The sequence below is a fragment of the Cupriavidus sp. IK-TO18 genome, assembly GCF_015549295.1.
Taxonomy (GTDB): Bacteria; Pseudomonadota; Gammaproteobacteria; order Burkholderiales; family Burkholderiaceae; genus Cupriavidus; species Cupriavidus oxalaticus_A.
This window is the reverse complement of record NZ_JADGMP010000005.1, coordinates 113,643-169,423: the sequence shown is the minus strand read 5'-3', so window position 1 is coordinate 169,423 and position 55,781 is coordinate 113,643. Positions and strand designations below refer to the sequence as shown.

General features: G+C 64.1%; 52 protein-coding genes, 2 tRNA genes and 1 riboswitch (2 of these 55 cut by a window edge). Of the genes, 27 read left to right on the top strand and 27 right to left on the bottom strand.

Annotation, left to right across the window (positions count from 1 at the left end; translation table 11 throughout):
• On the top strand, positions 1–269 hold the 3' portion of the coding sequence (locus IPF36_RS03220; RefSeq protein ID WP_195427314.1) for an SHOCT domain-containing protein. 175 nt of this gene lie to the left of the window's left edge; the window shows 269 of its 444 coding nt (coding positions 176–444); the start codon falls outside the window, past its left edge; its stop codon occupies positions 267–269.
• A gap of 82 nt (positions 270–351) precedes the next feature.
• Positions 352–1,350 (top strand): hypothetical protein, encoded by a 999-nt coding sequence (locus IPF36_RS03215; protein WP_195427313.1) that lies wholly within the window; start codon positions 352–354, stop codon positions 1,348–1,350.
• Positions 1,351–1,534: 184 nt separating this feature from the next.
• Here the strand turns inward: IPF36_RS03215 and IPF36_RS03210 are convergent, their stop codons facing one another.
• Together IPF36_RS03210 and IPF36_RS03205 are read right to left on the bottom strand one after the other, a co-directional pair.
• The gene (locus IPF36_RS03210; protein ID WP_195427312.1) at positions 1,535–2,464 is read right to left on the bottom strand and encodes a hypothetical protein; all 930 of its coding nucleotides are present in this window, start codon (positions 2,462–2,464) and stop codon (positions 1,535–1,537) included.
• A 235-nt stretch (positions 2,465–2,699) separates the two neighbouring features.
• Positions 2,700–3,224 (bottom strand): hypothetical protein, encoded by a 525-nt coding sequence (locus IPF36_RS03205; RefSeq protein ID WP_195427311.1) that lies wholly within the window; start codon positions 3,222–3,224, stop codon positions 2,700–2,702.
• 519 nt (positions 3,225–3,743) lie between these two features.
• On the opposite strand from IPF36_RS03205, the gene IPF36_RS03200 reads away from it, so the two are divergent.
• Together IPF36_RS03200 and IPF36_RS03195 are read left to right on the top strand one after the other, a co-directional pair.
• Positions 3,744–4,676: a metallophosphoesterase gene (locus IPF36_RS03200; RefSeq protein WP_195427310.1), complete on the top strand. Its 933-nt coding sequence runs from the start codon at positions 3,744–3,746 to the stop codon at positions 4,674–4,676.
• A gap of 289 nt (positions 4,677–4,965) precedes the next feature.
• Complete coding sequence (locus IPF36_RS03195; protein WP_195427309.1) at positions 4,966–5,190, top strand: hypothetical protein; 225 nt, start codon at positions 4,966–4,968, stop codon at positions 5,188–5,190.
• Positions 5,191–5,419: 229 nt separating this feature from the next.
• Here IPF36_RS03195 and IPF36_RS34350 read toward each other — a convergent pair whose 3' ends face one another.
• The gene (locus tag IPF36_RS34350; protein ID WP_218959475.1) at positions 5,420–6,247 is read right to left on the bottom strand and encodes a hypothetical protein; all 828 of its coding nucleotides are present in this window, start codon (positions 6,245–6,247) and stop codon (positions 5,420–5,422) included.
• Between IPF36_RS34350 and IPF36_RS03185 the strand changes: the two genes are divergently transcribed.
• Positions 6,225–6,506, top strand: coding sequence for a hypothetical protein (locus IPF36_RS03185; RefSeq protein WP_195427308.1), 282 nt, complete (start codon positions 6,225–6,227; stop codon positions 6,504–6,506). The two genes, IPF36_RS34350 and IPF36_RS03185, sit on opposite strands and share 23 nt — an antisense overlap.
• Positions 6,507–6,824: 318 nt before the next feature.
• Entirely contained in the window at positions 6,825–7,529 is a 705-nt protein-coding gene (locus tag IPF36_RS03180; RefSeq protein ID WP_195427307.1) for a hypothetical protein, read from the top strand.
• A 278-nt stretch (positions 7,530–7,807) separates the two neighbouring features.
• Here the strand turns inward: IPF36_RS03180 and IPF36_RS03175 are convergent, their stop codons facing one another.
• From IPF36_RS03175 to ybgC, 17 genes are all read right to left on the bottom strand, one after another.
• Positions 7,808–8,602, bottom strand: coding sequence for an HNH endonuclease (locus tag IPF36_RS03175; protein ID WP_195427306.1), 795 nt, complete (start codon positions 8,600–8,602; stop codon positions 7,808–7,810).
• A 29-nt stretch (positions 8,603–8,631) separates the two neighbouring features.
• A complete protein-coding gene (locus IPF36_RS03170; protein ID WP_195427305.1) occupies positions 8,632–9,444 on the bottom strand; it encodes a hypothetical protein in 813 nt (270 codons plus the stop codon).
• A gap of 647 nt (positions 9,445–10,091) precedes the next feature.
• Positions 10,092–13,220 (bottom strand): type III restriction-modification system endonuclease, encoded by a 3,129-nt coding sequence (locus IPF36_RS03165; protein WP_195427304.1) that lies wholly within the window; start codon positions 13,218–13,220, stop codon positions 10,092–10,094.
• A gap of 8 nt (positions 13,221–13,228) precedes the next feature.
• Positions 13,229–15,328, bottom strand: a complete 2,100-nt coding sequence (locus IPF36_RS03160) for a site-specific DNA-methyltransferase (protein ID WP_195427303.1) — start codon at positions 15,326–15,328, stop codon at positions 13,229–13,231.
• Positions 15,329–15,353: 25 nt separating this feature from the next.
• Positions 15,354–16,031 (bottom strand): DUF4391 domain-containing protein, encoded by a 678-nt coding sequence (locus IPF36_RS03155; protein WP_195427302.1) that lies wholly within the window; start codon positions 16,029–16,031, stop codon positions 15,354–15,356.
• Positions 16,031–19,315 (bottom strand): helicase-related protein, encoded by a 3,285-nt coding sequence (locus tag IPF36_RS03150; protein WP_195427301.1) that lies wholly within the window; start codon positions 19,313–19,315, stop codon positions 16,031–16,033. Before IPF36_RS03150 ends, IPF36_RS03155 begins: the two co-directional genes overlap by 1 nt.
• Positions 19,315–20,211: a WYL domain-containing protein gene (locus tag IPF36_RS03145; protein WP_195427300.1), complete on the bottom strand. Its 897-nt coding sequence runs from the start codon at positions 20,209–20,211 to the stop codon at positions 19,315–19,317. The genes IPF36_RS03150 and IPF36_RS03145 overlap by 1 nt, the downstream gene beginning before the upstream one ends.
• 690 nt (positions 20,212–20,901) lie before the next feature.
• Positions 20,902–20,977 (bottom strand) — tRNA-Lys (locus IPF36_RS03140).
• 58 nt (positions 20,978–21,035) lie between these two features.
• Complete coding sequence (locus IPF36_RS03135) at positions 21,036–22,151, bottom strand: YeeE/YedE family protein (protein WP_195427299.1); 1,116 nt, start codon at positions 22,149–22,151, stop codon at positions 21,036–21,038.
• A 45-nt stretch (positions 22,152–22,196) separates the two neighbouring features.
• Positions 22,197–22,880, bottom strand: a complete 684-nt coding sequence (gene queC, locus IPF36_RS03130; RefSeq protein WP_195427298.1) for a 7-cyano-7-deazaguanine synthase QueC — start codon at positions 22,878–22,880, stop codon at positions 22,197–22,199.
• Between the two features lie 136 nt (positions 22,881–23,016).
• On the bottom strand, positions 23,017–23,775 hold the full coding sequence (gene ybgF, locus IPF36_RS03125) for a tol-pal system protein YbgF (protein ID WP_195427297.1): 759 nt from the start codon (positions 23,773–23,775) through the stop codon (positions 23,017–23,019).
• 18 nt (positions 23,776–23,793) lie between these two features.
• Positions 23,794–24,300 carry a peptidoglycan-associated lipoprotein Pal gene (gene pal / locus IPF36_RS03120; protein WP_135705691.1) on the bottom strand — a complete coding sequence of 169 codons (507 nt, stop codon included), beginning with the start codon at positions 24,298–24,300 and terminating at the stop codon, positions 23,794–23,796.
• A 15-nt stretch (positions 24,301–24,315) separates the two neighbouring features.
• A complete protein-coding gene (tolB, locus tag IPF36_RS03115; RefSeq protein WP_133092420.1) occupies positions 24,316–25,668 on the bottom strand; it encodes a Tol-Pal system beta propeller repeat protein TolB in 1,353 nt (450 codons plus the stop codon).
• 206 nt (positions 25,669–25,874) lie between these two features.
• On the bottom strand, positions 25,875–26,948 hold the full coding sequence (tolA, locus tag IPF36_RS03110) for a cell envelope integrity protein TolA (RefSeq protein WP_195427296.1): 1,074 nt from the start codon (positions 26,946–26,948) through the stop codon (positions 25,875–25,877).
• A gap of 92 nt (positions 26,949–27,040) precedes the next feature.
• The gene (gene tolR, locus IPF36_RS03105; RefSeq protein WP_029045462.1) at positions 27,041–27,484 is read right to left on the bottom strand and encodes a protein TolR; all 444 of its coding nucleotides are present in this window, start codon (positions 27,482–27,484) and stop codon (positions 27,041–27,043) included.
• Between the two features lie 64 nt (positions 27,485–27,548).
• A complete protein-coding gene (gene tolQ / locus IPF36_RS03100; RefSeq protein WP_195427295.1) occupies positions 27,549–28,232 on the bottom strand; it encodes a protein TolQ in 684 nt (227 codons plus the stop codon).
• Positions 28,229–28,633, bottom strand: a complete 405-nt coding sequence (gene ybgC, locus IPF36_RS03095; RefSeq protein ID WP_029045460.1) for a tol-pal system-associated acyl-CoA thioesterase — start codon at positions 28,631–28,633, stop codon at positions 28,229–28,231. Before ybgC ends, tolQ begins: the two co-directional genes overlap by 4 nt.
• A gap of 154 nt (positions 28,634–28,787) precedes the next feature.
• Positions 28,788–28,889, top strand: a riboswitch (ZMP/ZTP riboswitch).
• A 133-nt stretch (positions 28,890–29,022) separates the two neighbouring features.
• Between ybgC and glyA the strand changes: the two genes are divergently transcribed.
• Both glyA and nrdR read left to right on the top strand, forming a co-directional pair.
• Positions 29,023–30,270, top strand: a complete 1,248-nt coding sequence (gene glyA / locus IPF36_RS03090; RefSeq protein ID WP_133092422.1) for a serine hydroxymethyltransferase — start codon at positions 29,023–29,025, stop codon at positions 30,268–30,270.
• A 153-nt stretch (positions 30,271–30,423) separates the two neighbouring features.
• Positions 30,424–30,888 (top strand): transcriptional regulator NrdR, encoded by a 465-nt coding sequence (gene nrdR / locus IPF36_RS03085; protein WP_133092423.1) that lies wholly within the window; start codon positions 30,424–30,426, stop codon positions 30,886–30,888.
• Between the two features lie 69 nt (positions 30,889–30,957).
• On the opposite strand, the gene IPF36_RS03080 is transcribed toward nrdR, so the two are convergent.
• On the bottom strand, positions 30,958–31,326 hold the full coding sequence (locus tag IPF36_RS03080) for a type IV pilin protein (protein ID WP_195427294.1): 369 nt from the start codon (positions 31,324–31,326) through the stop codon (positions 30,958–30,960).
• 524 nt (positions 31,327–31,850) lie between these two features.
• Between IPF36_RS03080 and IPF36_RS03075 the strand changes: the two genes are divergently transcribed.
• The 11 genes from IPF36_RS03075 to IPF36_RS03025 all read left to right on the top strand — a co-directional run bounded on the left by IPF36_RS03075 (position 31,851) and on the right by IPF36_RS03025 (position 41,691).
• Positions 31,851–32,738, top strand: a complete 888-nt coding sequence (locus IPF36_RS03075) for a PilW family protein (RefSeq protein ID WP_133092425.1) — start codon at positions 31,851–31,853, stop codon at positions 32,736–32,738.
• 11 nt (positions 32,739–32,749) lie between these two features.
• Positions 32,750–33,292: a pilus assembly protein gene (locus IPF36_RS03070; protein ID WP_240745894.1), complete on the top strand. Its 543-nt coding sequence runs from the start codon at positions 32,750–32,752 to the stop codon at positions 33,290–33,292.
• Positions 33,289–35,094 (top strand): PilC/PilY family type IV pilus protein, encoded by a 1,806-nt coding sequence (locus IPF36_RS03065; protein ID WP_195427293.1) that lies wholly within the window; start codon positions 33,289–33,291, stop codon positions 35,092–35,094. The genes IPF36_RS03070 and IPF36_RS03065 overlap by 4 nt, the downstream gene beginning before the upstream one ends.
• Complete coding sequence (locus tag IPF36_RS03060) at positions 35,091–35,525, top strand: type IV pilin protein (protein ID WP_195427292.1); 435 nt, start codon at positions 35,091–35,093, stop codon at positions 35,523–35,525. The genes IPF36_RS03065 and IPF36_RS03060 overlap by 4 nt, the downstream gene beginning before the upstream one ends.
• 1 nt (position 35,526) lies before the next feature.
• Entirely contained in the window at positions 35,527–36,063 is a 537-nt protein-coding gene (locus IPF36_RS03055; protein WP_135705702.1) for a GspH/FimT family pseudopilin, read from the top strand.
• 63 nt (positions 36,064–36,126) lie between these two features.
• A complete protein-coding gene (ribD, locus tag IPF36_RS03050; RefSeq protein ID WP_133092430.1) occupies positions 36,127–37,242 on the top strand; it encodes a bifunctional diaminohydroxyphosphoribosylaminopyrimidine deaminase/5-amino-6-(5-phosphoribosylamino)uracil reductase RibD in 1,116 nt (371 codons plus the stop codon).
• Positions 37,243–37,313: 71 nt separating this feature from the next.
• The gene (locus tag IPF36_RS03045; RefSeq protein WP_135705704.1) at positions 37,314–37,934 is read left to right on the top strand and encodes a riboflavin synthase; all 621 of its coding nucleotides are present in this window, start codon (positions 37,314–37,316) and stop codon (positions 37,932–37,934) included.
• Positions 37,935–38,156: 222 nt separating this feature from the next.
• Entirely contained in the window at positions 38,157–39,266 is a 1,110-nt protein-coding gene (gene ribBA / locus IPF36_RS03040) for a bifunctional 3,4-dihydroxy-2-butanone-4-phosphate synthase/GTP cyclohydrolase II (protein WP_133092432.1), read from the top strand.
• A 98-nt stretch (positions 39,267–39,364) separates the two neighbouring features.
• Positions 39,365–39,862 carry a 6,7-dimethyl-8-ribityllumazine synthase gene (gene ribH, locus IPF36_RS03035; protein WP_029045447.1) on the top strand — a complete coding sequence of 166 codons (498 nt, stop codon included), beginning with the start codon at positions 39,365–39,367 and terminating at the stop codon, positions 39,860–39,862.
• Entirely contained in the window at positions 39,855–40,382 is a 528-nt protein-coding gene (nusB, locus tag IPF36_RS03030; RefSeq protein WP_133092509.1) for a transcription antitermination factor NusB, read from the top strand. Before ribH ends, nusB begins: the two co-directional genes overlap by 8 nt.
• A 124-nt stretch (positions 40,383–40,506) precedes the next feature.
• Positions 40,507–41,691: a pyridoxal phosphate-dependent aminotransferase gene (locus IPF36_RS03025; RefSeq protein ID WP_195427291.1), complete on the top strand. Its 1,185-nt coding sequence runs from the start codon at positions 40,507–40,509 to the stop codon at positions 41,689–41,691.
• 85 nt (positions 41,692–41,776) lie between these two features.
• On the opposite strand, the gene IPF36_RS03020 is transcribed toward IPF36_RS03025, so the two are convergent.
• The gene (locus IPF36_RS03020; protein WP_195427290.1) at positions 41,777–42,847 is read right to left on the bottom strand and encodes a lytic transglycosylase domain-containing protein; all 1,071 of its coding nucleotides are present in this window, start codon (positions 42,845–42,847) and stop codon (positions 41,777–41,779) included.
• Between the two features lie 671 nt (positions 42,848–43,518).
• Between IPF36_RS03020 and ubiD the strand changes: the two genes are divergently transcribed.
• Positions 43,519–45,048: a 4-hydroxy-3-polyprenylbenzoate decarboxylase gene (gene ubiD, locus IPF36_RS03015; RefSeq protein WP_135705708.1), complete on the top strand. Its 1,530-nt coding sequence runs from the start codon at positions 43,519–43,521 to the stop codon at positions 45,046–45,048.
• Positions 45,049–45,169: 121 nt separating this feature from the next.
• Positions 45,170–47,194 (top strand): acetoacetate--CoA ligase, encoded by a 2,025-nt coding sequence (locus tag IPF36_RS03010; protein ID WP_195427289.1) that lies wholly within the window; start codon positions 45,170–45,172, stop codon positions 47,192–47,194.
• 13 nt (positions 47,195–47,207) lie between these two features.
• Here IPF36_RS03010 and IPF36_RS03005 read toward each other — a convergent pair whose 3' ends face one another.
• Complete coding sequence (locus tag IPF36_RS03005; RefSeq protein WP_133092437.1) at positions 47,208–47,861, bottom strand: glutathione S-transferase family protein; 654 nt, start codon at positions 47,859–47,861, stop codon at positions 47,208–47,210.
• Between the two features lie 260 nt (positions 47,862–48,121).
• On the opposite strand from IPF36_RS03005, the gene IPF36_RS03000 reads away from it, so the two are divergent.
• Together IPF36_RS03000 and IPF36_RS02995 are read left to right on the top strand one after the other, a co-directional pair.
• Positions 48,122–49,336 carry a polyhydroxyalkanoate depolymerase gene (locus IPF36_RS03000; RefSeq protein WP_135705711.1) on the top strand — a complete coding sequence of 405 codons (1,215 nt, stop codon included), beginning with the start codon at positions 48,122–48,124 and terminating at the stop codon, positions 49,334–49,336.
• An 80-nt stretch (positions 49,337–49,416) separates the two neighbouring features.
• Entirely contained in the window at positions 49,417–50,319 is a 903-nt protein-coding gene (locus IPF36_RS02995) for an aldose epimerase (RefSeq protein ID WP_195427288.1), read from the top strand.
• Positions 50,320–50,349: 30 nt separating this feature from the next.
• Here IPF36_RS02995 and IPF36_RS02990 read toward each other — a convergent pair whose 3' ends face one another.
• Entirely contained in the window at positions 50,350–50,727 is a 378-nt protein-coding gene (locus IPF36_RS02990; protein ID WP_133092440.1) for a DUF5594 family protein, read from the bottom strand.
• Between the two features lie 195 nt (positions 50,728–50,922).
• Between IPF36_RS02990 and IPF36_RS02985 the strand changes: the two genes are divergently transcribed.
• Together IPF36_RS02985 and trmB are read left to right on the top strand one after the other, a co-directional pair.
• Positions 50,923–50,997 (top strand) — tRNA-Gly (locus IPF36_RS02985).
• A 75-nt stretch (positions 50,998–51,072) separates the two neighbouring features.
• A complete protein-coding gene (gene trmB, locus IPF36_RS02980) occupies positions 51,073–51,861 on the top strand; it encodes a tRNA (guanosine(46)-N7)-methyltransferase TrmB (protein ID WP_135705715.1) in 789 nt (262 codons plus the stop codon).
• A gap of 102 nt (positions 51,862–51,963) precedes the next feature.
• Here the strand turns inward: trmB and IPF36_RS02975 are convergent, their stop codons facing one another.
• The 3 genes from IPF36_RS02975 to IPF36_RS02965 all read right to left on the bottom strand — a co-directional run bounded on the left by IPF36_RS02975 (position 51,964) and on the right by IPF36_RS02965 (position 53,852).
• A complete protein-coding gene (locus IPF36_RS02975) occupies positions 51,964–52,845 on the bottom strand; it encodes an undecaprenyl-diphosphate phosphatase (RefSeq protein WP_135706301.1) in 882 nt (293 codons plus the stop codon).
• A gap of 89 nt (positions 52,846–52,934) precedes the next feature.
• Positions 52,935–53,495, bottom strand: coding sequence for a DUF1439 domain-containing protein (locus tag IPF36_RS02970; RefSeq protein WP_133092442.1), 561 nt, complete (start codon positions 53,493–53,495; stop codon positions 52,935–52,937).
• Between the two features lie 51 nt (positions 53,496–53,546).
• Positions 53,547–53,852 (bottom strand): YkgJ family cysteine cluster protein, encoded by a 306-nt coding sequence (locus IPF36_RS02965; protein ID WP_135705716.1) that lies wholly within the window; start codon positions 53,850–53,852, stop codon positions 53,547–53,549.
• Positions 53,853–54,137: 285 nt separating this feature from the next.
• Here IPF36_RS02965 and IPF36_RS02960 point away from each other — a divergent pair, with 285 nt between their 5' ends.
• Positions 54,138–54,989, top strand: a complete 852-nt coding sequence (locus IPF36_RS02960) for a TetR/AcrR family transcriptional regulator (RefSeq protein ID WP_240745895.1) — start codon at positions 54,138–54,140, stop codon at positions 54,987–54,989.
• Positions 54,986–55,781: the 5' portion of an efflux RND transporter periplasmic adaptor subunit gene (locus tag IPF36_RS02955; RefSeq protein ID WP_195427287.1), read on the top strand. 326 nt of this gene lie beyond the right edge of the window; the window shows 796 of its 1,122 coding nt (coding positions 1–796); its start codon is at positions 54,986–54,988; its stop codon lies beyond the right edge, outside the window. Before IPF36_RS02960 ends, IPF36_RS02955 begins: the two co-directional genes overlap by 4 nt.

Below are 55,781 nucleotides of genomic sequence, written 5' to 3'. Positions count from 1 at the left end.
CAATTCCGATTTGGATTTTCTATGGGGGGATGGGCAACTCCTTTCATAAGAAAGCCCTTCTGAGCAAGGGTTACCTAACCCAAGCCCAGTATGAACAAAGGCAAGGGACTTCCATGAACATGAGTGCAGCTGCCGCTGAATCACGGAACACCACGCCCAGCCACCCAAGCATTGCGGATGAACTGGCAAAGCTAGTACAGCTTCGCGACTCCGGGGCACTAACGGAGATTGAGTTTTCTGAGCAAAAGCGAAAGCTGCTGAGTTCTTGAACCGCCTCGAAGAAATGGATCAGTGGCGCCGCAATTGATTGCGGCAATGGTATACCTCACAGCATAAGAAGGGATTGAGGTGATGGCGACCAGCTTTCTGTACGACCGAATCACACATGGGCGGCCCTCGGCAACGGGTACGCTAGCCGAGCCCGAAGGTGCCCCCGAACCGCGCTTCGCCCTGCAAGGCACCGTCAATTGGATGCATGCTCTCGCCCTGGTTGTGCAGGACGAAGCTATCGATTGGCCTCAAATACAGGCTTTTTATAGTCAAGTACGGCGATTCTCGAGCCTGACGGACGCAGCGACAAACACCGTGTTCGAGCAGTTGCTGATGAGCCTTCATCACCTTTCGGCGCTGCATGCGATGGCCGCGACCAACAGCGATCGGGATCTTGCGCGAGTCGGGGTGATGGCTTGGTACTACGGCATTTATTGCGCCGCCAGCGCGATGATCGCGGCCAAGGACGGTTCCCAGCAACAGGATCACACCAGTACCGCGACTCAGTGGGACAGGCAGATCGCATCAGTTGGTTTGGCAGCCCCCCCTTTTGCTTTCCGACTGACCACTTTGGTCAAGAAGGATGCTGCGGCCGAGATCGCTGCCCAGCGTAAAGGCAACCACTTCACATTGGCTTCCCGAGCCACCAATGCGGCGGACGCTCGGGGTGCCTGCTTGTCCTATCTCAGTGGCACGAGAGACTACCGTGAGTGGCAGATTTGCGAAGAATTGAAGCTCAGGGAACTAGCCAAGCTCGGGTTGAAAGACTTTCGGACCAGGAAGGCCCAGCAACTGCGTGACGATCGTCTCCGGGGCAAATCACTCGGTTTTCTGCACCAGGCCTTTCGCTATCGAGGCAAGGCCAACTACCGTGATGCGCTGTTCCTCACCTACGAGGCGCAAGTGGGTACGGTCATCGATGGCTTCATCGGCGACATGGAGACGGTGCTCAGAGCCTTTTTGACGATGGCAGGGGGATTCTGCTCCAGGCGCGTCAATTCCGGCCACTGGGACGCCTTCTACGCCGACCTAAATGTGCATCTGGGGCTTGCCGTCATGCCGAAGGATGTCTGGATGTGAAGGGCGCTCGAGTCTGTCAGGTTGAAGTAGCCCCCCGATGGCGACCCGGCCAAGTGGTCCCGCAATTGATTGCGCCGATAGTGGGCAGCGCAGGCACTTTGGCAAGTCCCGCCGCACTCGGCAACGTGCCAGCCGTGCGCGTAAGCCAGCGAAATTCCGAACCGGATGTTCGCCCTCTCTGGCCTTAGTTGTGCTGGGTGCCCTGCCGCGCGAACAATAGACGCCAGCTGAGCAGGTCGTACTCAACTTGCCTAACCTCCTGTCGCTCAGTTGGACCAAGCATCGAGTGTGTTCCGTCTGTGACTGACTTTAGTGGCACGTACACCAGAATTGCCGAGCCTTTAGGCGACTGGAAGCACAGCGCTGCGAAGTACCTAATGAGGCCAAGGGATTGGCGTATTTTGTTTCGCTCTTCGATGGCACGAGCCAGGAGCCGCCCCCGCGTCATATCGTCAAGAGAGTCTGCTTGTTCCACTGAAACTGATACCAGGTACACCCGCTGAGCTACGTCGCGCGCGCTAGCGGCGATGCTGAAGTTGTATGAATACCATGCAACGAATGGAATCTTCAGGTTAATACCATCCTTCGTTGTGACTGGAGCTTCCTCTTCAATTTTTGTTTGATGAAGTACCAGCGGTTCCTCAATGCCCGCAGACATGGTAGGGGCTAGGTTCGGGAATCGATACGACACAAAGGATGAGTTCCCGAGCTCGGTGTACGACCTCTTGATTTCAGTGGCTGGGAAGGCGCCAGCGTGGACGGCCTGAAGCAACTCCAGTACGTCACTGCGTACTCGTTTGTCGTATTGAAATGTCAGGGTTAATTCATCTAGAGTCTTTTTGTCGCCGGTCTGGATAGTGAAGGGAATGGCTCCGAATACAGGCATGCTTGGCGTCGCGACCTGTTTGGATCCCACAAAAATGGTGGTGGTACCAGTCACGGATAGGGGGTGTCCAAATATGCCGACAGTGAAGTCCGCCTTATCCAAGCTTCCGGATTCCCTAGCGACACGCCATGTTGCGTCAACAGCAACAACGCTAACCACAATGGCAAGAATTGCCACGACGAGGCTCGCAAGAGTGACATAATAGGTCTTTAACTCCAATCTTGTCATTTTTCTCCCTCCGTAGGCTGCCTTTGCGCCAGATATCCTACCAGCAGATTGAAATAACAAATTTCCGAGTTTGGAGTCCTCCCCAAGGTCGTTGCCAGCACCCTCTTGACATTCTCGGCACTTTCGAAATAAGCACTCGGCTTACTCAATTCTCGCTCCTCTTGCAAGCTATTCTTGATGTTCTGATCGAAGACTTAAGCAGCCCCAGCCGGAATCTCGCGACAAGGAGGAATACCTACTCGCTATCCGCCTGGGTTTGTCGCCGCGCTACCGCGCGCTGATATTCAGCATCTACCGCTGCTTGCATTTGACCGCTGTGGATCACGGCCTTGCATGCAGGGCATGCCAAACTGATTCGGTCGCGCATCTGCAGTACGACCGTCTTCCCGCCGTTATCGAAGCACGCCTGACAGAGGTAGTACCACTGCTGCCGGTCGGCTGGCGCCTCCTTGAGCGTGTACGCGAACGAGTTGTTCCCGACAGGCACCAAGTGGTAGTTGTCGCGCTCGTCGGCCTGCGCTTTCAGCTCGCGGATCTCATTTTCGAGCTCGGCGATGCGCTGGTCAGCCGCCCGCGCTTCCCGGACACCCTTGAGCGCTTCCTGGGAGGCCTCCAAGGCGGCCATGTTGACGTTGCGCAACTGATCGACCATGTCCGCAATAGCCTTGTCGGTCAACGACTGATCCCGCGCCTTGATTGCATTCTTAAGCAGTTCCAAGGCTGCGCTGGCACTTGCGACTGCGGTGGACAGATCAACCATCTGGCTCTCCTGACGGGTAGATGATGGCGATGGTAGCAGGGGTTCGCCACCTCGCCGAAATGAAAGCGCCCCGATGCTGGGGCGGCAACGGGGCGCGATGGGACCAACGAATCGATAGGAGCGATGAAGGGACATCGTGGGCAGCGGAACCCATCCTTGTCCAAGCCGTGGCCGCGCTTCTATTCCCTCTCGGCCGGCAATGGGACGGCACTAAGCCGTGGCCGTGGGCCGGCGCGCCGTATGCGGCCGCGCCCGTTGAACCCGGCGCCATGCTGCATGAAGCAGCGCAATTGATTGCGCCGACAGAGGGCAGTGTACCTGCTCAGGCGGGAACATTATGACACCAGAAGAACGCGAATCAGGCTGTCGGCATATACTGTAGGCGTGCAGCGCATAAGAAGATCAACGGGCAATTTATTGGGCCAACACTAGCAGGCTGCGGTGTTGAATCTGGATCGCCCCGGGGCTGGTACCAAGTCCCGCACGCACCTGCGCCAAGAAAGGCCTGACGAGGGCAAGATGAACTACGACATCATCGGCGATGTTCACGGGCAAGCAGACAAGCTTCGCACACTCCTCCGACGGCTTGGCTATCAGGAACGCTCCGGAGTATGGCAGCACCCGGACCGCACTGCCATCTTTGTCGGCGACTTCATCGACCGCGGCCCTCACCAGCTTGAGACGGTCAACTTTGTGCGTCGAATGGTCGAGGGCGGGCACGCCCTGGCCGTGATGGGCAATCACGAATTCAATGCAATCGCGTGGTATCTAAAGGACCCGGTACAGGAAGGCGAATACCTACGCCCGCACAGTGGCGAAGTCGGGGAAAAGAACCGCCGCCAACATGCTGCATTCTTAGCCGAAGCCGAGGACAAGCCAGAGCACCGTGAGGCCATTGATTGGTTCCTCACCCTCCCCCTCTGGCTGGAGCTTCCGGAACTTCGAGTTGTGCATGCCTGTTGGCATCCCCGCTACATGGCCGATCTCACACCTGTCTTGGGACCTGGAAACCGGCTGGACGAAGCCTCGGTAGCCGCCGCAAGTCGAAAAGGCACGACCGAATACCGCGCGGTGGAAGCGCTCCTCAAAGGAATTGAGGTCCGACTCCCTCCAGGCAGCTCGTTTCGAGACAAGGACGGGATTGAGCGCCACAGCGCACGCGTTCGCTGGTGGGATTCCACTGCGATAACGTACCAGCAGGCGGCGTTGGTTCCTCCGCGCAGCGACACGCACCTAACGGACGATGAAATCCCCCACGAGGCGCGCGCGGGGTATGCGAACGACAAGCCCGTGTTCTTCGGACACTATTGGCTCAACGGTGAACCTCAGATTCAGTCTCCACGCGTGGCTTGTGTTGACTATAGCGCGGGCAAGAAGGACGAGCCCCTGGTCGCGTATCGCTTCGACGGCGAATCCGAATTGGATGCGAGCAAGTTCGTAAATTCCCACTGAGGGGGCGGCGCACACCCACAGCAAGCTGAAGGGAAAAAAAATGTGCCGTGCGGCGAGGTCAGTGCGAACGGCTTTGGCAGCGGCAGCGGCCACCAGCGCTTCGTCACCTGGGCAAGTTCGCTTTGGCGCTCAATGACAGCGACGCTTCTTCCCGCGCTTGAATCTCTTGAATCGATACCCACTTGTGATCGGGCGCTCCTCTCCTTGACCTCATGGGCGGCCTTATGCCCCAGAAGGGCGATATTTTTCCAGTGCCGGATGGCATCGTCGGCATGATACGGAGCTAAAGATGACCTACGACTACTATGAATTTGGTGAAGAGGGCGGGAGCTTGATGCGGCGTGCTGAGGACGGCGTTACGCTGTCCCGCCTGGACAAGGCCACCGGGGAATGGGTCGAGGACAACTACCTGTTCACCTACCTGTACCGAGGCGACTCCGAGGAGATTTCGGAGGATGAAGCCAAAGCATTGGCTGCCAAGCTGTGCCCCGGCCAAGAGCTACCATTCGACTGACTTCCACCGCAATTGATTGCGCCAGCCGCCAGTCGACAGACGGCGGGACTTGGCACCGCAACTGATTCCGGTAACCGCGCCGGGGTCGGGATGTGCCGCTGGCGCCCACCGCACCACCGCAAGTGATTGCGGTGGGAATTCCGAGAATGAAGCCAAGATGCTGGCCGAGAAGCTGTGCCCGAGTACCGTCGAAAAGTGTGTGCGAGTTACGTTGTCACTGACAGCCAGCTTACCGAACCGGAATCCATGGTCTGAGCCTCGATTCCAACGTTTGCAAATCGCTTTCAGGCAGACGCTTCAGGCGCTTATTGGAAAAGTGCTCGAACTCCTCGACCGATAATTCAACAAGATGAATGCCATGCTTCGGGAGAACTTGGCGTCGGCGCTCATCGTAATGCTGTCGCTGGACACAGCGCGGGATACCGCTGGCTGTCAGCCGCTTGTCGAAAAATGGCACAGATTCTGTGTGTTGCCGCTCACGATACTCGATAACTAAGTTCTGCTCCGGATAGTACCCATCGACGGGCAGCATCGTGCCCGCATCTCCTGTGAGAAATGGAAATCGGTGTTGCCGCCTACAACGCGTACCCATCACCTCATCACACAGATCAAGGATGTACGCTTCGTCTCGATCTTGGCGGACAGACGATTGACACACACCGGTCGTGCTAGGCGTTCCCGATGGTGGAATTCTGCCTCCTCCGTCAGCGGGCAATGAAGAATTCAGGCCTTTTCGTTCCGATAGGCCTGCATGGACGTAAGAGATTGAAATTGTCCCGTTTTCCACCAGATAATCGAAGTCGGCGACCGTGAACCCATCACGATGGCGGCCGAAGTCGTTTATGTAGAACCCAAGATTGCGCAGTTGTCCGCGAATTCGCTTTTGTTCGTCAGTCTCTGCACGGACCTTTCGCGACAGTAGATCGCGGATTTCCCATGCTTCTTCCTGGCTGAAGTTGACCCTGCTCCGCATAGTCTCGGCACCTAGACGGTGTGCGCAACGACGAATAGAGAGGTTGGACACCTTGCGTCCCATGATGACGAACAAGCGGCTCATCGGTCAAGTCCATACGTGCGAGCAATCTGTGCTTCCTGCCGACACGAATATCCACCGCAGTGCAATCATCGTCGAGGTGGCGGCGCTCGTGCGGTCGGTCCAATCGACGCCGCTCCAGCAGAAACTGATCTGTAAGTATCAGACATCGCTTGACAATGAGTTATGTCGGGCCATCCGCGCTCTGCGCGAGACGCAGGAGTGGCGACTCCAGACGCTGGACAATGGAGCCCCCCATGGCAGCACACCAAGGCGCGACTAGCGAGTGGCTTCGTTTGGGAAAGCTTGGCAGGCAGCCAACACTGCAGTACTGCGCTGAGCTGCCAAGACCAGCACACATACATGACAGCAAGTAGTGCTTGCCCAATCACATTGCCGCAATTGATTGCGGCTACTCTCGGCGTCTGCGGAGCGCGAAATGTTCGGCAAAACCGAGCTTCTTTGATCCCGCCACCACAGCACCACGATTCAGGTGCGTCTGTATCTGCTCTTACCCCCTAGGCCGGCAATTGACACCAAGCGTGCAAACCGACATCCTCATATTCAGAATTGACTACTTGGCAGTGGCCTGATCACCCGAATGATTAGCCAGTGGATAGACTTGACCGAATTGGGAAGTAACCCCTGGGTGCTTCCCATCTACACAGCGATCAATCAGGCGGTCGGCCGTGGCGCGACAACACCGCTTTCGAGCAAGAACAATGCATTGGGCCTACATTTGACCACCCGGCTTAACATCCTTCCGCGGGTTTTGACTCGTTTAAGCCAAGGACTCCGATCGATTGAAGCCCAGGCGCATCAGACCTTTCAGAATGCAAATCGCTCGGCTCCTAACGCTCCCGGCGTAGCGCTAACGGTCAGCCATGACACCAAGTACCTGGTAATCGCTGACGTGCAGTCGCTATTGACCGAACTCAACACGGCACACGAATTGATCCGCAAGTTCGCCCTGGCGTTGCACGCGCATGCTGGCCACCCCCTTGCACCCAACGCTCGCATTCTGCCGTCGCTGCCGGCAGCACAGCGGCGCCCAGAGGACGGTGTTTGGCTCAGAAAGCTGGATCGTGACAGGAACTTCGTCGCGCACGAAGGCACCCTCTATCTTGCAATAGACATATCCAACCCTGCCAGTTGGGATTTCTTTCTGCGGAAAAGCAATACGCGTCAGTTTCGCCGCCCGGCAGACTATTGCCATCTTGCTGACCTGCGGATTATTGTCAGTGGCTTCGATCGCTGGAAAGCACGACTACAGACACACCTTGTTGATCTATTCAACGCACTGTAGCAAGTGCTCACGCCACCCGGAAAATTTAGGCTCCCCGATCTGTGTAAAGGGGCAAGCCACGTCATGACGACGAGGTAATCAGTCGATGTACAACATAGCGTTGGACGTTGAGCCGACCTCGCCTGACCATCTGGGATGGGCAAGTGGTTCCAACAGGACCACCCGAAGAAGGCGCCCAAGCGGTAATCCAGCGCAATTGATTGCGCTGCCACAGAAGGCGTACCCATGTCGATACAATGGACTCCGGCGCTCTTCCTTCGTGCTCGGGTATTTGTTCTCTAGTGCGCGAACGGTCGCAGCACCATCGCGCTTTCCGGCAACTGGACGCTGGAGATATTGCGAAACACGAAGCCAAGCAAGGCAAGACCGCCATTGAAGTAGACATGGAATACGGCTGCGCCGCTATCATCGCCTGCCAGGCCGTACTGGTAGAAATACTGGTCGTGCAAGCTGGTCCCCTGGCGCCTCAGTTCGCCCACACCAGGAATGATCTCAGCAAGCAGATTTGGCGGTGGCCGTTGGTCCAGCGGCGTTGCATTCGAATACCACCGGAACACGATCCCGCCTTGCAACGGCAAAATCGCCCTGGTGTGGAAGTAGTACAGACTCAGGAAAATCTTGGTTGCGTAATAGCCGACCGCTTCGCCAATTCGGGGATGATCGATCGAGATAATCGGGGCATCCTTTGTTGTCATCCCCGACGGCAACTTCTGACCATGGGTTCGCAGCCATCGGCGCACCTCTCCGCTGCTAGGTTCCAGGGAACGATAAAGATCGGGATCCTTCCGCGCAATCGTTGTCATCAAGACTTCAATTTCGCGCTGCGTTTCGGGGTTAGCGTGGCTGTCGGTCGCAATGCGACAAAGCAATGCAGTCAAGGTCTCGTATCGAGCGGTGAAGTTGTTGCACGCCGAGCAAGCCGGAAAAACATAGCCTTCCGGCCAGAGCCGCCCCCGGAAAAACGACCGCGAGGGAATATGGTCTTGCGTGTCGGCCGGGGTGTCCCCGCCGCAAAAGCAGCACGTCGGATGCTCGCTATAGAACTTTGCTTTTCGTTGACTTGCCGTTCCCATGTTTCCCCCTGACTGCTGCAATCCGATTGCTACGTACCGACTGTTGATCGTTGCAGCCGATCAAAGGAGGCCATTAGATCGGCAAGGAGAGAGCGCTGCGTCTCGCGATACACAGCCGCATCTGTATCCAAGCCCAGTTCAGCTCTCATGGCAAGGATTGCATCCGCCTGTGCCGCTTGTAGCTTCGGCATGTTCCTATCGAGTACCCCTCGTACCGCATTGAAGTAGGCCGCGTTGTGCTGGGCGAAATGCATGGCAGTTGCTCGCGGGTCCGCGAGGGCCGCACGGTCTTGTAGCGTTGCATTGCGCAGCGCCGTCACTTCATGAACAAAGATTCCGAGCGCAGAACCGAAGCGAAGGCACATTCGCGCCGTATCATCGGAGCCCGCCAACTGAACAGGCGCCATCTTTGCGGCGACATCTGACATCGCTCGAGTAACTTCCGACGTTGGCAGACTAGGATCGACGGCCAATCCCATCGTGATCTGCGCTTGCCCTATCACTTCGATTGCGGGAAAAAACACATCGCGACGAAGCTGCATTAGGCGCGCCGCTTGATCGCGTTGCTTCTCGTAGTCAATCTGCATCGCCCGTTTCTTCTCGTCGTGCTCATGTTCCTGCTTCTGTTTCCTTCCATCGTGCCGGTGATCCTGGTCCTGCTTTTGCTGATCGCGATCGATCTGCAGCTGTTGGATCCGTCGCGCGTTCCAGGCAGTAACGAGCGACACAGCTATCGATCCAAACATCGACAGCAACGCGCCAACGATAGTACCCGCCAGGGCAAACATGGCGGCGATTGTTTCCTTTGGGGACGTTTGAAACCAAGCGAAGAAGGATTCCATAGGGCGGGCGCTTGTCGGGACAGGTGCTTGTGTCACAGTTCGGCCATCAGGTACAGCAGAGGCCACCTACTGCTTCATGGAGCAGACAGCAATTCCGCAAGTGCGGATGATCCTTTGGAATGTCATCCCCTGGTGGAATGAAACGTGGAAGATAACAAACCCGGAATTGATCACCGGCGTCCAGCGGCTTCTGGAGCTGGTCGCAGTTCTAGAAGGATTGCGTGTCATTGTGCCTGTTGGGAGAAAAGCACAGAGCGCCAAGCCGTACGTAAATGCTGCACTCCAAAAAGGCTCATTCTCCCGACTGCCTTTTATTTGTTCGGGCCATTCCCCCTGCTCCGAGCCCCTGGCTTGATCGATGGAGCACGATCCCTGAAGGTGTGTCCCCTTGCCTCCCGCCCATCGCAATTGATTGAGGTGGCGATTCAGACGCCATCGCCGAGAACGAAGCCGAAGCACTGGCCGAGAAGCTGTGTCCCGGCCAAGATGTGCCGTTTGACTGACTTCCACCGCAATTGATTGCGGTGGCGGCCGCACCATCAGCGCCAATCGTATCCTCATGCCGAGTCACCAACGCATTAGGAGTTGTCGGTCCCCGAGACCTCGCCGGAGTACCGTCTTGCCGAGATTCAGCTTCTCCCTCATGGTCATGCCACCTGCCCAACGACATCCATCAGCTTGGCGTAGTCGGTGACGACGTCATATTTCACGCGATCCTGAGTAATGCGCTGGTTTAGTTCGTCGAAGAACTTCCTGGCACACTCGACCTTCGTCTTTTCGATTTCCCGCAGCTTCAGCGACGACATCGAGCCTTTCGTCTCCGCCACGAAATAAATATACTTGACGCTTCCGGATTTGAACGAAATCGCCCAATCCGGATTGTAATCTCCGACAGGAGTCGGGATCAGGAAACCTCGAGGCAGCTTGGCATAAACGACCACCTCACTGCTGGTATCGAGCTCTTTGACGAACTCCCTCTCAACGTCGGAATCTGTGATCGCGTAGTCATAGACGTGGTTCTTCAGCTTCGCCGTTGCGCGGGAAAAATCCTGTCCGGTTTGGTTGGCCGTAAAGATGTCGACGTCGTATCGCTGTTCAACCTCGTCGTAGGCCAACCGCTCGATCACCATCGCAGCCTTCTGCTCAGCGATGATGCGCGATGCCTCGGAGATGAAATGCTCTGGATTCTGCTTGAACTGTCCGAACACGGCTGCCTCGATCTGTCCAAGTATGCTTGCCGTAGTGTCTCGGGTGAGCTGTGAGTTCTCTGCCACCTTCCCGACCAGATCGTACTTCACGAGCGAATGGATCGAGTCTCCGTACTCGGAAGTCGTCTCCTGGATCTTGAATCCATCGCCATTGCGAAGCTGGTCATCGGTTAAGCCGTCGTGCTGGACGCCGATTTGCACCGTGTATTGAAGCGGCGTCACTCGCAGCTGACTGTTGAGCGCGCTGATGCACTTCTTGATCAGTTCCCGGGAATCGAACTCGACGCGATAGACCGCCTTCCGATTGATCCGCGACCAGAGCTCCTGGAACTCCTTCTTCTCGAAGTTGGCATTGAGTGGGTTTGTCTTGGGCTTCCGGCCATCGTCGACCTTGGGCAGCTGCGCATCACTGAAGACGCTGTCGATCAGCTGGAAAACCTGGTCCGCGTAGGGCTTCAGCTCTTCCGGCAATGCCGCCAGCGTGCCCGTCGCCTTGGCCTCGTGATAGGCCTCCGCGATCTGGTCGGTGTTGTCGGTGTAGTCGTTCTTCGCCAGGTAGCGATAGATCTGCTTCGCCATTGCACCGGTCACCTCGACCGGTCCTTGTTCCGTTGTGATGGTCTTGCCGGCGAAATATGCTTCCGTCGCCTGCCGCGGGCGCGAGGACAGGGTTTCGGCGATTTCCTTTTGCAACCCGGCCACGAAGTTCTTGTAGCTTTCGCTGGCAACCACCGTCAGGACGTTGATGTCGTGGACGATTGCCGGATGGTCCATCCGATCGCCATGCTGGTCAACGCTCAGCCGCAGGCCACGGCCAACCTCCTGGCGTCGGGAAATGGTGTTGTCGCTGTGCTTGAGCATGCACATGACGAAGACATTGGGGTTGTCCCATCCTTCGCGCAGAGCCGAGTGCGAGAAGATGAAACGAACCATCCTTTTGGCTCGATCTTCTGCACTGTCGTGTGGCCCATGGAATGCCAGAAGGCTCTCTTTGTCTTTCAGGATCAAGTCATAGGCATCGACATCGTCGGAATCGACTGCACGGGCGCCGACGGCCGGGTCCTTCAGTCGGTTCGTCTTCTTGTCGATCGAGAAATAGCCGTTGTGGGTCTTGGCCGCATCGATCTCGCCGATGTACTTGCGATATGCCTCGTTGTCGATGGCAAGCTCGGACAGGTACTCCGCCTTCAACAGATCGTATTCTTCCTCGAAAATACGGGCATACTCCCCCTTCTCGTCGGCTTGGTCATAGTCGCGGTACTTCACCACCTCGTCGATGAAGAAGAGGGACAGCACCTTGATCCCTTGCGCGAAGAGCTGCTTTTCCTTGTCCAGATGCGCCTTGATCGTCTCTCGGATCTGGATGCGGCGGATGTCACGCTCAGACACGTCGCCATTGGCCTCGCCCGCCTTCAGGACCTCGCCGTTGGTGAACTCGACCGTGTCGGTGTTGTAGTCGATCTGCGAGATGGTGAAACCGCGGTACTGGTCCAGTTCGTCAGACTCCACGAAAAGATCGTCCCGGTATTCCAGTCGCCGCAACTGCCGTTTGATCTCGCCCGACTTCAGCTTCACCTCGAGCTCGATGCGCGCCACCGGCGCCTTCTTCGAAATGTCGATCCCTTCGAGGTAGAGGTAGGCGTTCGTCCCGGCGAGGCCGCGCGTCTGGATACCCCGCACAGCAATCTTCTTCACCAGCTTCTGATTGTAGGCGTCCAGCGCGTCGAGGCGGTGGATGCGCTTGTGCTGGGTCCGGTGCGTCGCCGAATAGCGCAGGATCATCAGCGGCTTGAACTTCGGCAGCGCCCCCATCGTGGCCGCGCCTTCCATCTTCTGTGGCTCGTCCAGGATCAGGATCGGTCGGTTCGAGGCGATCACGTCGATGGGCTTACGCGACTGGAAGTCGTCCAGCTCGTCATAGATACGGCGGTTGTCCGCACCCCGCGCATTGAACGCCTGGATGTTGATCACCATCACATTGATCCCCGCGTCCGAGGAAAAGCTCTCCAGCTCGTGCAGGCGCTTCGAGTTGTAGATGAAGAACCGCGCCTTCTTGCCGTAGCTTTCGTTGAAGTGGTCGGCCGTGATCTGCAGCGACTTGTAGACTCCTTCGCGGATGGCGATCGACGGCACCATGATGATGAACTTCGACCAGCCGTAGCGCCTGTTCATCTCGAAGATGGTCTTGATGTAGCAGTAGGTCTTGCCCGTGCCCGTCTCCATCTCGACGTCGAGGTGGATGCGCGTGGCGGCCAGCGCGTCGCGCCGGTAGGTGGCAGGGGCCGCGTTACGCTGGTTGTTGCGGTCCAGCACGGTGAAATCGTCCAGCCGTTGCGAGACGGGCAGGTTCTGGCGGCGCTGGACCTCCTGGATGTTCTCGATGATCTGCGGCTCGCTCAGCGCGATGTCCGCGTTTTTGAAGCCTTCCTCGAAGGCGCTGGCCTGCGCCTTGCGACCTGGGTCGATGCGATAGGTCAGACTGTCGATCTTGGGCTGACCGGCGAAGCAGTCCACGACGGACTCGACGGCATGGGTCTGATAGGGCTGGACCTTGAACTTTAGCTTCATGGCCGCCCTCAGATCGCTTTGACTTCGGTGGTTGGCGAGAGCTGGCAGAAGATCTGTTCGACGTTGATCTTCACCGCGTCCGAGACGAAGCCGTTGTCGCGGAAGACGACGCGCAGGGGCTCGTGACGGGCAAGCTCCTTCACCAGATCCTCGGTCACCCCGTGGTCGAAGCAGGCGACAAGGGCGTTGTCGTCCACGAAGAAGACGGTCTTGCCCTGCACGGTCTCGCGCCGGATAGGCAGTGTCAGATCCACGCCCCAATCGACCAGCACCTGGAACAGCAGGTCCTCGGCCGTGCGGCCCTCTTTCACATTGTCCACCGTGTCGAGCAGGTCGCGCTGCGACAGCTCGTCGGGGCGGTAGAACACATCCTTCATATTCGACGTATCCAGCTTCAGCACGCGGAAGCCGACATCGTTTTTCCAGCCAGGATCGCAGGGCCCCTCAACGGCGGCTGCGCCAGCTTTCCGAACGCGCTCTTTGGAAACTTCTGACAGAACCAATGGTCGGCCGTTTTTCTTCATCATTTTGATTGCCGCTTGGACGGTCTTCTTGGCGGTTCCTGTCGTCGAGGCCTCCGCTTCCTCCAAGCTCTCAGGCAACTGAACCATGATGAACCTGTGGTTCGTCCCGTAGCTCGCATTTGCTTTGAATACTGCTTCGGCAGTGCTCGCCGATCCCGCGAAGAAGTCCATGATCAAGGCATCGCGGTCGTTTGGCGTAACGTATTCGATCAGTTTCGCCAGCTCTTCGTGATCCTTTGGGTTTGTGAAGACTTTTGCGCCCATGAGATTGCGCAGATACTTCACTGAGACCTGCGACTGCTTGTAGAAGTAGGAACCGCGAACCTGCGTGGCGAATCCGGTATCATCTTCTTCCTCCCCGTTATCATCCTCAGCATCAACGTCGCTCACCTCGGTTTCTTCTGGAATGGGACGAATATGGGCTTTTCGGAAAGGTGGCTCGGTATGGTCCTCACGAAACTCCACAAGCCCCAACTTAATTTGGCGCTGCATTTCATCGGATGAGGCGTAAATCCAGCCGCGCTCAGGAACGGCACACGGCTGTCCAGTCTTCGGATGGGGAACATCGTATCGCGGCCCGTCACCGCCTGGCCAAGAGATGTCGCGATCTCTCCACGGCCCATGCTTGTCTACGCGCTTATAACGAGACCATTTCTTCGCTGGGTGGCTCTTGGGCAAATCAGAGTACCACTGGGAGATATCTGCTTCTATTGCTTTGAAGTCATCGCCATGAATCTCTCTAAGCCGCAGAAACTCTTCCCAAATATCACTGGCGCCCGGTTTCTCCTCTCGCCAGACCTCTTTCCTTTCACGCAGCTGCATAACGTTCTTGGCAAAAACCAATAGGTATTCGTGCCCTACGGAAAAGAACTTTGCGTCGTTCTTCCGACCTTTCTCCCAAACCAGCTGCGCGATGAAATTCTTTTCCCCGAAAACCTGGTCCATCAGCTTTCGAAGGGCGGACTGCTCATAGTCATCAATGCTAACCATGATTAGGCCGTCATCTTTCAGCAGCCGTTTGGCAACCGTCAGACGGGCGTACATCATCGACATCCAGTCAGAATGGTATCTGCCCCGAGTCTCAGGATTTGCGACCAACCGGCTACCTTGCTCGTCTCTCGCGCCGCTCTCCGTTTCATAGTCCTCTTTCGACGCGAAAAAATTGTCCTTATAAATAAAGTCCTTACCGGTGTTGTAGGGCGGATCGATGTAGATCAGCTTCACTTCACCCAAATAGGTCTCTTGCAAGAGCTTCAGGACATCTAGATTGTCGCCTTCAATGAAGAGGTTTTGCGTGGTGTCAAATTCCACGCTTTCTTCACGCGACGGACGCAGGGTCTTGGTGATTGGCGCGTTCGCCGTAACGAGCGCCTCCCGCTTCCCCGGCCAGTCCAGCCTATACCGCTCCTGCAGGCCTTCGACGATGGATTCGGAAAGTTCCTGGCGCAGCTGGTCAAAATCCACCGCCAGCTTCACGCTGCCATCCTCGCCCTTGACCTCAGTCACGCAGCCGGGAAACAGGTCGCGGATGCGGGCGATGTTGTCCTGAGTGAGATTGGGCGAATGCATTTTCGGTCTGTCCATGTTCTTTTCCTCGATCCGCCCGTATTCAGCGGTTCAATTGTTCAAGTTCGGTTTTCAGTTTCCGCAACGTGGCGTTGATCTCCACTTTGCGGTTGAATTGCTTTTCTCTTTCCAGCCGAGCGGCGGTCTTCTCCACCTCGCGCCGCTTGGCCCGCGCCTGCTCCACGCGCGCCACCAGCTCGGTGAGCCTCTCCTGCGGGCGCGGTGACAGGGGTATCAGGCGGTGCAGCAGCTGCTCGTACAGGCTGGCCAGATCCACCGCCAGCGGCATGGCGGCGCGTGGGCTCCCGACCGGCAGCCAGTCCGTTGCAAAGTAATCGGAGAGAACCCAGCGGCTGGCATCCGCTTCGTTCGGGCGTTTGTGGCAGGAAACCACCTGCGTGCGACCGTCGAAGGCCAGCTCGAAAATGATGGGGAACTGTACGGCCCCATCAATGCAATGCAGCACGTCCTGGTGCAATTCCGGCGTCTTGAGCTGGAGGGTGAAGACCTGAATCTCCGGCACGCCCGGTCGCGCAGCAAGATTGATGGTTTCCGGAGCCAGCTTGTATTGCCAGATGATCTGATCGACCTGTTTGACGAACAGCTCTTTCACTCGCATATTGGCCCCGCTGCGCTCGTAAATCTTGTTCTTGGGCAGCGTGCGGCCAAAGGCTGCGTTCGCAGGGTAAATGACGAAGGCGGGATGGCTGGTTTGACTCATCAGACCTCCTGTATCACCAGAAAGGCGATCAGTTCGAAGTCATCCAGCCCGGAGATGGTGTGCGTCAGGGCCGTGGTTTTGCCGCCGGTGAACAGACTGTCCAAGTCTTTTTCTTCCTTGACCTCGATCATCGAGCGGATGGCCTTGTTCAGGAGATCGGAGTACGCCTGCATCTTGCGGCCGTCCGCCGTCTCCTTGTTGAACCGTTGGCACGCCTCGGCAATGGGCTGCGCCTGCCCTTTGCAGCAGGTGCGCGCCAGATCAAGCAGGCGTTTGACCTCGGTATGGTCGTGAACGACGTCGCCTTCGCGGTTGATGTAGATGAGGTAGTAGGGGTGCAGCCGATTGTGCTGGGGCAAGTGGGCGGGTGGATTGACGCCCGCGTTGCGATTGCGCAGGGTCAAGATCGCGCCGGGACGCAGGCCAAGATCCGGGTTAGCGGGCACCACGGCGTGCAGGCCGGTGGGGGCCTTCTCGAGGTCACCGTGGGCCTTGACGTAATTGAGCAAGTCCATGCGGAAGTCGTTGAGACCCAAGTCGGTGATGGAGACACCGGTTTTCAGGTCTTCCAGCTCGATCACTTCCTCTTGCAAGCGGCGCAGTTGCTCCTTGCGGTAGGACACGTCGTTGGCCTGCGCGGAGAGGACGTTATCGTCGCCAGTGGCGGTGACGTCGGCAATCACCATCCGGCTCTCGACGCGCTCCTTCAGTTTGATGTATTCGTCGAGAGTGATGTCAGGCCAGTAGTTGACCAACTGGATGCTGCTATTAGGCGAGCCGATGCGATCTACGCGGCCGAAGCGCTGAATGATGCGCACCGGGTTCCAGTGGATGTCGTAGTTGATCAGGTAGTCGCAGTCCTGCAGGTTCTGGCCTTCCGAAATGCAGTCGGTGCCGATCAACACATCCACTTCCGCCGGTTCGTTGGGCAGCACAAAGGCCTTCTCTTTGGAGCGCGGCGAGAAGAGGGTGAGCAGCTCCTGGAAGTCGTAGCCCTTCGCCAGCGTCGACCTGGGTGCGCCCTTGCCTGTAACCTTGGCCGTGTGCAGTGACTGGCTGGCCTGCAGCTCGGGAGCCAGATTCGCGTACAGGTAGTCCGCCGTGTCGGCGAAAGCTGTGAAGATCAGCACCTTCTTGTTGCCGGGGTTGATCGGGTTGGCGATCTTTTCGAGCATATGCGCCTTCAAGTGCTGGAGCTTGGCATCGTCGGAGGGCGTGATCTTGTTCATCGAGGCGAGCAGCGCGTCGATGATTTCTATATCAATCTTCAACTCGTGCTCCCACGACGGCAGGTCCATATCGGCGAGGTTGATCTTGACCTTGCCGCCGATGTCACCTCTGTCATCATCGAAGTCGGGCAAATCGTCCTCTTCGGTGTCCAGGTTTTCGAGCACTTCGGTGAGGTCTCCCACACTGGCAGCACTGCCGGTCTGGTTGAATGCCGCGATCTTGGCCAATGTACGCAGATGGTTGTCGCGCAGCGATTGCAGCGTGAGTCGGAACGAGGCTACCGAGCTCTCCAGCCGCTTGAGCAGGTTCACCGTCATCAGGGCCTGCAAGCTCTTCTCACGGTCGGCCTGACGTAGCGTGCCTTTGCTACCGACTTTGGTGTCGTACATCTCTTCGTACTTCTTCAGTCGGCTGGGCAGGATGTAGCTAACAGGGGCGTACACGGCGAGTTTGAGCCGGGACAGTTGCTCGAAGATCTCGTTGAAGCCCATCACATCCGCCCGCTTCGTCAGCGGGCGATGGAACGACAAGGGCTTGCGGCGCTCGGGGAAGTGGCCGATGTCCTTGGTGTCGTAGAAGGTTTGGATATGTTTGCGTGAGCGAGCAATGGTGACGCTGTCGAGCAACTCGAAGAAGTCGAAGTCCAGGCTGCCCAGGATTGCACGCGCGGTGCGCTCTTCTGGCGGAAGCTTCGACCAGGCATTGAAGGCCTTCTGCGCATTGCGAAAGACTTCCTCGACCGATTTGCTGGTGCGCAGCTTCTTGCTCAGGTTTTCTGAGTCCCCTTCGTAGGCCAGTGCCAGCTGATTGCGCAGGTCATTGAAGCGGTTGTTCACCGGGGTGGCCGAGAGCATCAGCACCTTGGTCGTCACACCTTCCTTGATGACCTTGTTCATCAGCTTCTGGTATCGGGTCTCCTTGTCCTTATAGGCGTCGTTGTTGCGGAAGTTGTGCGATTCGTCGATGACAACGAGATCGTAGTTGCCCCAGTTGACGCGGTTCAGGGGCGTGCCGAACGACTCACCGCTGGTGCGACTGAGGTCGGTATGGCAGAGCACGTCATAGTTGAACCGGTCGCGGGCGAAGATGTTGGTTTTGAGGTTCCGGCTGTAGTTGAGCCAATTGTCCGCCAGCTTCTTGGGACAGAGCACCAACACCGAGCGATTGCGCAACTCGTAGTACTTGACCACGGCCAAGGCGGTGAACGTTTTGCCCAGGCCTACGCTGTCGGCCAGGATGCATCCGCTGTAGGTTTCCAGCTTGTTGATGATCCCGGTGGCCGCATCCTTCTGGTAATTGAAAAGCTTCTGCCAGATCAGCGTGTCCTGGTACCCCGTGCGGTCGTTAGGCAGGACGTCCTCGTCGATGTCATCCAGGAACTCATTGAAGATGTTGTAGAGCATCAGGAAGTAGATGCTCTCCGGGGAGTTTTCCTGGTAGACCGACGCAATGTGATCGCAGATCTGCGTCGTAACGTCTTCCAACTTCTCTGGGTCGTTCCAGATCTGGTCGAAAAGGCTCAAATACGTCAACGCAAAGGTCGGCTCGTCCATCTTGTTGACAAGATTGGAAACCGCATTGCCTTGCTGATATCCGAGATCAACAGCCGTGAAACCGTGAAGCGGCATGTAGGCGGTGTCGGTACAAGACGCTTGCACACAAGCGAATTGCTGCATTGGCGCTTTGGTGTGATTGCTCTTGAAAGTCGCCTTGCGCCGCATCCAGTCTCCGCATTCTTTCGCGATGGCGCGCTGGGTGAGCTTGTTGCGGAGCTGAATCTCGAACTCGCTGCCGTAGAGGCTGCGCTCACGATCCAGCTTCGGGATGTGAAACTCCTTCCGCTCTTTCCGGATCTTGTCCGTCGCCTCGTTGGCAACGAAGGTTGGCGAGGTGAAGATGAAGCTCAGTTCGTCGATCTTCTCCAGCTCCGCTTTCAGCGCTTCGAAGGCGTACATCGAAAAGCACGAGGCTGCGATCTTCAGCCGAGCACCTGGCTTGAGCGTTTGCTTGAGATCGTCGCCGAGCAGGCGGTTGACGTTGTCGATGAGTTCCATCAGGAGTCCGCCATTGGAGACACGGTGTAGCCTGGCGCAAGCAGTGCGTTCTTCACGCCATATAGCGCCAGATGGTCTTTGAGCCACAGGCGGTACTCGGAGCCACGCAGGCTGTGGTCGGGTGAGCAGTCCACGCTCCAGCGACGGAGCATGTATCCCGCAGTAGCAGCCCGAAGCTTCAGCGCCAGCATGCCACCGGTGAAGTTGTAGTCGCGCGCCGTAACTTCAGGCCTCGGCTGGTCTGGATGAGGAACCAACTCGATCTCGACGATCCGCGTCCATTGGATGTCATTGTCAGGGCGCTCATTGGCCTGAGCCTCTTCGTCCAGCATCTTCGGCACTTCGATCCGCGTGATGACAAAGTCACGGAACTCACCGGTCTTGCGATCAAAGGCCCGGACTTGCCAGCGCAGTCCGGTGTCGACCAGGGCAAAGGGCACGATCACTCGCTCCGACTCTCCGCTGCTGATCGAGTGATAGCGGATAGCCACTGGGCGCTTGGCGTGGATGGCCCGGCAGATAGGGGCCAACACATCCATCCTGGGGCTGCTCAAAGCCGCTGGTGATTCGCAGGGCAGCAGCGGATGCGACTCCCCGTTCACGCCATCGCCAAACCCCAACGAGAGCGCCGACAGCACGCGGTGCGGTCCGTGCTCAAAGATCGGCGCAAAGTCCTTGCCGATGCGATAGACCTTGCTGCTGCCGTCGAACTCGATATTCTGCGGAGCGATTTTGCGGTACAGGGCAAGATCTCGTGTTGCGCCCGCCGGCGCTACACCGAAACGGCCCGTCAGATCGGGGCGGCCAATCTCTCCCATGAAGTAAAGCCGGAAGTCGATATAGGCCAGCCGCTCGCGATGAGCGTGGTTCAGGCTTTCGACGCGCTGAGGAAGCATGGCCTGGCGCTCCTCAGCCACCGCATACGGCAGAGGGACCGAAATCGACTTCTCGATTGCTCATTCGGAGACCGTTCACATCATCAAAATGATGACATTGTGCATCTGGATTCGAATTTGAGCAAGCGGCCGGGAGCGACCAAATCACCAAATCCAAGCCTCTCAAGGCCGCGGCGTTACTATTACTGGATCGGGAAGCGGTCGCGGGTTCGGTTCCGTGCCACTTCCGACGAACTTGGCACCCCTCACCGCAATTGATTGCGGCGCCGATTGGGGCGCGCCTGCAGCAGCGCCCCGCATCCCATCGAGGTGGCCATGAGGAACCCTACCGATACGCGAACGCCGCCGCGCTCAGTCGCTGCCCCGGTACTGACCGTCCATCTGGCCATCCTCGCAATCTGTTGGGGTCAATCGGCCAGAAAGAAAAAAGGGTTAGCCGCTACTAACCGGCTAACCCTTCTTGTGTATGGTCGGGGCGAGAGGATTTGAACCTCCGACCACCTGAACCCGGTCGGGCCGCCAGCGCACTCAATTGCGCTATTGTGGCTACAAATGCACAATTCTCACCAGAACTCTTCTTGGCATTCCGGATGGCTTTAGAAGGTTATTTACGCTTGGCAAGTCCTTACCCCAGCCTTACCCAAGCCCAAATGGACAAGGGCCTAGCCGAAGCTAAGCCCTTGAAAATATTGGTGGGTCGTGCGTGACTCGAACACGCGACCAACGGATTAAAAGTCCGCTGCTCTACCGACTGAGCTAACGACCCGAAAAAACAGAACCGCGATTATAGTGAGGCAGATTACAAACTGTCAAGCGTTCGCGATTCAAACCATGCGTTCCAGCCGCCACATCTGGTAGCGGAACGCCAGCACCGCACCCAGAAGGATCCCGGCCAGCGCGATAAAAGACCCGATTGCCAGCGTCGACACCCCCGACAGCCCCTGCCCCACCGTGCAGCCCAGCGCAGTCACGCCGCCCGCGCCCATCAGAATGCCGCCGACCATATGGTTGGCCACGTCTTCGGCATCGCCGAAGCCTTCCCAGCGGAACGTGCGCGTGGCCAGTGCATAGACCGCCGCGCCGGCGATCACGCCGAACACGCTGACGATGCCGATGGTCAGCACCTTGCTCTTGTCGCTGAACATCATCAGCCAGTCGAGCGTATAGGCGTAAGGCGCGACGAAGCTCAGGCTTTCCATGCGGCCAGAGTTGGTCGACACAAACAGTTCTTCGAGCGTATTCGCATCCTCGGCGACGTAGCCCAGTTGGCCGGACACGTACCACATTGCCACGATGATCAGGCCGACGCCGATGCCGCCGAGCAGGTTGTCAAACGAGCGGAAGCCGCGGCCCGCCAGCGCCCACACCACCAGCACGCCGCCCAGCAGCAGCCCGAGCCCAAGCTGCAGCGCGCCGCGCGCCACGCCTGTGCCCTGCGCCAGCACCGACGGCAGGTCCTGCGTGGTCGGCAGCGTGAGCGCCACCGCGTCGACGGTATTGACGCGCACCACGCCGAACAGGCCGCGCAGCGTCATGTACGCCGACAGCCCAAGGAACACGAACACCACCAGCGACTTGAGGTTGCCCGCGCCGATGCGCACCAGCGTCTTGCTGCCGCAGCCCGATGCCAGCACCATGCCGAAGCCGAACATCAGCCCGCCCGCCAGCGCCGACAGCCAGCCCAGCTTGCTGGCGGCATAGATGGTCTTGGTCGGATCGACCGCGCCGGTCCAGGCCAGCACGCCCGTGCCGATCATGGCCACGCCGATCGCCAGGCCCCACATGCGCGCGCGGGTCCAGTCGCCCATGTTGACCACGTCGGAGACCGCGCCCATGGTGCAGAAGTGCGTGCGCTGCAGCACCGCGCCGAACAGGAAGGTCAGGACGAACGTGCTCAGCAGCACGGTGCGCGAGAGCGCGGCAAGGTCGATTTCAGGCATGTCGTTGGGAGGGGACGGCTTCTGGCGGCGTTCGGGTCGGAATGTTCAGGTGGCGCCCTGGTAGCGGGTCGGGTCGGGCACGCCGGCGGCCTCGAAGCCGGCGCGGCGAATGCGGCACGAGTCGCACACGCCGCAGGCCCGGCCGTCGTCGTCGGCCTGGTAGCACGACACCGTCAGGCTGTAGTCGACGCCCAGGCCGATGCCGGCGCGGATGATCTCGGCCTTGATCATGTCGATGATGGGTGCGTGCACGCGGAAGCGGTCGCCCTCGACGCCCGCCTTGGTGGCAAGGTTGGCCAGGGTTTCGTAGGCGGCGACGTACTCGGGCCGGCAATCGGGATAGCCGGAGTAGTCCACCGCATTGGCGCCGAAGAACAGGTCGCGCCCGCCCACGGCCTCGGCCCAGCCGAGCGCCAGCGACAGCATGATGGTATTGCGCGCCGGCACATAGGTGACGGGGATGCCGCCGGTGGCGCCGTCGGTCGGCACTTCCAGCGCGTCGTCGGTCAGCGCCGAACCGCCGAAGCGGCGCAGGTCGAGGTCGACGATTTCGTGGCGGGTAGCGCCCAGCGCCGCGGCCACGCGCTTCGCGGCCTCCAGCTCGGAAGAATGGCGCTGGCCATAGCGCATCGACAGCGCATAGGTCTCGAAACCCTGGGCGCGGGCCATGGCAAGTACGGTGGCGGAGTCGAGTCCGCCGGAAAGCAGGACGATGGCGCGTTTGGTCATGGTGCGGGGGCGCACCGGGGGCGGCGCGCAAGAACATTCAGGCGAATCGCATATTCTAGCGCGACAAACGAAAAAGGCCCGCCAGAGCGAACCTTGGCGAGCCTTGCAGCAGCGGTCGGCGCGCCGCCGACGACGCTTACTTGAGCGTCTTCAGCCGGTTGTTCGCCGCCTGCGCGCCTTCGGTGCCCGGGTACTTTGCCACCACCTGCTCCAGCGTCTTGCGCGCGGCCGCCTTCTGGCCGGACTCGAGCTGGTTGTTGGCAATGGCGATCATCGCGTCCGGCACCTTGGGGTGCGTCGGGTTGGCGTTGACCATGTTCTGCAGCACGAAGGTGGACCCCTTGTAGTCGCGCTGCGCATACAGCGAGTTACCGAGCCAGTACTGCGCCAGCGGCAGGTACGGGCTCTGCGGGTACTTCTTCACGAACGCCGAGAACGAATTCCCGGCGCTCTTGAAGTCGCCCGCCTGGAACTGCTTGAGCGCGGCATCGTATTCGGGCTTTTCGCCCGGCTGCGACACGCCTTCGCGGCCCTCGACCGTGACCTGTTGCGGCTCGAATTTCTTCAGGCGCGCATCGAGGTCGGCGTAGTAGTCCTTCTGCTGCTTCTGCAGCGTGTCCACCGTGTTCTGCAGCACTTCATTCTGGCCGCGCAGCCGCGCCACTTCCTGGCGCATGCCCTCGAGCTGGTTCTGCATCTCGAGCGTGGTGCGGCTGTTCTGCTCGATGCGCTGCGTGGCGGTCGCCTGGAAACCGTTGAACTGGTCGCGCAGGCCGATGACCGCCTTGCGTGCCTCGTCATCGTCGAACACACCGGCATGCGCCTGCGTGAGCGGCAGCATGCCGCCGCCGGCGACGGCGGCAAGCCACAACAGGGTGGAAACGCGTGCTTTCATGGAGGGTCAGTCCGCAGATCAGTAGTTGATGTCCGCGCGGCGGTTTTCCGCCCACGAGGCTTCATCGTGGCCGGTGGCCTTGGGCTTTTCCTTGCCCAGGCTCACGGCTTCCATCTGGCCGTCGGGTACGCCCATCGAGGCCAGCGAACGGCGCACGGCTTCCGCGCGCTTCTGGCCCAGCGCCAGGTTGTACTCGCTGGTGCCACGCTCGTCGGTGTTGCCCTGGATCAGGATCTTGCGGCCCTTGTTGCTGCCCAGGTACTTGGCGTGCTCGGTCAGCATGCCCTGGTAGTCGGACTTGACCGTGTAGCTGTCGAAGTCGAAGTACACGCTGCGCTTGGCCAGCGGGCTGTTCGGGTCGTTCAGCGGATCGGCGGCGGTCACCGGCGTGACGGCGCGCGGGTCCGCCCCCGTGCCGGCCTTGCCGGCGCCGTTGGCGGTGTCGTCCAGCTTGACGCCGGAGCTGCAGGCGCCCAGGGCCAGCAGTGCAGCGACGGCAAGGGTTTTGGTCATCAGTTGAGGCATGGTGAATGACTCCTGTTATTGCATGAAAGGACCCCAGGACGGCTCGCGAACATCGCCGGACTGGAGGGACAGAACCTGCCGGGTACGCCCGTCAGTGGACACGGCCGCCAGCACCGCGCGACCGCCCACACGGGTGGCATAGAGAATGTACTTGCCGTTGGCGGCGAAGCTCGGGGCCTCATCGTTGGCCGTATCCGTCAGCGACGTCACGTCGCCGTTGCTCAGGTCCTGCAGTTGCAGCTTGAAGCCGCCCGCGCGCGAGATGTACGCCAGGTACTTGCCGTCCGGCGAGATGCGCGGGCTTACGTTGTAGCTGCCCTTGAAGGTGACACGCTGCGCCGCGCCGGCCTCTTCGCCGCCGGCGGGCATGCGATAGACCTGCGGCGCACCGCCGCGGTCGCTGGTGAAGTAGATGCTGCGGCCGTCGGGCGAGTACTGCGGCTCGGTGTCGATGGCGCTGCTGCGCGACAGGCGGCGGATGCCTGAACCGTCGGCGTTCACCTGGTAGATCTGGGTATTGCCGTCGCGCGACAGCGCCAGTGCCAGGCGCTGGCCGTCAGGCGACCACGACGGCGCGCTGTTGTTGCCCTTCTGGTTCGATACCAGCGTGCGCTTGCCGCTGGCCAGGTCGTGCACGTACACCACCGGCTTCTTGGCTTCGAACGAGACATAGGCCACGCGGCGGCCGTCCGGCGACCACGACGGCGAGATGATCGGCTCGTTGCTGGTCAGCGCCACCTGCGAGTTCTGGCCGTCCGAGTCCGAGATCAGCAGCTGGTACTTGCCGCCCACCTTGGACACGTACGACAGGCGCGTGGCAAACACGCCGCGCTCGCCCAGCAGCTTCTCGTAGATGTAGTCGGCGATCTTGTGAGCGGTCACGCGCAGCTGGCCCTGGTTGACCGTGAAGGCCAGCCCGCCCAGGCTCTGGCCCTTGACCGTGTCGTACAGGCGGAAACGCACCTCGTACTGGCCACCCGCGGCGGGGGTCACGCTGCCGGCCACGAAGGCGTCGGCGCCGCGCGACTTCCAGCTGCCCAGGTCGACATTGGCGGATTCCGCGACCGTGGCGCCGCCGGGGTCGACATTGCGCAGGCGGCCGCTGCGCGCCAGGTCGGCGCGGATGATCGCGGTCAGGTTCTGCGGGGCCTGGGCCTCGCCCTGGAAATTGGCGGTGGCAACCGGGATCTGGCTCGAGCCAACCCCGGAGATCTCAACGTTAAGCTGCGCGTGCGCGGCGCCGGCGGCCACGGTCAGTGCCGCGGCCAGCCACGCCATCAGCGCGCGGCGTCCCGCCCGGCGGGCGGCTCGTTGGTTTGCATGGTGCCGCCTCTCGGACAGCCAGTTGGGGGCCCAAAGCTTTCGCATGCTGCTCCTCAGTCGATTTCAAGATTCGTCGGGCACGGCAGGAATCAGGCAGACGGCAACACGGGCAGGACCGCGCATGGCGCATCCCCGTTGTGCGTGCGGTCTGCACACTGCCGGCTGCGTCAGGCAACCTGCCATCGTAGCGATGGGACTGAAAGCCGGCGATGAAGGTTGCATTATGTTGCAAATCATGGCGCGCCGGTCACTCAGTCCTTCGGCCGGAAGGTGATGGTGAAGCTGGACGGCGCCTTGCCGTCCTCGTCGCGCGGCAGCGGATCGGAACGTTCGACCGCGCGCAGCACGGCATTGTCCCACGACGAATTGCCGCTGGACTTGGACAGCCGCGCCGACATCAGCGAGCCATCCGGCGCCAGCCGCACCGATACCACCGCGCTGGGGTTGCCCGGTACGTCTTCGGTGAACACGATGTTGGGCTTCACCCGGCGGCGCACGCGGTCGGCATAGCCCGGCGAGGCCTTGCCGCCGCCGCCGGCGCCCGCGCCGGTCGTGCTGCCAACGCCACCACCGCCGGCGCCGCCGCCGGCCAGCGCCTGCAGGCGCGCCAGTTCGCTCTTGCGCTGTGCATTGGCGGCCGCCTCGGACTGTGCCTTGGCCTTGGCATCGGCCTGTGCCTTGGCCTTCGCCTCGGCCTGGGCTTTCGCCTTGGCGTCCGCCTGGGCCCTGGCCTTGGCGTCGGCGGCTTCCTTGCGCTCGCGCTCGGCCTGTTCCTTGCGATCCTGCTCCTGCTGCGCGGCCTTTTTCTTCGCGTCTTCCTTGCGCTGCGCTTCCTTGCGCTCAGCCTCCTTGCGCTCGGCTTCCTTGCGCGCCGCGTCCTTCCGCGCTTCTTCCTTCCGCGCTTCTTCCTTCCGGGCTTCTTCCTTGCGCGCCGCTTCCTTGCGTTCGGCCTCCTTGCGGGCCGTTTCCTTGCGCTCGGCTTCCTCGCGCGCTGCGGCCTCGGCCTGCCGCTTCTTCTTCTCGAGCGCGATGTCGGCGTCTTCCTCGACCTTGCTCTTCACCTGCGGCGCCGGCGGTGCCGGCACCGGGCGCTGCTGCACCACCGGCTCGGGCTCAGGTTCGCGCGGCGGCGGTGGCGGCGCGGTGGCGGCGGGAACCTCTTCCCACAGCTCGGCCTCGGCGCCGACCGGCGTGCTGCTCTGCCAGTGCACGCCGTAATACAGCACGATGCCCAGCAGCAGGTGCATGACGAGCGCGAGCACGAAGGAACGCATGGTTCCCCGCTCTTTCACCGGCTGGTAGGGATAGGCGGCGACGGTATTCATCGGGCGCAACGGCAATCGCAATGGCTGTCAGTCGGGCGCATCAATGCGGCTTCAATACGGGTTCAACGCGGGTTCAACGCGGGTTCAACGCGTCAGGAAGTCTTGGACTTGACCATCAGGCCCACGCGCTTGATGCCGTCGGCCTTCAGGACCGACATGACATCGAGCACGGCTTCGTACTTCACCGAACGGTCGGCGGCGATCACCACCGGCTGGTCCGGGTTCTCGTTCTGGCGCTGGTGCACGAAATCGAGCAGGCCCTGCTTGTCGAGCTTGCGCTCGAAGGCATTGCCGGCGTTGTCCTTGCCGCGCGCGGTCAGGTCGCCGTTCTCGTGCACGGTGACGACGATCGGCGGCGCCTTCTGCTGCGGCGTGGCGTTGGCCACGGTGGGCAGGTCCACGGTGGCGGGGCTCACGATCGGCGCTGCCACCATGAAGATGACCAGCAGCACGAGCATGACGTCGATATAGGGCACGACGTTGATGTCGGCGCTTGCCCGGCGGCGCGAACCGCCGCGGCGCTGAATGGCTGCCATTGCAGGACTCCTGGAAACGACGGGAGCCCGGGCCGCTCACCCGGACTCCCCGTCTTGGATTCGGTTAGCGCGCCTGCCGTTGCAGGATGTTCAGGAACTCTTCCATGAAGCTTTCGAAACGGATCGCCAGGCGGTCGATTTCGGTGGCATAGCGGTTATACGCGATCACCGCCGGGATCGCCGCGAACAGGCCGATCGCGGTGGCCACCAGCGCTTCGGCAATGCCGGGGGCCACCGATGCCAGCGTGGCCTGCTGCACATTCGACAGGCCGCGGAATGCGTTCATGATCCCCCACACGGTGCCGAACAGGCCGATATACGGGCTGACCGAGCCCACCGAGGCCAGGAACGGCAGGTGCGACTCGAGCACGTCCATCTCGCGCTGGTAGGCGGCACGCATGGCGCGGCGGGCCGCGTCGAGCAGCGCGCCGGAATCGTTGCCGCGCTCGCGCGCCTTCAGGAACTCGCCCATGCCGGATTCAAAGATCCGCTCGAGCGCGCCGGTGTTGTGGCGGTTGTTGACGGCACTGTTATAGAGCGCCTGCAGGTCGCCGCCGGCCCAGAAGTCGCGCTCGAACCCTTCGGTCTGGGTGCGCGCCGAGCGCAATGCCAGGTGCTTGCGGAAGATATAGGTCCACGAAAACAGCGACATGACGAGCAACAGCGCCATGACGGCCTGTGCCAGCAGGCTGGCGTGGAGCACCAGCGTTACGATCGACATGTCTTGCGTGACGGTCACGGGATTCATCGGGCGGACTTGATGGTAGCTAGGACGGGGGCCGGAATCGGGGCGGGACGAAAAGTGCTTCGATCAACACATCCGACGCGGATGGCGCCGGATGCAAGCATCAGCTCGTCACGCCAGGCTTCCTGCGTGAACTGGACCGAGGCCGGGCCGACCCGGTCGATGCGCGTGCGGATCTCGAGCTGGTCATCGAGGCGGGCGGGCGCATTGTAGTCCACCGCCGTGCTACGGACGATGAAGACCACGCCGGCCTCGTCGGCCAGCGCCTGCTGCTCGATACCGAGCGAACGCAGCCACTCGGTGCGGGCCCGTTCGAAGAACTTGAGGTAGTTGGCGTAGAACACTACGCCGCCCGCGTCGGTGTCTTCCCAGTACACCCGCAGGGTCCAGACAAAGTTTGTCATGGCCGCGATTGTAACGGAGAGCGAACGCGGTTTCGTGTAAACCCGCAGTACGAGTTTGCAACAGCAAGTTGCTGGCCAGCCCTTGACCAGCCTTGGCTGGCGGGTTGACGGCTTGCGGCGGGCGCACTCTACGCGCTACACTGCGCGCAACCATTCCATCTTGCGCGACTGGCGAAGTCAGTGGGCACTACCACGAGGAAGCGCAAGTTCTCTGGCGTGTTGTTTCACACGCCTGCCGCTCGCCTGGGCAGCGAATGGGAAGCAGGGTGCGCCCTGCGCCGACGGCTGCAAAGTGCCGCCGGCGCCGGTCGCCGCTAGCCTTCCCCGCGCGCCCTAACCGATGCCCCCGATGCTTGAATCGGATTCCCTTTTTTCAGACGAGTCTCGCCATGTTCGAACGCAGCCGTTTCACGATCGACCAGATCGACCCTGAGGTCTTTGCCGCCATCCAGAAGGAAAACCAGCGCCAGGAAGACCACATCGAGCTGATCGCCTCCGAAAACTACACCTCGCCGGCCGTGATGGCCGCGCAGGGTTCGCAACTGACCAACAAGTATGCCGAGGGCTATCCCGGCAAGCGCTACTACGGTGGCTGCGAGTTTGTCGACATGGTCGAGCAGCTGGCCATCGACCGCGTCAAGCAGCTGTTCGGCGCCGAGGCCGCCAACGTGCAGCCCAACTCGGGCTCGCAGGCCAACCAGGGCGTGTACTTCGCCATGCTCAAGCCGGGCGACACCATCATGGGCATGAGCCTGGCCGAAGGCGGCCACCTCACCCACGGCATGGCGCTCAACATGAGCGGCAAGTGGTTCAACGTGGTCAGCTACGGCCTGAACGCCCAGGAAGACATCGACTACGACGCGCTGGAAAAGCTCGCGCAAGAGAAGAAGCCCAAGCTGATCATCGCCGGCGCCTCGGCCTTCGCGCTGCGCATCGACTTCGAGCGCATCAGCAAGGTCGCCAAGTCGATCGGTGCCTACTTCATGGTCGACATGGCCCACTACGCTGGCCTGATCGCCGCGGGCGTCTACCCGAACCCGGTGCCGCACGCCGACTTCGTCACCACCACCACGCACAAGAGCCTGCGCGGCCCGCGCGGCGGCGTGATCCTGATGAAGGCCGAGCATGAGAAGGCCATCAACTCGGCGATCTTCCCCGGCATCCAGGGCGGCCCGCTGATGCACGTGATCGCCGGCAAGGCGGTGGCGTTCAAGGAAGCACTGACCCCCGAGTTCAAGGAATACCAGCAGCAAGTGGTGAAGAACGCCGCCGTGCTGGCCGAGACCCTGATCGCGCGCGGCCTGCGCATCGTCTCTGGCCGTACCGAAAGCCACGTGATGCTGGTCGACCTGCGCGCCAAGCACATCACCGGCAAGGACGCCGAACGCATCCTGGGCGAGGCGCACATCACCGTCAACAAGAACGCCATCCCGAACGATCCGGAAAAGCCGTTCGTGACCTCGGGCGTGCGCCTGGGCTCGCCGGCCATGACCACGCGCGGCTTCAAGGAAGAAGAAGCCCGCATCGTCGGCAACCTGATCGCCGACGTGCTGGAGAACCCGCACGACGCCGCCAACATCGCCAGCGTGCGCGAGCAGGTGGCTGCCCTGACCAAGCGTTTCCCGGTCTACGGCTGATGCTTCCAGGCCACCCGCGAGGGTGGCCGGCAGCCCCGCAAGCCGCGCCCTGCCACACGCAGGCGGTCCGGCTTGCGGGCCTCGCCAACCCGCCCGCCTGCGCAGGACATCCATGCGGAACAGGCGACGGAATTCAACTGAAGGTGGTCCGGCATGAAATGCCCCTTTTGCGGTCATTCCAATACCCAGGTGCTCGACACGCGCATGTCGGAAGACGGCGATGCCGTGCGCCGGCGCCGGCGCTGCGAGTCCTGCGACCGCCGCTTCACCACCTATGAGCGGATCGAGCTGTTCTTTCCCGCCATCGTCAAGAAAAACGGTTCGCGCGTCGACTACGCGCGCGCCAAGCTGAAGGATTCGATGCGCCTGGCGCTGCGCAAGCGCCCGGTCTCGGCCGAGGCCATCGATGAAGCCATCACCCGCATCGAGGAAAGACTGCTGTCGCTGGGCGAGAAGGAAATCCCCAGCAGCCAGGTCGGCGAGCTGGTGATGCGCGAGCTGCGCAAGCTCGACAAGATCGCGTATATCCGGTTTGCGTCGGTGTACCGGAGTTTCGAGGATGTTTCCGAATTCTCCGATGTGCTCGCCGAAGTGACCGCGGGCAACAGCAAGCGCTGAGCGCCCTGCTCCACCGTCAACGTTCCCAGCAGTCTTGCAGATACGCGGCGGGATTCGCGCCGACCGCGTTCAGCCGCGTGCCCGCCTGGTCCGGCAAGGAGGTGCCGCAGGCATCCGCCGCATTGACTGGCACGGCCTGCACACATAGCCGTTCGCCGTCAGCGAACTGGCCACCAGCGAGATGTTGTAGCGCACCCGGTTGCTGTCGCGCGGCGAGGTGCGCAACGCTGCCGGCAAGGCAAACGCCGCCCCGGCCGTATCCTGGTCATCGCGCCCGTTGACCGAGCGGAAGCGCTCCAGCTGCTGCGCCGCCTCGGTCATCATGCCGCGCGCATCGGTGCGGTAGCGACGCCGCACATGCTCGGTGCAGTTGGGGATGGCGATCGCGGCGAGGATGCCGAGGATCGATACCGCGACCATCAGCCCGATCAGCGTCATGCCGCCCATGGTCCGGACGCGGCGGCTACGGAACCCAGATATTGCCCTTTTCCATCACGCTGATGACATCGCCCGTGGTCGCGCTGGCGACCGGTTCATCGCGGTCTTACCAAATTTTGCGCATTCATATCAGGCGTCTACAAAGCGCACGGCAGCGGCGGGATACGGTGGAGGTCCCGAAATGCCCTGACGCCGCGCGCCATGCACCATCTCTTCGCCCTGCCCTGCCGCCTGCTTCGTTGCCTGCTTCGTTGTCTTCCTCGTTGCCTGCCTCCACGTGGCGCCATCCGCGGATACATCCTGTTCGAATCGCTCTGCGGGCTGGCGATCTTCACCGCCGGCCTGGCATCGCTCGCAATCCTGGGGCCGACGGGACTCGGCTGGCAGCGAGCGCTGGATCAGGCTAGCCATGACACGCGCAGGACGGCAGAGTCGGCCGAACTGGCGCCATGGCCGGCCGGACTGCCTCTGAACCGTGCCGGCGCGGGGCTGCCATGAGAGCGCTTCCGATACGAACGCTTCCGATGCGCCGCCATGGCCAGGGCTTTTCGCTGACCGAAGCCATGGTCGGCCTGGCGCTCGGGCTCATTGTCGCCGCCGTCGCCACGGCGGCGTGGCAGGTGGCACTGTCCGCCTACCGCAGCGCGGCGGAGCGCGTACTGCTGGAAGAACGCGGCCAGCGCGCGCTCGCCATCCTGAGCGCGCTGCTGCGCCAGGCCGGCTGGCATGCCGGCACACTCGACGCGTCGGCGCCGCCCGCCGTCAGCGGCGCCGACGACTGCGGGCAGCCGGGCATCGCCGAAGTGCCGACGTGCACCCGCCACGGCGTCGCGAACAGCGATGTGCTGCTGGTGCGGTTCAGCGGCCAGGGCCAGCCCGGCGATCCGAGCCAGCCTGACGAGACGATGATCGATTGCAGCGGGTATCCGCTGGCGGCACGGATGGCGGGGGCCGAAGGCGCCACGGGTTTTGTCGCGGCGAACATGCTCTATATAGCCGCCGCCACGGACGGCGAGCCGCAACTGCTGTGCCGCTATCCGTCCCGCCGCAATGGCCAGGTCGACGGACAGGGCTGGACTTCGGGGGCACTGGTCCGTGGCGTCGCCTCGCTGCAACTGCGCTTCGGGGTGGACATGGATGGCGACCGTCAGCCAGATGCGTTCCTGCCAGCGGCACGGGTCCAGGCCATGGGGGCGCACGCATGGCAGCGCGTACTGGCGGTGCAGATCGCGCTTGCGCTGCAGGGCGAGCAGCGCGGCGCTGCCCGTGACGCTGCCGTGAGCGCGCGCGCTGACGATGCCCTGGCCGACCTGCAGGCAGCGCCGGTCGACACGCACCGCGCCAACCGGCGCGTGTTCGCCACGACGGTCCGCCTGCGCAACGCCCTGCGCTGCGAGGAGACACTATGCTGAGGCCGCACGCGATGACGCAGGCCGGCGGCATCACGCTGCTGTTCGCGGCGACGATGCTGCTGCTGGTCGCCGCCACCGCGGCGGCCATGCTGCAAATGCTTTTGGCAGGCCGGCAACTGGCGGCCGCCGGCCGCGATCGCGAGATCGCGTTCCGGGCAGCAGAAGCCGCCCTGCTCGAGGCGGAGGCGGAACTGCTCGCCGCCGCCGGTGGCAGTGACGACCGCTTCGGCCAGTGGCCCGCCGCGGGCGAATGCGGTCGCGGCGCGCAGGCGGCGCTGTGCAACACTGCGCACGCGCGCACGCCGGTATGGCAGCCGTGGCTGCATGGCCTGGCTACGGACCTGGCGATTGGCGTGCCGGCAAGCGGCGTTGCCATCGTGCCGGAAGCCTTTGCAGGTTCTTTTACGGCGCCGCGTTACGTTGCCGAGCTGCTCGACTACGGCCCCATGCCTGACGAAGGCCGGCCGGCCTTGCCGCGGCTGCGCATCACCGCCGTCGGCTTCGGCCGCTCGCCCGCGGTACGGGCCGTCGTGCAGAGCATCGTGCAGCCATGAACCTACGCGCCGCCCTTATGCTTGCCTGCGTGCTCCCGCTGCTGCCTGTCCTGGCGGTTGCGGCCGGCAATGACAGCACTGCCGGCCAGCTCCCGCTCGCTTACCAGATCGAACCCGGCGCAAAATCCTGGACTGGCCGGTTGCGCGCAGTCGGCTGGCAAGCGTCGCTCGTCGGCACCGACGATCGCCAGCCACTGTCGGGCCTGTGGGAAGCGGGTGCCTTGCTGGATGCCAGGCAACTCCCATCGCGCAGGATCTACACCTCGCTGCCGGCGTCCATGCTCCAGCCGGAGCGGCTGGTGGCGCTCCAATGGCCCGACCTGGACGATGCCACGCGCGAGCGACTCGACGTCCAGCAACTGGCCTGGCTGCGCGGCGACAATGCCAATCCCGCGCTGCGCCCGCGCGAGACGCGGCTGGCCAGCGCGCGCGGCGCGCGCGTGCTGGTGGTCGCGCCGCCGGCGTGGCAGCCGGGACAGCCTGGCCATGCTCCCTTCCGCGTGCGCCATGCACAGCGGCCACACATGGCATGGCTCGGCACCGTCGATGGCCAGCTGCACGGCTTCGATGCCGTCAACGGCGAGGAGCGTGCCGTCTACCTGCCCCGCACGTTGCTGCCGCTGGCCGCCGCCATGGCCGAGTCCAGGGCCCCGGTCGCGCCCAATCCCTGCCCCCGCCCCGAAAGCACCGACGCCGTCGTCGGCGGTGCCTGGCGCACGCTGCTGCTGTGCGCGTTCCGCGGCGGGCCGGAGGACATTGCCGGGGTGTTTGCACTAGACATCACCGAACCAGACGCCGCGCTGCCATTGCGGTTGCTGTGGGAACAGGCGGCCACGCCGGCCTTGCCGCTTGCCGGCATCGGGCCGGTTCGCGTGGCCGCGCTAAGCGACAGCCAGGCGCCGCGCTGGCATGCCATCGCACTGCTGGCACCACCGGCGGAGCCCGGGCTTGCGCTGCTGCCGCTCGACACGCCAGCGGCGCCATGGCGCATGCTGCGCGTGGCCGGGCAAGGCTGCGACGGCACGCCATCGGCGGCCGCGCTGCGCGCCGTGACCGTGGCAAAGGCGTTCGACGGCACTGCGCTGGCTGCGTACGCCACCGATGCTGACGGCCAGCTGTGGCGTTTTGCGCTGGGCGATGTCCTGCGGCAGCAGCCTGCGCCGCCGGCCACCTGCCTGTATCGCCTGCGCGGCGGGGTCGGCCTTGCCGAGCCGGCCCCGCCGGTGGTGCTGGGCACGCCGGCGCAACCGCTGGTGGTCTATGCGGCCGGCAACGAACTGGCCGCCGTAGCCGATGGCACCCATGCCGCCAGCCAGCCCGCCAGCATCGAAGTGCGAGCACAAGGCGCCGGCTTTGTCCTCCAGGCCGCACCGGGCCAGAGGCCGTCGGCGCAAACGGTTGGCTGGCACCTTGTCCTGCCCGATGCCGACGAACAGATCGAGCGCGTCAGCTTGGCCTCGCCGGGCTACCTCGTCGTCGTGACACGGCTGCCGGACGGCAGGCAGCGGAGCTACCTCGTGCTGGGTGCCACTGGCGAGTCAGTCGGCCGCAAGACGGACGGCGCGCCGGTGCTTCCCTTTGTCACCGGGCAAGTCAGCGAAGGCCCGCCGATCTTCACCCGTGAAACCCTGCCGGGGATGACACCCCAGGCCGGCAGTGCCGGCCGCGAGGTCCACGCGCTGGCGCTATGGGCAGTGGAGAACGGCGTGGCAACGCGCCTTGCACACGTGGTGGCAAGCCGTCGCACCGGCCGGCTGGCATGGCGCGAACTGGCGGGTCCGGCCAAGGAGACGGCACCATGAGTCCGCGCGGCTTTTCCCTGATCGAGCTCATGGCCGTGGTGGTGATCGCCGCGCTGCTGGCTTCGCTTGCCGTGCCCGCCTGGCACGAGCATCTCCGGCGCGGCTGGCGCGCCCAGGCACGCGCCGAACTGGCCTCTGCCTTGCTGGAGCTGGAACGGCACGCCGCGGGAGCCATGAGCTTCGCCACGCAGCCCGGAGGCGACACCGTGGCCGGCGACTGGCCGCGCCCGGTGCCGGCAACCGGCCTGGCACGGCATGTCATTTCGGCAGCGCCCTGCCCGGCGGCGAGCCTGGACACCTGCGTCGAACTGCGCGCCACGCCGCGCCAGCCCGACCAGCAGTGCGGCGTCCTGATCCTGCGCAGCACCGGCCAGTGGCTGTCCTGGCCGGAGAACGCGGACCGGCCGGGCCCGTTGCCGGCAGAGTGCTGAGATGCCACGCGTTCCTCGCTGCGCCGGCGTGAGCCTGGCCGAGCTGCTGGCCTGCCTCGCCATCCTGGCGGTGCTGGCCGCCACGGCCTGGCCATCCTTCAGCGCACTGCTGGCGCGCCAGGCGGTGGACCAGGCCGCCGACCGGCTTGCCGCGTCGCTGGCGCTGGCGCGCTCCACTGCGATGGCGCGCCGCATCGAAGTGACGCTACAGCCTCTGGACGGACAGCCCGGCCTCGACCGCGGCTGGCAACTGCTGGCCGGACCCGGCCCGGCTACGACGCCGCTGGCGGTGGTCGAGCCCGCCGCGTCCTGCCTGCGCGTGGCGCTGCGGCAGACCGGCCGCGACAGCCATACGGTGCGATTCACAGCTGTGGGATACTCTCGGTCTGAACAAGGCGGCTTCCAGGCCGCCACCTTCGCGCTCAGCTGCCGCGGCGCGCAGCGCCAGGTGCGCCTTGGCGCCCAGGGCCGCATCCGGCTCTGCACGCCGGGCCGCGACAGCGATTGCGATGCAGCGGACGGGCCCGAGCCGCTGTAACCCTGGAACCCCGGACAGACTCTCCTCCCATCCACAGCAAACCGGCCACGAGCTACAGGCGCCATGTTTTCCGATACCGACCACGCCGCCATGCAACAGGCCCTCGCGCTCGCCGCGCGGGGCATGTTCACCACCACGCCCAATCCGCGCGTCGGCTGCGTGCTGGTCAAGGACGGCCAGGTCATCGGCCAGGGTTACACCCAGCCGGCCGGACAGGACCATGCCGAAATCCAGGCGATAAAAGACGCGCTGTCGCGCGGGCTGGATCCGGACGGCGCCACCGCCTACGTCACGCTCGAGCCGTGCAGCCACTTCGGCCGCACGCCGCCATGCGCCGATGCGCTGGTGCGCGCCGGCGTGGCGCGGGTGGTAGCGGCAATGGAAGACCCCAACCCCTCGGTCTCCGGACGCGGCCTGCAGCGCCTGCGCGATGCCGGCATCGACGTCCGCTGCGGCCTGCTGGAAAAGGAAGCGCGCGATCTCAACATCGGTTTCGTGTCGCGCATGACGCGCGGGCTGCCGTGGGTGCGGGTCAAGGTGGCGGCGTCGATGGACGGCGGCACCGCGCTGCATGACGGCACCAGCCAGTGGATCACCGGCCAGGCGGCGCGCGACGACGGCCATGCCTGGCGCGCGCGCGCCTGCGCGATCCTGACCGGCATCGGCACGGTCCGCGACGACGACCCGGCGCTGACCGTGCGCGCGCTCGCCACCCCACGCCAGCCGCAGCGGGTTTTGGTCGACTCGCGGCTGGAAGTGCCGCTCGACGCAAAGATCCTGGCGCCGGACGCCGGCGAGTTCGCCAAGCCGGTGCTGGTGTTCTGCGCGGTGGAAGACCGCGAACGCCAGCGGGCGCTGGAAGCGCGCGGCGCCGAAGTGGTGGTCCTGCCCAACCCGCACGGAAAGGTCGAGCTGCCCCGGATGCTGCAGGAGCTGGGCCGGCGCGGCATCAACGAATTGCACGTCGAAGCGGGCTTCAAGCTCAATGGCTCGCTGGTGCGCGAACACTGCGCCGACGAGCTGCTGATCTACCTGGCGCCCAAGCTGCTTGGCGACGCGCAGGGCATGTTCAACCTGCCGCCGCTGGCGCGGCTGCAGGATGCCGCGCAGTTCCGCTGGCATGAAATCCGGCAGATCGGCGACGACCTGCGGCTGATCGCGCGCCGCAACGACGCCTGATCGCATGATCGCCTAATCGCCTAATCGCCTAATCGCCCAATCCCAGATTGACCAAGACAGAAGACACCACCATGTTCACAGGCATTGTCGCGGCCGTCGGCCGCATCGAAACCGTAACCCCGCTGGGTGCCGCCGATGCCGGCGTGCGCCTGCATGTCGCCGCCGGCGGCCTGGACCTGTCCGATGTGATCGTCGGCGACAGCATCGCGATCCAGGGCGCCTGCATGACGGTGATCGCCATGGGCGAGGACAGCTTCGACGTCGAGGTCTCGCGCGAGTCGCTCGACAAGACCGTCGGCCTGGAGAGCGCCGGCCGCGTCAACCTGGAGAAGGCGCTGCGGCTGGCCGATCGCCTCGGCGGCCACCTGGTCTCCGGGCACGTCGACGGACTGGGCGAAGTGGTGCATTTCGCGCCCGTCGGCGAATCGCATGAACTGCGCATCCGCGCGCCGCGCGAGCTGGCCCGCTACCTGGCCTACAAGGGCTCGGTGGTGGTCAATGGCGTCTCGCTGACGGTCAACCGCGTCAGCGACGAAGCCGACGGCTGCGTGTTCTCGATCAACCTGATCCCGCACACGGTCGAGGTGACCACGCTGCAGGAGCTCAAGCCCGGCGCCCGCGTGAACCTGGAAATCGACCTGATCGCGCGCTACGTGGAGCGGATGCTGTCGGCCACTGACACCGGCAAGTAGGCCCGTGCCGCCGCCGCACTTTCCCGCGGCGCGGCCGCCCGCGCCGCCTGCCTTGGCGTACAATACCCGGCTTGACTGGGCATCCTGCCGGGCGTATATGCCCTGGCGGGCCAGGCCCGACGCCCCGCCTCAGTCCGGCCGCCTCCCGACGCGGCCACCGTTCCCGTCCGCCTTATTCGCGGCATTTCGCTCGTTTCGCCTCAATTTGCCGTCCTGCACGCCATGACAATCGCCCGTACCGAAGACATCATTGCCGACATCCGTGCCGGCCGCATGGTCATCCTTGTTGACGAGGAAGACCGCGAGAATGAAGGCGACCTGGTGCTGGCTGCCGACTTCGTCACTCCCGAGGCGATCAACTTCATGGCCAAGCACGGCCGCGGCCTGATCTGCCTGACGCTGACCGCCGAGCGCTGCCGCCAGCTGGACCTGCACCCGATGGTCACCCGCAACGGCACCCAGCACGGCACCAACTTCACGGTGTCGATCGAGGCCGCCGAAGGCGTGACCACCGGCATCTCGGCCGCCGACCGTGCCCGCACCGTGCAGGCCGCGGTGGCCCGCGACGCCAGGCCGGCCGACCTGGTCCAGCCCGGCCATATCTTCCCGCTGACGGCCCAGCCCGGCGGCGTGCTGATCCGCGCCGGCCATACCGAGGCCGGTTGCGACCTGGGCGCCCTGGCCGGCCTGACGCCCGCCGCCGTGATCTGCGAGATCATGAAGGACGACGGCACCATGGCGCGCCTGCCCGACCTGATCGAATTCGCCCGGGAACACGACCTGAAGATCGGCACCATTGCCGACCTGATCCACTACCGCAGCCGCACCGAGAGCATCATCGAGCGCGTCGGCGAACGCGACATGCAGACGCCGTACGGCACCTTCCGCAGCATCGCCTACCGCGACAAGCCGACCGGCCAGGCACACCTGGCACTGGTGCGCGGCGCGCCGACGCCGGACAAGGAAACGCTGGTGCGCGTGCACGAGCCCTTCTCCGTGCTGGACTTGCTGGAAGTGAAGTCGACCACGCATTCGTGGAGCATCCCGGCGGCGATGCAGGCCATCGACCAGGCCGACAGCGGCGTGATCGTGCTGCTGAACTGCGGCGACACCGTCGAGCAGCTGTTCACGCAGTTCACCGCACTCGACGCACCGCAGACCCGCCCCCGCCGCAAGCCGGACCTGCGCACCTACGGCATGGGCGCGCAGATCCTGAAGGATGTCGGCGTCGGCAAGATGCGCGTGCTGGCTGCCCGGCAGCGCATGCCCAGCATGACCGGCTTCGACCTGGAAGTGACCGGCTACCAGCCCATGAACGGCCAGGCCGACTGAGCCTTCCCGGACTAAGCTTCCCCTGAGCCTCCCCCAATACACCCCGGCCGCGGCGCCAAGCCGCCGCGGCCGCCCCGAAAAACTGGAGAACTTGAACAATGGATCACGGCTTCTACCCCAGCAACCTCGACGGTGAAGGCCTGCGTATCGGCATCGTGCAGGCGCGCTTCAACGAGCCGGTCTGCGCCGAGCTGCTCGAAGCCTGCGTGGCCGAGCTGGAAAAGCTCGGCGTCGAAGGCGAGGACACCCTGGTGGTGACCGTCCCCGGCGCGCTGGAAGTGCCGCTGGCACTGCAGAAGATGGCCGAGAGCGGCCAGTTCGACGCGCTGGTCGCGCTCGGCGCCGTGGTGCGCGGCGAGACCTACCACTTCGAGCTGGTCTCGAACGAATCCGGCGCCGGCATCACCCGCGTCGGCCTGGATTTCAACGTGCCGGTCGCCAACGGCATCCTGACCGTCGACACTGACGAGCAGGCCCATGCCCGCACCCGCGAAAAGGGCCGCGACTGCGCCCGCGCCGCGGTGGAGATGGCCAACCTGGTCGATGCGCTGGACTCGCTGCGCGGCCAGGAAGACGATGAGGACGATGATGAGTAATACGTCCAACGCCCCCGAGAACGCGGGCGGCAATGACGCCGGCAAGCCCGCCGGCAACAAGCCCGCGGCCCGCACCGAAGCCAAGGCACCGCCCAAGAGCGCGCGCCGCCGCTCGCGCGAGCTGGCGCTGCAGGGCCTGTACCAATGGCTGCTGAACCGCAACGACATCGGCGCGATCCAGGCCCACCTGCATGACGCCCAGGGCTTCAACAAGGCCGACCGCGAGCACTTCGACGCGCTGCTCAACGGCACCGTGCGTGAAGAGGCCCGCCTGACCGCCGCGTTCGAGCCGTTCCTGGACCGCACCGTGGACGAGCTGTCGCCGGTGGAGCGCGCCGCGCTGCTGGTCGGCAGCTACGAGCTGGTGCACTGCCTCGACATCCCATACAAGGTCGTGATCAACGAAGCGGTTGAGCTGACCAAGACCTTTGGCGGCGTCGAAGGCTACAAGTACGTCAACGGCGTGCTGGACAAGCTCGCCGCCCAGGTGCGCGCGGCCGAGGTCGCGGCGCGCCGTTGAGCGGTCATCCGGCTGGCGCTTGCGCCGGCACCAGGACCTGACGAAACACCCGCCGCGGCGGGTGTTTTCGTTTATACGTATTCTTTTTGCTGAACGGGCTCCGCCCGCCTCTCTCCCCATCGCCATGGACATGCAACGTCTTGCCACCGCCGCCCGCGTCGCCAACATCAATGCCTTCCACGTCATGGAACTGGCCAAGCAGGCCGCCGAACTCGAGCGCGCCGGCCGCCATATCGTGCACATGGGCATCGGCGAGCCGGACTTCACCGCCGCCGAGCCGGTGGTGCGCGCGGCCGAGGCGGCGATGCGCCGCGGCGTCACGCAATACACCGGTGCGCTTGGCATCCATCCGCTGCGCGAGGCCATCGCCGGCTACTACAAGACGGCCTACGGCCTGGACATCCCGGCACGCCGCGTGATCGTCACGGCGGGCGCTTCCGGCGCGCTGCTGCTGGCGTGCGCGGTGCTGGTCGAGATTGGCGCCGAAGTGCTGATGCCCGATCCCAGCTACCCGTGCAACCGCCACTTCGTCGCCGCCTTCGACGGCGCGGCGCGCATGATCCCGAGCGGCCCGGCGGAGCGCTTCCAGCTCACCGCAGCACAGGTCGAGGCCAACTGGCGCGAGCAGACCTGCGGCGTGCTGCTGGCCACGCCATCCAACCCGACCGGCACCTCGATCCTGCCCGACGAGCTCGGCCGCATCCTGCAGGCGGTGCGTGCCCGCAACGGCTTCGCCATCGTCGACGAGATCTACCAGGGCCTGTCGTACGACGCCGCGCCGGTCTCGGCGCTGAGCCTGGACGACAACGTGGTCACTGTGAACAGCTTCTCCAAGTACTTCAACATGACCGGCTGGCGGCTGGGCTGGCTGGTGGTGCCGGATGCGCTGGTCGAGGCCTTCGAAAAGGTCGCCCAGAACCTCTTTATCTGCGCCTCCGCAGTGGCGCAATATGCGGCGCTCGCCTGCTTCACCCCCGAGGCGCTGGCAATCTACGACGAACGCAAGGCCGAGTTCCGCCGCCGCCGCGACCTGGTCGTGCCGGCGCTGGAGGCGCTGGGCCTGCGCGTGCCGGTGCGCCCGGACGGCGCCTTCTACGTCTATGCCGACTGCCGCGGCGTCAACCACCCGGCGGCCGGCGATGCCGACCGGCTGACGCAGGCGATGCTGCACGATGCGGGCGTGGTGATGGTGCCGGGGCAGGATTTCGGGCCGCATACCGCAAGCGACTACATCCGCATCTCGTATGCGACCTCGCGCGAGAACATCGAAGAGGCAATGGCACGGCTGGCGAAGCTGTTCCGCGGCTGAGCCGACAGCACAGCGCAGCGGCCCCGGAAACAGAAAAAGCACCCCGCGGGGTGCTTTTTCTGTTAGGAGAGCCGGCGCAAAAGCCTCAGGCGTTGTTCGAGCCGTTGCTGGCTTCCAGCTTCTCGGTCGGCGCGGCATGCTCGGCTGGTGCCTTGCCGCTTCCACCCGCCTTGCCGTTGTCAGCCGGCGCCGCGCGCACGCCAATCAGCTGGCGCAGGCGGGCACGCTCGGCCAGCACCTTGGCGCCGTAGCCGCCATCGGTCGCCGTGGTGGCGCCGACGTAGTACTTCAGGCCGCCTTCGATCGAGCCGGCGCGGGCGATGCAGTCCTTCAGCACCAGCGCACCGATCTTGATATTGGCGTACGGGTTCAGCGCCGCGGCGACGCCGCCCACGGCCTCGTACTTGTCCTGGTGGACCTTGGTCATGACCTGCATCAGGCCCTGCGCGCCCACGCCGCTCTCGGCGTACGGGTTGAAGCTGGACTCGATCGCGATCACGCCCAGGATCAGCAGCGGGTCGATGCCGACCTCGCGGCCGGTCAGGTAGGCTGCCTTGACCAGTTGCGCGGTGGCCTGCGCCGCCACGCGGTACTTGCGGGCGATGTAGTCGGCCACGGCCGCCTGCTCGCGCGCGGTGCCGAGCGTGGCGGTATTGCGGGCGTCCGCCGCCACGCGCGTGACCGGGATCCGCTCGGCCAGGTGCGCGACCGACGGCACCTTGGCGTTCGCCGCCAGGCCCCATTCGTCCACGCCCGAAACCGTCGGCAGGCCGCCCTTGCCGCGTGCCAGACGGGCGGCAGCGGCGTCGGCCGACAGGGCCGGCACGGCTGCGCTGGCCACGGCCGGCGCCACTTCCGCCGTCGGCATGGCGGCGGCGACCAGCACCGCCGGTGCCTCATCGCCAGCCAGCAGCGCCGCCAGCGTGGTGCGCCATTCCTGGCTCAGCCACAGCGACACGGCCGAGACGACCGCAACCACGCCAAGGCTGTTCAGCGCGTACTTCAGCGTTGTGCGGCCACCGCGCAAGGCGCGGCCCGCGACCGGATGCGCGAGACGGACCTGCAATGCCCGACTCACTCCGGGTACCGGCTGTCGGAGGCGAACCTGCAAGGCGCGTCCGATGCCGGGAAGATGAAGGGTTTTCCAACCGCTCATGCTTACCTCCATCCGTTGCCCGCTTCGCATGCCAGACTGCGGCATACGCCCGATCTCAACGTACTCAAGTAAGGATGCCGCGCCGTCTAGCAGTGACAGCCAAGCATCTGTTGGCAGGCGCTCCCCATGCGCCCAACTGGAAACAGGGTCGACTCTGGGGGAGCCCACCCTGCCACGACTTATCTCGACAACCGTAAAACGCTCCGGCTCCCTGCCGGAGGCAACCGCCTCGGCCCGCTATTGCATCGGGCCGGTAACCTCGGTCTGTTCGATCTGACTGGAGCGAATCGTGCGATCCCCCCGCACTTTTTCTATGTGCACCCCTTGACACAAGGGTGAAATTTATGTTGCAACGCAACACTCCATCAGCAAGACCGGATTGTAGGAACGGTGTTATACCTCGTCAAGCATAAGAATAACGATTCACACTACTTTTGGTTATTTGTAACAAGCCTTATCTTGTCGCGCCCGCATCACTCTTGGACCCGCAAACATAGTCCTGGCCTAGCCTCGCAGACCTTGACGCCACGGCTGCGACGACAAAAAACTTACAATTTCCCCCACCCCGATTTGCTGATTTTTTTGCCGGGGCGCCGGTGTATGTGTATCGTCACCGACTTGGATGCCGCCTTGCGCCGGCCGCACACGGCCCGCGCCAAACCGAATTCACTATGCAATACAAAGACTTGCGCGACTTTATCGGCCAACTCGAGCAGATGGGCGAACTTCGCCGCATCTCCCGCCCGGTCTCGCCCAACCTGGAAATGACCGAGGTCTGCGACCGGCTGCTGCGTGCCGGCGGCCCCGCCGTGCTGTTCGAACGGCCCGCCGGCGCGGCGGCCGGTGACGGTATCTATAGCGTCCCGGTACTGGCCAATCTGTTCGGTACGACACACAGGGTCGCACTCGGCATGGGTGCCGAATCGATGGAAGACCTGCGCGACATCGGCCGCGTGCTGTCAGCCCTGAAGGAACCCGAGCCGCCGCGCGGACTGCGCGAAGCGGGCAAGCTGTTTACACTCGCCAAATCTGTGTGGGATATGGCACCAAAGCGCGTCAGCAGCCCGGCCTGCCAGGAGGTGGTCTGGGAAGGCAATGACGTCGACCTGGCGCGCCTGCCGATCCAGACCTGCTGGCCCGGCGACGCCGCGCCGCTGATCACCTGGGGCCTGGTCGTCACCAAGGGACCGCACAAGAAGCGCCAGAACCTGGGCATCTACCGCCAGCAGGTGATCGGCCGCAACCAGGTCATCATGCGCTGGCTGGCACACCGCGGCGGCGCGCTCGACTTCCGCGAGCATGCGTTGGCCAACCCCGGCAAGCCGTTCCCGATCGCGGTGGCGCTGGGCGCCGACCCCGCCACCATCCTGGGCGCGGTGACGCCGGTGCCCGATACGCTGTCCGAGTACCAGTTCGCCGGCCTGCTGCGCGGCAGCCGCACCGCGCTGGCCGGCTGCGTGACGCCGACCCTGTCCGAACTAAGCGTGCCGGCGTCGGCCGAGATCGTGCTGGAAGGCCATATCCAGCCGGACCCGAACCACCCGTCCGGCTACCAGCATGCGCTGGAAGGCCCGTTCGGCGACCACACCGGCTACTACAACGAGCAGGACTGGTTCCCGGTGTTCACCATCGACCGCATCACCATGCGGCGCGACCCGATCTACCACTCCACCTACACCGGCAAGCCGCCCGACGAGCCCGCCGTGCTGGGCGTGGCGCTGAACGAGGTGTTCGTGCCGCTGCTGCAAAAGCAGTTCCCGGAAATCACCGACTTCTACCTGCCGCCGGAAGGCTGCAGCTACCGCATGGCGCTGGTGCGCATGAAGAAGCAGTACGCCGGCCATGCCAAGCGCGTGATGTTCGGGGTATGGAGCTTCCTGCGCCAGTTCATGTATACGAAATTCATCGTCGTGGTCGACGACGATGTCGACGTGCGCGACTGGAAGGAAGTGATCTGGGCCATCACCACGCGCGTCGACCCCAGCCGCGACACGGTGCTGGTCGACAACACGCCGATCGACTACCTGGACTTCGCCTCCCCGGTGTCGGGCCTGGGTTCCAAGATGGGCATCGACGCCACCGACAAGTGGCCCGGCGAGACCACGCGCGAATGGGGTACGCCGATCTCCATGGAGGCGGCGGTCAAGGCCAGGGTCGACACCATGTGGGAAAGCCTGTTCGACCGGCCGGCGGGCACCTGACCGGCAACCGTCTCCATCCCCGGCTATCATGTCACGCTGATGCCCGGGTGCCGCCACAGGCGCCCGGGATCCCCATCACCCACCATCCGATACCCGCGACAGACGGGCCCAAGGAGGAGACATGAGCAGCACTGCCCCTTTGACCGAAGGGAACCTGATGTGGACGCCGTCCGGGGCGTTCCGCGACAGCAGCCAGATCGCCGCCTTCATGCGCTGGCTGCGCGCCGAGCGCGGTCTCGCCTTTGACGACTACGACAGCCTGTGGCAGTGGTCCGTCACCGAGCTGGAAGCCTTCTGGGACGCGGTGCGCGCCTACTTCGACGTCCATTTCGACACGCCCGCGGCGCAGGTGCTGGACCGGCGCACCATGCCGGGCGCGCGCTGGTTCGAGGGCGCCACGCTGAACTATGTGCAGCAGGTGTTCCGCCACGCAGGCACAGGCGCTGCCCGCGAGCGCACCGCCATCCGCTATGCCGGCGAAGCGCAGCCACTGACGGATATCAGCTGGGCTACCCTCGAAGCCCAGGTCGCCTCGCTGGCGCATTCGCTGCGCCAGATGGGCGTGCAGCGCGGCGACCGCATTGCCGGCTACCTGCCCAATATCCCCGCCACCATCGTCGCCTTCCTGGCCACCGCCAGCCTGGGCGCGGTCTGGTCCGGCTGCGCGCCCGACATGGGCCAGGTGGCGGTGATCGACCGCTTCCGCCAGATAGGGCCGAAGGTGCTGATCGCCGTCGACGGCTACCGCTATGGCGGCAAGCTCTACGAGCGCGGGCCGGTGCTGGCGGAACTGGTAGCCGCCCTGCCCTCGCTGACCGACCTGGTGCTGGTGCCGCAAGTCGGCGCGAGCGTACCCGCGCCGTCCGGCATACGCACCCATGCGTGGCCGGACGTGCTCGCGCACGACGTGCCGCTGACTATCGAGCCGGTGCCCTTCGACCATCCGCTGTGGATCGTCTACTCCTCCGGCACCACCGGCATGCCCAAGCCGATCGTGCATGGCCACGGCGGCATCGTCATCGAGCAGCTCAAGCTGATGGCGTTCCACAACAACCTCGGCCCGGACGACGTCTTTCACTGGTACAGCAGCAGCGGCTGGATCATGTGGAACGCGCAGGTCGCCGGCCTGCTGCTCGGCACCACCATCGCACTCTATGACGGCAACCCGGCCTGGCCCGACGCCGGCGTGCTGTGGCGCTTTGTCGACGATGCCGGCGTGACCATGTTCGGGGCCGGCGCGGCGTTCTTCACCAGCTGCATGAAGGCGGGCATCGAGCCGGCGCGCATCGCCGACCTGTCGCGGCTGCACGGCCTGGGCTCGACCGGCTCGCCGCTGCCGGTCGAGGCCTACGACTGGATCTACCGCCACGTGCGCGAAGACATCTGGCTGGTGCCGATGTCGGGCGGCACCGACTTTGCCGGCTCGTTCGTGGCGGGCTGCCCGCTGCTGCCGGTCTATTCGGGCGAGATGCAGTGCCGCTGCCTGGGCGCCAAGGTGCAGGCGTTCGACGACAACGGGCAGGCGCTGACTGACCAGGTCGGCGAGCTGGTCTGCACCGAGCCGATGCCGTCGATGCCGCTGTTCCTGTGGGGCGATGCCGACGGCAAGCGCTACCGCGACAGCTATTTCGACACCTATCCCGGCGCCTGGCGGCATGGCGACTGGATCAGGATCACGCCGCGCGGCGGCGCGGTGATCTACGGGCGTTCGGACGCCACCATCAACCGCCACGGCATCCGCATGGGCACCAGCGAGCTGTACCGCGTGGTGGAAGACCTGCCGGAAGTGCTCGACAGCATGGTGGTCGACCTGGAATACCTGGGCCGCGAGTCCTACATGCCGCTGTTCGTGGTACTGCGCGAAGGGCTGATGCTCGACGACGCACTGCGCGACACCCTGCGCGCGCGCATCCGCGAGGCACTTTCGTCGCGCCACGTGCCCAACGAGATCGTGCAGGTGCCGGGCGTGCCGCGCACGCTGTCGGGCAAGAAGATGGAAGTGCCGATCAAGAAGCTGCTGCTCGGCCACGCGCCGGCCAGCATCGCCAACCGCGATGCCATGGCCAACCCGGATACGCTCGACTGGTACTTCGACTACGCCGCGCGTTTCCTGCAGGCGCGGCAAGCCGAGTCCGCCACGGCGTAGGCAGCGGCGGCGGCTAGAACTCGACGTCCAGCTCGCTGATCTCGTCGGGTTCCGCGCGCGCCGCCGCAATCCACTCCTGCAGCTCCGGCATCGCCAGGATCTGCTTGCAGTAGGAAACCGGCTCCGGGTCGAGCATCACGCCGTAGGTCACAAAGCGCGTCACCACCGGCGCGTACATGGCATCGGCCATGGTGCGCGAGCCAAACAGGTAAGGCCCGCCATAGCGCGTCAGGCACTCGGTCCAGATGGCCGTGATGCGGTCGATGTCCGCCTGCGCGCGCGACCACACCTTCATCCCCGGGAAATTCCCCTTCAGGTTCATCGGCAGCGCCGAGCGCATCGCCGCAAACCCGGAGTGCATCTCGCCGCAGATGGCGCGGCAGTGCGCGCGCGCGGCGCGGTCCTCGGGCAGCAGGCCGGCCTTGGGACGGATCTCGTTCAGGTATTCGGCGATGGCGAGCGTGTCCCAGACCGTCACACCCTGGTGGCGCAGGCAGGGCACCAGGATCGACGGCGACAGCAGCAGGATTTCGGCGCGGGCGGCGGCATCGTCCGGCGGGACCAGCACTTCCTCGAACTCCAGGCCGGCAAAGCGGGCCAGCAGCCAGCCGCGCAGCGACCACGACGAATAGGTCTTGCTGCTGATAGTGAGTGTGGTCTTGCTCATCACGCCTCCTTAGCGGCGCACTTGGACGGTGCACTGGTGCGGCACCGTTCGTACCGTTCGTACCATTGGGCACCAGTCTGATGCCTGCGCCCCCGGCAACCATCATGAAACGATGCTTGGCCGCTGCGGCGGGCGCAGCTTGCACAACTTTGCGCAGGCATCGCTGCCTTGCGCGTGGCACCGCGCAAAGCGCATGCCAAGCGCGCGCAAATGGCATATATATTGCGGGTTGGGGACACCAGAACCACGGGGGCCCAGTCATGCTGTATTACGCGTACCAGACCTACGCGGACATCATACTGCCGGCATGCACGCTGGCGGAACTGGCCGCGGCAACGCTGGCCGCCCAACCCAGGACGAGCGGCTTCGATACCGTACGCACGCTGCGCGCCGCCTGCGAGATCATCGCGCTCGGGCGCCTGACCCACCATCGCCCGGCCTTCGGCATCGACAGCGCGATGGTCGCCGGCCGGCCGGTGCCGGTCACCGAGGAAGTGGTGCTGCGCACGCCGTTCTGCTCCCTGCTGCACTTCCGCCGCCAGGGCATCGGCGGCCAGCCGCGCGTGCTGCTGGTGGCGCCGATGTCCGGCCACTTTGCCACCTTGTTGCGCGGCACCGCGCAGACCATGCTGGCCGACCACGACGTCTATATCACCGACTGGCACAATCCGCGCGATATCCCGCTGGTGGCCGGGCGCTTCGGCTTCGATGAATTCGTGCAGCACCTGATCCACTTCCTGCAGGCGCTCGGCGGCGGCACGCACGTCGTGGCGGTGTGCCAGCCTACCGTGGCCGCACTGGCGGCGGCGGCCATCATGGCCGAGGACGGCGATCCCGCCCAGCCGCCCAGCCTGACGCTGATGGCCGGCCCGATCGACGCGCGCGTCAACCCGACCAAGGTCAACGAACTGGCCATCAGCCAGCCGCTCGACTGGTTCGAGCGCACGCTGATCGGCATGGTGCCGCTACGCTTCGCCGGCGGCATGCGGCGCGTCTACCCTGGCCATGTGCAGCTGCTGGCGTTCATGAGCATGAACCTGGAGCGTCATGAGCAGGCGTTGCGCGACCTCTACGCCTATCGCGAGCGCGGCGAGCACGACAAGGCCGACGCCATCCGCGACTTCTATGTCGAATACTTCGCCACCATGGACCTGACGGCGGAGTTCTACCTGGAGACCGTCAGCCTGGTATTCCAGCGCTTCCTGCTGGCGCAGGGGCTGCTCGACGTCGCCGGACGCCGCGTGTGCACGCGCGCCATCCGCCGCACCGCGCTGCTCACGGTCGAGGGCGAGCGCGACGACATCTGCGCCATCGGCCAGACCATGGCGGCGCAGGACCTCTGCCCGAGCCTGCGGCCTTACATGCGGATGCATCACGTGCAAACCGGGGTCGGCCACTATGGCGTGTTCAACGGCAAGCGCTGGGAAACGCAGGTGTACCCGCTGGTGCGCAATACCATCTACACGAGTGGCTGAGCCTTGCCCCTGCTCACGGCCTGGCATCGCGCTGGCTTATCATGGCGGCTGCTCGCGCCGCCACGGCGCCCAGGAACACCATGCCATTGCTCCAGACACAAGACTTCCAGGGCCAGACGCTGGTCCGGGTCGGCGATGCCGACAACTTCCTGCTGCTCGCCCCGCAATACGGCGGGCGCCTGGTGCGCTGGGTGCACCGCGGCGAGGACATTCTCTACTGGCCCGACAACGCCGACTGGAGCCGCCCGGCCAAGGTGCGCGGGGGCAATCCGCTGCTGTTCCCGTTTATCGGCCGGCACTTCGTGGACGGCGTCGCCGGGCAGTGGCGCGACCGGCAAGGCACCGTGCACGCGCTGGCGCAGCATGGCTTTGCGCGCGACCTGCCATTCGAAGCCGGCGCCACCGATGCAGCCGGGTCGATCACCATGACGCTGCGCGACAGCGCGCAGACGCGGCAAGGCTACCCCTATGCCTTCGTGTTCGACGCGGTGTACGCGCTGCTGCCCGACGGGCTGGAGGTGACGCTGCGCACCACCAACACCGGGGACCAGCCGCTGCCCTGCTATCCCGGCCACCACTTCTACTTTGCGCTGCCGCATGCGCAGCGTGCCGCGTCGAAGCTGGCCTTGCCGCCCGCCGATCGCGTGCGCCAGTTGCCCGACGGCGCGCCGGGCCCGGCCGACGCGGGCGAGCCGGCCTACCGGCTCGACGACCCGCGCCTGCAGGACACCTACCACGTCTTCCGCGGCGCTGCCGGCGCCATGCTGTCGATGCCGGCGCGCACCATCGCCTTCGAACTCGAGGTTGCTGGCAGCGTGCGCTGGCACGCCGTTACGACGTGGTCCGAAAGCGAACAGTCTGACTTTTATTGCGTGGAACCGTGGGCGGGATTGCCCGATGCGATCCACCACGGCCAGGGGCTGCGCTGGCTGGCACCGGGCCAGTCTGAAAGCGCCGTGTGCCGCCTGCGCGTGACTGGCTGAGCCGTAACGCCGTAACGCCCGGGCGGCAGCTCAGCGCTCGAAATCCAGCCCGCCGATCAGGATGGCCGGATCCGTCTGCGACAGCGAGCCAAAATCGATGCCGCGCGGCTCCTGCCATGCGCGCAGCTTGCCCGGCAGCGCCGCCAGGTAGCCGGCAAAGCGCGCCTCGCCTCCGGCGCCAAACAGCCGCTGCACCTCCAGCCCATCCCACGCCAGCGTGACGTCGAGCGGATGCGCATGGCGCCGCAATTCAGCCGGCCCGTCGCCCGTCATGCGCAGACGCGGCGGGCGGTTCGGGGCCTCGGCGGGCAAGGCATGCAGCTGCACGCGCCGGTGCTGCTTGCCGATGGCATCGACGATGCGGGGCAGGCATTCCGCTTCAAAGCGGCCGTAAAAGTCCGTGGTCAAGGTGGGGGCGTCCTGACGTTGCGAGTGGTAGTCATCGAAGGCCGTATGGCGGCAGGCCAGCGTGCCAGCCACTATACGCCGCCGCGGGCGCCACGCACCGCCCAAAGCGGGAGTGGCACAAAAGACACCTTGATTCCAGCCCGGCATGCCGCCGACTTGCGCTCCCTTGCTGATCCCGCATAGAATCACGGCTCCGCGGGCGTCGTATAATGGCCATTACCTTAGCTTCCCAAGCTAAAGACGTGGGTTCGATTCCCATCGCCCGCTCCACCTCAAGTCGAGACAAGCCGCCATTGCCACCGTTAACACTGTTACGGTGATCTGCCCGGCGGCTTTTTTGTTGCCATGCTTCCCCAAGATCCCAGCACCGGACCGACGCCGGCCGATGACGCCACGCCGGTGGACAACGCCCAGCAGCCGTCCGCCCCTTCCCCTGCCGACCCCGAAGGCGTTGCGCATCCGCGCCGCATCCGCTCGTTCGTGCGCCGTGCCGGGCGGACGTCGACCGGTCAGCAGCGCGCCATCGACGAGGTCGGGCCGCGCATGCTGGTGCCGTACGCGCCGCAGCCGCTGGACTGGGAAGCCACGTTCGGCCGCAAGGCGCCGTCGATCCTGGAGATCGGCTTCGGCATGGGCGAGACCACCGCGCATATCGCCGGGTTGCGCCCGCAGGACAATTTCCTGGGCTGCGAGGTGCATGAGCCCGGCGTGGGCGCCCTGCTCAAGCTGATCGACGAGCGCGAGCTGGAGAACATCCGCATCCTGCAGCACGACGCGGTCGAGGTCATCGCCCATATGCTGACCGACGACAGCCTGGACGGCGTGCATATCTATTTCCCGGACCCGTGGCACAAGAAGCGCCACAACAAGCGCCGGCTGGTGCAGCCGCCGCTGGTGAAGCTGCTGGCGGCGCGGCTGAAGCCCGGTGGCTATATCCACTGCGCGACCGACTGGGAAGAGTACGCGCACCAGATGGTCGAGGTGCTGGCGGGTGAACCGCTGCTGGAGAACACCTCCAGCGCGGCGGATGGCTTTTCCGAGCGGCCGGACTACCGTCCGGTGACCAAGTTCGAGCGCCGCGGCGTGCGGCTCGGGCACGGGGTGTGGGACGTGGTGTTCCGCAAGCGGGCCTAAGCGGGCCTAAGCGGGCCTGAGCGGGCCTGAGCGCAGCCGCAAGGCACAAACAAAAAGCGTGGCAAGTGCCACGCTTTTTTGTTGTCCGGATGTTCGCCCCGCTTACGCGTGCCAGGACACCAGGCCGGAGTAGGCGGTGAACAGCACCACGATGCCGAACGCAATGCGATACCACGCAAACGGCTTGAAATCGTGCGTGGCGACAAAACGCAGCAGCCAGCGCACGCACAGGAACGCAGACAGGAAGGCGAAGACAAAGCCGACCGCGAAGACGCCGAGGTCGTCCGCGTCCAGCAGCGCACGCGCCTTGTACAGCTCATAGACCGTCGCGCCAAAGATCACCGGGATCGCGAGGAAGAACGAAAACTCCGTCGCCACCTGCCGCGACAGCCCGAACAGCATGCCACCGATGATGGTGGCACCCGAGCGCGAGGTGCCCGGCACCAGCGCGAAGCACTGCGCCAGGCCCACCTTGAGGGCATCGCCCCAGTTCAGGTCGTCGACCGATTCGATGCGCGGCGCGCCCGCCTTGGCCGCCTCCAGCAGCGCATTGCCCTGCGGATGCGAGACCGTGCCGCGGCGCGCGTCGCGCCATTCGGCCAGCAGGATCACCACGCCGCCGACGATAAAGGCCAGCGCCACCGAGATCGGGTTGAACAGGTGGGCCTTGATCCATTTGCCGAAGATAAAGGCCAGGATGATCGCCGGCGCGGTCGCGATCACCACGTTGATGGCAAAGCGCTGCGCCTTCGGCTCCGAGCCCAGCCCGCGCACCACGCTGCCGATGCGGGCACGGAATTCCCAGCAGACTGCCAGGATGGCGCCGAACTGGATCACGATCTCGAAGATCTTGCCCTTTTCGTCGTTGAAGTCGAGCAATTGGCCCGCCAGGATCAGGTGGCCGGTACTCGAGATGGGAAGGAACTCGGTCAGTCCTTCGACAATGCCGAGGATCACGGCTTTCAGGGCAAGTGCGATTTCCATGCGGAACGGAGAAACGTTGTCATCGGCGTTGCCCGGCATGCGCCGGACCGCCTGGTTTGTTGTTCGAGCGCCCGGCTACCCGAGGGCGATCAGGGGCGGTTGACCTTGACGTTGATGCCGTCAGGCAAAACGGTGATTGTACCGGGCTCGACCTGCGTGCCGGCAACGCGCAGCTGGTCTTCCCGGAACGTATAGAGCGGATAGTCCTGCAGCAGCTGCTCGGCCAGGATGCCACCCAGCGCATTGAGCTGGCGCGAGAACTGCGCCGGCATGCCCTGCACGTCGAAACGCCGCACTTCAGGGTCCTGCAGTACCACCGAGCGCGTCGGCGCGTCATAGCGCAGCCCGCTGTCCAGCGCGAAGCGCCCCGTCAGCGCCTGGCGGAAGAACAGCTTGTTGTCGATGACGGCGTCGAATTGCACGTTGACGCGGTTGCGCACCGGGTCCAGCGTCAGTTGCGGATTGGTGAGCTGGATGTCGAACAGCTCCATATAGCGCTTGTTAAACGGGAACTTGCGCTCCAGCGCGGCCTGCAGCTGGCTTTGCGAGAACGTGTACTCGTTGCGGAACGCGCCGCAGGCGGCGAGGCCGGCGGCCAGCGCGGTGGCGCCAGCGACGGCCAGCCAGCGCCGTCGGGAAGTCCGGATCATGTTGCCTCCGAGTTCAGGAGTTGGGCGGGCGTGCCGGCACTATGGCAGGCGTCACCCGCGCGAGCCGGGCCGTGCAGGCGTGGCCTGTGGCGCGGTCAGGATTTCGAGTCGGGTCAGCCAGCGCAGCGCGGCTTCGCGCGAGTCGCCGCACATTTCCGCCGCGGGCTTCAGGCCGGCGCAGAACGCCGGCCGGTCAGGGCGGCCGAACACCGCGCAGCGCATGTCGGGCAGCAACTGCGCGCACGGCACGCCCGCTGGCTTGCCCTCGGGCATGCCCGGCAGGGCCGAGGCAATCGACGGGGCAATGCAACAGGCGCCGCAGCCAGCGCGGCAGGAAAGGTGTGACCGGCAACTCATCGCAATGGTTCAGGGAGGCCGCGGCAGGGCATGGCAAGCCAGGCGGCTGACATCAAGGCGCCATTGTGCCCGAAGCGCCGCCATCCTCCTGTAAGAAAAGGAAAACGCCATGTGCGCGATCGAACCGGCTGGCCCCGTAAGGGCCGCCATGCGCGCCCCCGGCATCACATGTCTCGGATTCGCCTCGGTGCGTACCCTAGGCCCGCCCCGGCCGCGCTTGACCCTCACATGGCGCTACTCTACATTACTGACCCACAAGTTATTAACATCCCACCCCGCCCCACCGTGCCCCGCAGTCCTCGCAAGACACCCGTGAAAACACCCGTCGAACCGCACAAGGATGCCGATGCGCCGCGCTGGAGCCGGCGCAAGGCCGCGCGCCCGCAGGAGCTGGTCGCGGCGGCGCTCGACCTGTTCGTGGAGCGCGGCTACGCGGCCACGCGCCTGGAAGACGTGGCGGCGGCCGCCGGGGTGTCCAAGGGCACGGTCTACCTGTACTTCGCCAACAAGGAAGAACTGTTCAAGTCCGTGGTGCGTGAGAACCTGGTCCCGGCCCTGTCGCGCGGCACCGAGCTGGTCGACCGCTACGAGGGCAGCACCCCGGAACTGCTGCGCGAGCTGCTGCGCGGCTGGTGGGGCCTGATCGGCGCCACGCGGGTGGCCGGGATCACGAAGCTGATCATGGCCGAGTCGGCCAACTTCCCCGACATCGCCCGCTTCTATAACAAAGAGGTGATGATGCCGGGCGACGAGCTGTTCGCCAGGGTGCTGGCGCGCGGCGTGGCGCGCGGCGAGTTCCGCCCGGTGCCGGCCAACCCCACCACCACGCTGATCTGCGCCCCGCTGGTGTTCCTGATGCTGTGGCAGCGCGCGCTGCGCGCCACCTCTGAAAAGGACATCGACCCCGAGGTCTTCCTCGACCATCTGCTCGACACGCTGCTGTTCGGCTTGACCACCGGCGAGGCGCGCGAGCGCCCGCTGCCGCCGCAGCAAGGCCCCTACGTGTGGGAGCGCATCCGCGACGAGATGCTGGCGCAAAGCGGCGGGGATACGGACGGCGGTGCTGACGGTGCTGACGGCAGTGCGGACGGCGATGCCGCCAACGACCCGGGCACGCGCCCGCGAAAGCCGACATGAAACGAAAGACCCTGCTCATCGCTGTAGCCTGCGTCATCGTGGTGCTGAGCGCCGTGGCCGCCGTGCGCAAGGCCGGCAGCGCGCGCCAGCCGCAAGCGCCAGTACAAGCCGCCGCGAACGTGGTGGAGTTCCTGCAGGCCGACCTCTTCAACGTGGGCCGCCAGAACCTGCAGGTGTCGCTGCCGCTGTCGGGCAGCCTGCGCGCGCTGAACCAGGCATCGGTCAAGGCCAAGGTCTCGGGCGAGGTGCAGCAGGTGCTGGTGCGCGAAGGCGAGCCGGTGCGCGCCGGACAGGTGATCGCGCGCATCGACCCGACCGAGTACGAGGCCAGGGTGGCGCAGGCGCGCGGGCAGATGCTGGCCATGCAAGGGCAGTTCCAGAACTCGCGCCAGACCTGGGAGCGCAACCGCGAACTGGTCGGCAAGGGCTTTATCTCGAAGACCGCGTTCGACAAGTTCCAGTCCGACCTCGACGTGGCCCGCGCTAATCTCGATGCCGCCCAGGGCGGCCTGGCGGTGGCGCAGAAGGCGCTGGCCGACACCGTGGTCAAGGCCCCGCTCGACGGCATGGTCGCCGCGCGCGCGGTGCAGCCGGGCGAGAAGGTGTCGCCGGATACGCGCCTGGTCGATGTGGTCGACCTGCGCGTGCTGGAACTGGAGGCGCCGGTGCCGATGGCCGACGTGGCGCGCGCCAGCGCCGGCCAGGCGGTCGAACTCGACGTGGAAGGCGCCGGGCGCTTTACCGGCAAGCTAGTGCGGATCAACCCGGCCGTCATGCAGGGCACCCGCAGCA

What these genes read in the sequence shown, in the direction of transcription:
- tolB (WP_133092420.1), bottom strand. Translation starts at nt 25,668, where the DNA reads ATGCGAAAGCTTTGGGCCCCCAACTGGCTGTCCGAGAGGCGGCACCAT.
- IPF36_RS03170 (WP_195427305.1), bottom strand. Translation starts at nt 9,444, where the DNA reads ATGGAATCCTTCTTCGCTTGGTTTCAAACGTCCCCAAAGGAAACAATC.
- IPF36_RS03200 (WP_195427310.1), top strand. Translation starts at nt 3,744, where the DNA reads ATGAACTACGACATCATCGGCGATGTTCACGGGCAAGCAGACAAGCTT.
- IPF36_RS03205 (WP_195427311.1), bottom strand. Translation starts at nt 3,224, where the DNA reads ATGGTTGATCTGTCCACCGCAGTCGCAAGTGCCAGCGCAGCCTTGGAA.
- IPF36_RS34350 (WP_218959475.1), bottom strand. Translation starts at nt 6,247, where the DNA reads ATGAGCCGCTTGTTCGTCATCATGGGACGCAAGGTGTCCAACCTCTCT.
- IPF36_RS03010 (WP_195427289.1), top strand. Translation starts at nt 45,170, where the DNA reads ATGAGCAGCACTGCCCCTTTGACCGAAGGGAACCTGATGTGGACGCCG.
- glyA (WP_133092422.1), top strand. Translation starts at nt 29,023, where the DNA reads ATGTTCGAACGCAGCCGTTTCACGATCGACCAGATCGACCCTGAGGTC.
- IPF36_RS03025 (WP_195427291.1), top strand. Translation starts at nt 40,507, where the DNA reads ATGGACATGCAACGTCTTGCCACCGCCGCCCGCGTCGCCAACATCAAT.
- IPF36_RS03215 (WP_195427313.1), top strand. Translation starts at nt 352, where the DNA reads ATGGCGACCAGCTTTCTGTACGACCGAATCACACATGGGCGGCCCTCG.
- IPF36_RS03135 (WP_195427299.1), bottom strand. Translation starts at nt 22,151, where the DNA reads ATGCCTGAAATCGACCTTGCCGCGCTCTCGCGCACCGTGCTGCTGAGC.
- ybgC (WP_029045460.1), bottom strand. Translation starts at nt 28,633, where the DNA reads ATGACAAACTTTGTCTGGACCCTGCGGGTGTACTGGGAAGACACCGAC.
- pal (WP_135705691.1), bottom strand. Translation starts at nt 24,300, where the DNA reads ATGCCTCAACTGATGACCAAAACCCTTGCCGTCGCTGCACTGCTGGCC.
- IPF36_RS03175 (WP_195427306.1), bottom strand. Translation starts at nt 8,602, where the DNA reads ATGGGAACGGCAAGTCAACGAAAAGCAAAGTTCTATAGCGAGCATCCG.
- IPF36_RS03195 (WP_195427309.1), top strand. Translation starts at nt 4,966, where the DNA reads ATGACCTACGACTACTATGAATTTGGTGAAGAGGGCGGGAGCTTGATG.
- IPF36_RS03210 (WP_195427312.1), bottom strand. Translation starts at nt 2,464, where the DNA reads ATGACAAGATTGGAGTTAAAGACCTATTATGTCACTCTTGCGAGCCTC.
- IPF36_RS03070 (WP_240745894.1), top strand. Translation starts at nt 32,750, where the DNA reads ATGACGCAGGCCGGCGGCATCACGCTGCTGTTCGCGGCGACGATGCTG.
- IPF36_RS03055 (WP_135705702.1), top strand. Translation starts at nt 35,527, where the DNA reads ATGCCACGCGTTCCTCGCTGCGCCGGCGTGAGCCTGGCCGAGCTGCTG.
- queC (WP_195427298.1), bottom strand. Translation starts at nt 22,880, where the DNA reads ATGACCAAACGCGCCATCGTCCTGCTTTCCGGCGGACTCGACTCCGCC.
- nrdR (WP_133092423.1), top strand. Translation starts at nt 30,424, where the DNA reads ATGAAATGCCCCTTTTGCGGTCATTCCAATACCCAGGTGCTCGACACG.
- IPF36_RS02965 (WP_135705716.1), bottom strand. Translation starts at nt 53,852, where the DNA reads ATGAGTTGCCGGTCACACCTTTCCTGCCGCGCTGGCTGCGGCGCCTGT.
- IPF36_RS03150 (WP_195427301.1), bottom strand. Translation starts at nt 19,315, where the DNA reads ATGGAACTCATCGACAACGTCAACCGCCTGCTCGGCGACGATCTCAAG.
- IPF36_RS03160 (WP_195427303.1), bottom strand. Translation starts at nt 15,328, where the DNA reads ATGGACAGACCGAAAATGCATTCGCCCAATCTCACTCAGGACAACATC.
- tolQ (WP_195427295.1), bottom strand. Translation starts at nt 28,232, where the DNA reads ATGAATCCCGTGACCGTCACGCAAGACATGTCGATCGTAACGCTGGTG.
- IPF36_RS03155 (WP_195427302.1), bottom strand. Translation starts at nt 16,031, where the DNA reads ATGAGTCAAACCAGCCATCCCGCCTTCGTCATTTACCCTGCGAACGCA.
- IPF36_RS03185 (WP_195427308.1), top strand. Translation starts at nt 6,225, where the DNA reads ATGATGACGAACAAGCGGCTCATCGGTCAAGTCCATACGTGCGAGCAA.
- IPF36_RS02995 (WP_195427288.1), top strand. Translation starts at nt 49,417, where the DNA reads ATGCCATTGCTCCAGACACAAGACTTCCAGGGCCAGACGCTGGTCCGG.
- IPF36_RS03065 (WP_195427293.1), top strand. Translation starts at nt 33,289, where the DNA reads ATGAACCTACGCGCCGCCCTTATGCTTGCCTGCGTGCTCCCGCTGCTG.
- IPF36_RS03005 (WP_133092437.1), bottom strand. Translation starts at nt 47,861, where the DNA reads ATGAGCAAGACCACACTCACTATCAGCAGCAAGACCTATTCGTCGTGG.
- tolA (WP_195427296.1), bottom strand. Translation starts at nt 26,948, where the DNA reads ATGAATACCGTCGCCGCCTATCCCTACCAGCCGGTGAAAGAGCGGGGA.
- nusB (WP_133092509.1), top strand. Translation starts at nt 39,855, where the DNA reads ATGAGTAATACGTCCAACGCCCCCGAGAACGCGGGCGGCAATGACGCC.
- ribBA (WP_133092432.1), top strand. Translation starts at nt 38,157, where the DNA reads ATGACAATCGCCCGTACCGAAGACATCATTGCCGACATCCGTGCCGGC.
- IPF36_RS03180 (WP_195427307.1), top strand. Translation starts at nt 6,825, where the DNA reads ATGATTAGCCAGTGGATAGACTTGACCGAATTGGGAAGTAACCCCTGG.
- ribD (WP_133092430.1), top strand. Translation starts at nt 36,127, where the DNA reads ATGTTTTCCGATACCGACCACGCCGCCATGCAACAGGCCCTCGCGCTC.
- IPF36_RS02975 (WP_135706301.1), bottom strand. Translation starts at nt 52,845, where the DNA reads ATGGAAATCGCACTTGCCCTGAAAGCCGTGATCCTCGGCATTGTCGAA.
- IPF36_RS03080 (WP_195427294.1), bottom strand. Translation starts at nt 31,326, where the DNA reads ATGACGCTGATCGGGCTGATGGTCGCGGTATCGATCCTCGGCATCCTC.
- trmB (WP_135705715.1), top strand. Translation starts at nt 51,073, where the DNA reads ATGCTTCCCCAAGATCCCAGCACCGGACCGACGCCGGCCGATGACGCC.
- ybgF (WP_195427297.1), bottom strand. Translation starts at nt 23,775, where the DNA reads ATGAAAGCACGCGTTTCCACCCTGTTGTGGCTTGCCGCCGTCGCCGGC.
- IPF36_RS03165 (WP_195427304.1), bottom strand. Translation starts at nt 13,220, where the DNA reads ATGAAGCTAAAGTTCAAGGTCCAGCCCTATCAGACCCATGCCGTCGAG.
- IPF36_RS03145 (WP_195427300.1), bottom strand. Translation starts at nt 20,211, where the DNA reads ATGCTTCCTCAGCGCGTCGAAAGCCTGAACCACGCTCATCGCGAGCGG.
- IPF36_RS03000 (WP_135705711.1), top strand. Translation starts at nt 48,122, where the DNA reads ATGCTGTATTACGCGTACCAGACCTACGCGGACATCATACTGCCGGCA.
- tolR (WP_029045462.1), bottom strand. Translation starts at nt 27,484, where the DNA reads ATGGCAGCCATTCAGCGCCGCGGCGGTTCGCGCCGCCGGGCAAGCGCC.
- ubiD (WP_135705708.1), top strand. Translation starts at nt 43,519, where the DNA reads ATGCAATACAAAGACTTGCGCGACTTTATCGGCCAACTCGAGCAGATG.
- IPF36_RS03075 (WP_133092425.1), top strand. Translation starts at nt 31,851, where the DNA reads ATGCGCCGCCATGGCCAGGGCTTTTCGCTGACCGAAGCCATGGTCGGC.
- IPF36_RS03045 (WP_135705704.1), top strand. Translation starts at nt 37,314, where the DNA reads ATGTTCACAGGCATTGTCGCGGCCGTCGGCCGCATCGAAACCGTAACC.
- ribH (WP_029045447.1), top strand. Translation starts at nt 39,365, where the DNA reads ATGGATCACGGCTTCTACCCCAGCAACCTCGACGGTGAAGGCCTGCGT.
- IPF36_RS02970 (WP_133092442.1), bottom strand. Translation starts at nt 53,495, where the DNA reads ATGATCCGGACTTCCCGACGGCGCTGGCTGGCCGTCGCTGGCGCCACC.
- IPF36_RS03020 (WP_195427290.1), bottom strand. Translation starts at nt 42,847, where the DNA reads ATGAGCGGTTGGAAAACCCTTCATCTTCCCGGCATCGGACGCGCCTTG.
- IPF36_RS03060 (WP_195427292.1), top strand. Translation starts at nt 35,091, where the DNA reads ATGAGTCCGCGCGGCTTTTCCCTGATCGAGCTCATGGCCGTGGTGGTG.